Annotated in this window: 41 protein-coding genes and 3 tRNA genes; 17 read left to right on the top strand and 27 right to left on the bottom strand. The window is 40.2% G+C overall.

Features of this window, described 5'->3' with window-relative positions:
- Positions 1-76: 76 nt before the first annotated feature.
- From ABMQ40_RS13470 to ABMQ40_RS13450, 5 genes are all read right to left on the bottom strand, one after another.
- Positions 77-3,262, bottom strand: coding sequence for an efflux RND transporter permease subunit (locus tag ABMQ40_RS13470; protein ID WP_370900459.1), 3,186 nt, complete (start codon positions 3,260-3,262; stop codon positions 77-79).
- A gap of 7 nt (positions 3,263-3,269) precedes the next feature.
- On the bottom strand, positions 3,270-4,331 hold the full coding sequence (locus ABMQ40_RS13465; RefSeq protein WP_370900457.1) for an efflux RND transporter periplasmic adaptor subunit: 1,062 nt from the start codon (positions 4,329-4,331) through the stop codon (positions 3,270-3,272).
- A gap of 6 nt (positions 4,332-4,337) precedes the next feature.
- Positions 4,338-5,705, bottom strand: a complete 1,368-nt coding sequence (locus tag ABMQ40_RS13460) for a TolC family protein (protein ID WP_370900455.1) — start codon at positions 5,703-5,705, stop codon at positions 4,338-4,340.
- A 97-nt stretch (positions 5,706-5,802) separates the two neighbouring features.
- On the bottom strand, positions 5,803-6,396 hold the full coding sequence (locus ABMQ40_RS13455) for a TetR/AcrR family transcriptional regulator (RefSeq protein WP_370900453.1): 594 nt from the start codon (positions 6,394-6,396) through the stop codon (positions 5,803-5,805).
- Positions 6,397-6,808: 412 nt separating this feature from the next.
- Positions 6,809-7,633 (bottom strand): CvfB family protein, encoded by an 825-nt coding sequence (locus ABMQ40_RS13450; protein WP_370900451.1) that lies wholly within the window; start codon positions 7,631-7,633, stop codon positions 6,809-6,811.
- A gap of 114 nt (positions 7,634-7,747) precedes the next feature.
- On the opposite strand from ABMQ40_RS13450, the gene ABMQ40_RS13445 reads away from it, so the two are divergent.
- Positions 7,748-8,200 carry a hypothetical protein gene (locus ABMQ40_RS13445; RefSeq protein WP_370900449.1) on the top strand — a complete coding sequence of 151 codons (453 nt, stop codon included), beginning with the start codon at positions 7,748-7,750 and terminating at the stop codon, positions 8,198-8,200.
- A gap of 296 nt (positions 8,201-8,496) precedes the next feature.
- Here ABMQ40_RS13445 and lpdA read toward each other — a convergent pair whose 3' ends face one another.
- From lpdA to recQ, 3 genes are all read right to left on the bottom strand, one after another.
- Entirely contained in the window at positions 8,497-9,900 is a 1,404-nt protein-coding gene (lpdA, locus tag ABMQ40_RS13440; RefSeq protein WP_370900447.1) for a dihydrolipoyl dehydrogenase, read from the bottom strand.
- A gap of 273 nt (positions 9,901-10,173) precedes the next feature.
- Positions 10,174-11,253, bottom strand: a complete 1,080-nt coding sequence (locus tag ABMQ40_RS13435; protein WP_370900445.1) for a glycosyltransferase — start codon at positions 11,251-11,253, stop codon at positions 10,174-10,176.
- A 318-nt stretch (positions 11,254-11,571) separates the two neighbouring features.
- A complete protein-coding gene (recQ, locus tag ABMQ40_RS13430; protein ID WP_370900443.1) occupies positions 11,572-13,776 on the bottom strand; it encodes a DNA helicase RecQ in 2,205 nt (734 codons plus the stop codon).
- 158 nt (positions 13,777-13,934) lie between these two features.
- Between recQ and ABMQ40_RS13425 the strand changes: the two genes are divergently transcribed.
- The 4 genes from ABMQ40_RS13425 to ABMQ40_RS13410 all read left to right on the top strand — a co-directional run bounded on the left by ABMQ40_RS13425 (position 13,935) and on the right by ABMQ40_RS13410 (position 19,589).
- Positions 13,935-14,894 (top strand): KpsF/GutQ family sugar-phosphate isomerase, encoded by a 960-nt coding sequence (locus ABMQ40_RS13425; protein WP_370900441.1) that lies wholly within the window; start codon positions 13,935-13,937, stop codon positions 14,892-14,894.
- A gap of 133 nt (positions 14,895-15,027) precedes the next feature.
- The gene (gene tatC / locus ABMQ40_RS13420; RefSeq protein WP_370900439.1) at positions 15,028-15,855 is read left to right on the top strand and encodes a twin-arginine translocase subunit TatC; all 828 of its coding nucleotides are present in this window, start codon (positions 15,028-15,030) and stop codon (positions 15,853-15,855) included.
- Between the two features lie 113 nt (positions 15,856-15,968).
- Complete coding sequence (locus ABMQ40_RS13415) at positions 15,969-17,597, top strand: M1 family metallopeptidase (protein WP_370900437.1); 1,629 nt, start codon at positions 15,969-15,971, stop codon at positions 17,595-17,597.
- Between the two features lie 135 nt (positions 17,598-17,732).
- Positions 17,733-19,589 (top strand): M61 family metallopeptidase, encoded by a 1,857-nt coding sequence (locus ABMQ40_RS13410; protein ID WP_370900435.1) that lies wholly within the window; start codon positions 17,733-17,735, stop codon positions 19,587-19,589.
- 49 nt (positions 19,590-19,638) lie between these two features.
- Here the strand turns inward: ABMQ40_RS13410 and ABMQ40_RS13405 are convergent, their stop codons facing one another.
- From ABMQ40_RS13405 to ABMQ40_RS13390, 4 genes are read right to left on the bottom strand one after another with little or no spacing between them, the layout of a single operon-like run.
- Complete coding sequence (locus tag ABMQ40_RS13405) at positions 19,639-20,796, bottom strand: sensor histidine kinase (protein WP_370900433.1); 1,158 nt, start codon at positions 20,794-20,796, stop codon at positions 19,639-19,641.
- A 6-nt stretch (positions 20,797-20,802) separates the two neighbouring features.
- On the bottom strand, positions 20,803-22,176 hold the full coding sequence (dacB, locus tag ABMQ40_RS13400) for a D-alanyl-D-alanine carboxypeptidase/D-alanyl-D-alanine endopeptidase (RefSeq protein WP_370900431.1): 1,374 nt from the start codon (positions 22,174-22,176) through the stop codon (positions 20,803-20,805).
- Positions 22,177-22,225: 49 nt separating this feature from the next.
- Positions 22,226-22,918, bottom strand: coding sequence for a dipeptidase PepE (gene pepE, locus ABMQ40_RS13395; RefSeq protein WP_370900429.1), 693 nt, complete (start codon positions 22,916-22,918; stop codon positions 22,226-22,228).
- Positions 22,919-22,968: 50 nt separating this feature from the next.
- Positions 22,969-23,466, bottom strand: coding sequence for a YdeI/OmpD-associated family protein (locus ABMQ40_RS13390; protein WP_370900427.1), 498 nt, complete (start codon positions 23,464-23,466; stop codon positions 22,969-22,971).
- A 127-nt stretch (positions 23,467-23,593) separates the two neighbouring features.
- Here ABMQ40_RS13390 and fsa point away from each other — a divergent pair, with 127 nt between their 5' ends.
- Positions 23,594-24,247, top strand: coding sequence for a fructose-6-phosphate aldolase (fsa, locus tag ABMQ40_RS13385; RefSeq protein WP_370900425.1), 654 nt, complete (start codon positions 23,594-23,596; stop codon positions 24,245-24,247).
- Positions 24,248-24,296: 49 nt separating this feature from the next.
- On the opposite strand, the gene ABMQ40_RS13380 is transcribed toward fsa, so the two are convergent.
- The 4 genes from ABMQ40_RS13380 to ABMQ40_RS13365 form a co-directional block, all read right to left on the bottom strand.
- On the bottom strand, positions 24,297-24,866 hold the full coding sequence (locus tag ABMQ40_RS13380) for a sugar O-acetyltransferase (RefSeq protein ID WP_370900423.1): 570 nt from the start codon (positions 24,864-24,866) through the stop codon (positions 24,297-24,299).
- Positions 24,867-24,969: 103 nt separating this feature from the next.
- Complete coding sequence (locus ABMQ40_RS13375) at positions 24,970-25,875, bottom strand: GLPGLI family protein (RefSeq protein WP_370900421.1); 906 nt, start codon at positions 25,873-25,875, stop codon at positions 24,970-24,972.
- A gap of 63 nt (positions 25,876-25,938) precedes the next feature.
- A complete protein-coding gene (locus tag ABMQ40_RS13370) occupies positions 25,939-27,786 on the bottom strand; it encodes a M56 family metallopeptidase (protein WP_370900419.1) in 1,848 nt (615 codons plus the stop codon).
- Between the two features lie 2 nt (positions 27,787-27,788).
- Positions 27,789-28,154 (bottom strand): BlaI/MecI/CopY family transcriptional regulator, encoded by a 366-nt coding sequence (locus ABMQ40_RS13365; protein WP_370900417.1) that lies wholly within the window; start codon positions 28,152-28,154, stop codon positions 27,789-27,791.
- A 334-nt stretch (positions 28,155-28,488) separates the two neighbouring features.
- Between ABMQ40_RS13365 and ABMQ40_RS13360 the strand changes: the two genes are divergently transcribed.
- The gene (locus ABMQ40_RS13360; protein WP_370900415.1) at positions 28,489-29,076 is read left to right on the top strand and encodes a hypothetical protein; all 588 of its coding nucleotides are present in this window, start codon (positions 28,489-28,491) and stop codon (positions 29,074-29,076) included.
- Between the two features lie 149 nt (positions 29,077-29,225).
- Here the strand turns inward: ABMQ40_RS13360 and ABMQ40_RS13355 are convergent, their stop codons facing one another.
- The gene (locus tag ABMQ40_RS13355) at positions 29,226-29,636 is read right to left on the bottom strand and encodes a hypothetical protein (protein WP_370900413.1); all 411 of its coding nucleotides are present in this window, start codon (positions 29,634-29,636) and stop codon (positions 29,226-29,228) included.
- Between the two features lie 308 nt (positions 29,637-29,944).
- On the opposite strand from ABMQ40_RS13355, the gene ABMQ40_RS13350 reads away from it, so the two are divergent.
- Entirely contained in the window at positions 29,945-30,397 is a 453-nt protein-coding gene (locus ABMQ40_RS13350) for a carboxymuconolactone decarboxylase family protein (protein WP_370900411.1), read from the top strand.
- A gap of 200 nt (positions 30,398-30,597) precedes the next feature.
- Here the strand turns inward: ABMQ40_RS13350 and ABMQ40_RS13345 are convergent.
- The 3 genes from ABMQ40_RS13345 to ABMQ40_RS13335 form a co-directional block, all read right to left on the bottom strand.
- Positions 30,598-30,670: transfer RNA gene (locus tag ABMQ40_RS13345), tRNA-Met, on the bottom strand.
- A gap of 39 nt (positions 30,671-30,709) precedes the next feature.
- A tRNA-Met gene (locus ABMQ40_RS13340) sits at positions 30,710-30,782 on the bottom strand.
- Between the two features lie 38 nt (positions 30,783-30,820).
- A tRNA-Met gene (locus ABMQ40_RS13335) sits at positions 30,821-30,893 on the bottom strand.
- Between the two features lie 101 nt (positions 30,894-30,994).
- Here ABMQ40_RS13335 and ABMQ40_RS13330 point away from each other — a divergent pair.
- The 3 genes from ABMQ40_RS13330 to prmC all read left to right on the top strand — a co-directional run bounded on the left by ABMQ40_RS13330 (position 30,995) and on the right by prmC (position 33,295).
- Positions 30,995-31,606 (top strand): L-threonylcarbamoyladenylate synthase, encoded by a 612-nt coding sequence (locus ABMQ40_RS13330; protein WP_370900409.1) that lies wholly within the window; start codon positions 30,995-30,997, stop codon positions 31,604-31,606.
- An 81-nt stretch (positions 31,607-31,687) separates the two neighbouring features.
- Entirely contained in the window at positions 31,688-32,446 is a 759-nt protein-coding gene (gene yaaA, locus ABMQ40_RS13325; RefSeq protein WP_370900407.1) for a peroxide stress protein YaaA, read from the top strand.
- Positions 32,447-33,295, top strand: a complete 849-nt coding sequence (gene prmC, locus ABMQ40_RS13320) for a peptide chain release factor N(5)-glutamine methyltransferase (protein WP_370900405.1) — start codon at positions 32,447-32,449, stop codon at positions 33,293-33,295.
- 37 nt (positions 33,296-33,332) lie between these two features.
- On the opposite strand, the gene ABMQ40_RS13315 is transcribed toward prmC, so the two are convergent.
- From ABMQ40_RS13315 to ABMQ40_RS13285, 7 genes are all read right to left on the bottom strand, one after another.
- Positions 33,333-34,301, bottom strand: a complete 969-nt coding sequence (locus tag ABMQ40_RS13315) for an NAD-dependent epimerase/dehydratase family protein (protein ID WP_370900402.1) — start codon at positions 34,299-34,301, stop codon at positions 33,333-33,335.
- Positions 34,298-35,083, bottom strand: coding sequence for an SDR family NAD(P)-dependent oxidoreductase (locus ABMQ40_RS13310; RefSeq protein ID WP_370900400.1), 786 nt, complete (start codon positions 35,081-35,083; stop codon positions 34,298-34,300). Before ABMQ40_RS13310 ends, ABMQ40_RS13315 begins: the two co-directional genes overlap by 4 nt.
- Before the next feature lie 133 nt (positions 35,084-35,216).
- Positions 35,217-36,332 carry a helix-turn-helix domain-containing protein gene (locus ABMQ40_RS13305; protein WP_370900398.1) on the bottom strand — a complete coding sequence of 372 codons (1,116 nt, stop codon included), beginning with the start codon at positions 36,330-36,332 and terminating at the stop codon, positions 35,217-35,219.
- A 26-nt stretch (positions 36,333-36,358) separates the two neighbouring features.
- Positions 36,359-37,000, bottom strand: a complete 642-nt coding sequence (locus tag ABMQ40_RS13300) for a rhomboid family intramembrane serine protease (protein WP_370900396.1) — start codon at positions 36,998-37,000, stop codon at positions 36,359-36,361.
- A gap of 5 nt (positions 37,001-37,005) precedes the next feature.
- Positions 37,006-39,585, bottom strand: a complete 2,580-nt coding sequence (locus ABMQ40_RS13295) for a DNA gyrase/topoisomerase IV subunit A (RefSeq protein WP_370900394.1) — start codon at positions 39,583-39,585, stop codon at positions 37,006-37,008.
- Positions 39,585-40,067 carry a hypothetical protein gene (locus ABMQ40_RS13290; RefSeq protein WP_370900392.1) on the bottom strand — a complete coding sequence of 161 codons (483 nt, stop codon included), beginning with the start codon at positions 40,065-40,067 and terminating at the stop codon, positions 39,585-39,587. The genes ABMQ40_RS13295 and ABMQ40_RS13290 overlap by 1 nt, the downstream gene beginning before the upstream one ends.
- Before the next feature lie 80 nt (positions 40,068-40,147).
- Entirely contained in the window at positions 40,148-42,037 is a 1,890-nt protein-coding gene (locus tag ABMQ40_RS13285; protein ID WP_370900390.1) for a DNA topoisomerase IV subunit B, read from the bottom strand.
- A gap of 221 nt (positions 42,038-42,258) precedes the next feature.
- Between ABMQ40_RS13285 and ABMQ40_RS13280 the strand changes: the two genes are divergently transcribed.
- From ABMQ40_RS13280 to ABMQ40_RS13255, 6 genes are all read left to right on the top strand, one after another.
- A complete protein-coding gene (locus ABMQ40_RS13280; protein WP_370900388.1) occupies positions 42,259-45,126 on the top strand; it encodes a sensor histidine kinase in 2,868 nt (955 codons plus the stop codon).
- Positions 45,095-45,817, top strand: a complete 723-nt coding sequence (locus ABMQ40_RS13275) for a LytR/AlgR family response regulator transcription factor (protein ID WP_370900386.1) — start codon at positions 45,095-45,097, stop codon at positions 45,815-45,817. The genes ABMQ40_RS13280 and ABMQ40_RS13275 overlap by 32 nt, the downstream gene beginning before the upstream one ends.
- A gap of 290 nt (positions 45,818-46,107) precedes the next feature.
- Entirely contained in the window at positions 46,108-46,824 is a 717-nt protein-coding gene (locus ABMQ40_RS13270; RefSeq protein ID WP_370900384.1) for a hypothetical protein, read from the top strand.
- A gap of 3 nt (positions 46,825-46,827) precedes the next feature.
- Entirely contained in the window at positions 46,828-47,478 is a 651-nt protein-coding gene (locus ABMQ40_RS13265; RefSeq protein ID WP_370900382.1) for a hypothetical protein, read from the top strand.
- A 99-nt stretch (positions 47,479-47,577) separates the two neighbouring features.
- Complete coding sequence (locus tag ABMQ40_RS13260; RefSeq protein ID WP_370900380.1) at positions 47,578-48,801, top strand: T9SS type A sorting domain-containing protein; 1,224 nt, start codon at positions 47,578-47,580, stop codon at positions 48,799-48,801.
- Positions 48,802-48,910: 109 nt separating this feature from the next.
- Positions 48,911-50,059, top strand: a complete 1,149-nt coding sequence (locus tag ABMQ40_RS13255; RefSeq protein ID WP_370900378.1) for a methionine aminotransferase — start codon at positions 48,911-48,913, stop codon at positions 50,057-50,059.
- Positions 50,060-50,297 lie beyond the last annotated feature (238 nt).

Genomic DNA, 50,297 nt, shown 5'->3' with positions numbered 1-50,297 from the left:
TTTGTCATTTAAGAGATTCTCAGAGCGTTAATTTACCTTTTGAGACAGCCTCTTGTAGTTAATTAAAGGTTGTATGTTAATCTAAATGCTTTGGTGTATAACCATCATCACTTAGTTCTCTGTGTACATAATCGGCTTTCATTTCAGCTTCATAGTCTATTTCTTTGCCTTTTCTGAAACGTCTTAAGACAGAGTCAAATAAAGAATAAACCACCGGTACAATAATCAGGGTAAGGAATAAAGATGACGTCAAACCACCAATAACCACCCATGCCAGACCTTTGTTCATTTCCGCACCTGCCCCGGTTGCCAATGCGATCGGTAACATACCGAAGATCATTGCAATGGTAGTCATCAGGATCGGACGAAGACGCGCATGGTTGGCCTGAATTAATGCATCATGGGTATTCGCACCGGCTGCTTTTCTGGCATTTGTAAAGTCTACGATCAGGATCGCGTTTTTCGCAACAAGACCGATCAACATGATCATACCCAGCATGGTAAAGATATTCAGCGAGTTGGCTGTTAAGGCAAGGATTACCATTACCCCGATCATCGCCAACGGAATGGAGAACAATACCACGAACGGATATACAAAGCTGTCATACAAGGAAACCATTACCAGGTACACCAATACGATAGCTGCCAATAAAGCAATCCCCAATGTACCGAAACCTTCCTGCTGGTTTTCCATATCACCGCTCCAGATATAATCTACACCGGCCGGTTTGTTCTTGTTGTCCATAAACTGTGCAGCCCATTCATTGGCAACGTCTCCTACCGGTCTACCTACTGCTTTAGCTCTTACTTTTACAGAAGGTGATTTATCTCTACGTTCAAGCAAGCTCGGCCCGGAACCCATCTTCACATCTGCAAACTGGCTCAGACGGATCTGCTCTCCGTTGCTATTGGTAAAGATCAGGTTTTTAACATCATCAATGGATTTTCTGCTGGCATCGGCGAAACGGATATTAATATCATATTCATATTCCCCTGCTCTGAATTTTCCATCTGTATTTCCGTTGAATGCCGTCTGCATCGTTTGTCCTACATTGGAAAGATTCAGGCCTAAAGAAGCCATTTTATCCCTGTCGATATTCACCTGAACTTCCGGATTTCCTGTATCGGTTGACAATTCAGCATCTACCGCTCCCGGAACTTTTTTCAATAATCCCAAAATTCTGGTTGCTTCTTTTACTGCTGTTTCATTATCCGGAGCAGTTACCACCATCTCAATCGGGGCATTTTCAGCACCCATGATCCCGATCGGAGCTGTTTTGAACTCAACCCCTGTGAATTTCTCTTCCAAGGCTCTTTTTACTCTAGCCGCCTTGATGTTCGTGCTCTCAGAACGTTCAGATTTATCCGTTAAATTTACCTGGACTTCAGACTGATAAGTTGTAGCCTGAGCCCCGCCAAAACCTGTTGACTGCTGACCAACTGTTGTGATAAGGTCTACCACATCTTTATCATTTCTTAAAAATTTCTCAACCTCTAGCGTCAGCTGGTTAGTTTTTTCAATGGTAGCATCTTTTGATAATTCCATCTGAACCAGGAACTGGCCACGGTCTATCGGAGGGAAGAACTCACCACCGATGAATCCAAACGCCACGAGCATGAATGAACTGATCAAAACAATGAAGGTGATTACAACCGTAGATATCCTTCGCAGAGTAGTTTTCAAACACCATTCAAGGATTCCTGTCACCCAATGTGTGAATCTGTCAATCAAACCTTCAAACCAAAGGATAAACTTCTCAAACCAGTTCTTCCCTGTCAGATGCTGCAATTTACCGAACCTTGATGATAGCCAAGGAATGATGGTAAATGAAGCCAACAATGACAATAAGGTAGCAATAACCACCGTGACACAGAACTGGGCCAGGATATTGGCCACAAGACCTGTACTCATGGCAATCGGTAAGAATACCACCACAATTACCAAAGTAATAGCCGCAACCGTAAATCCGATTTCTGAAGCTCCGTCATATGCTGCTCTGATCTTACTTTTACCCATCTCCATGTGACGGTAAATATTTTCCAGCACAACGATGGCGTCATCCACAAGGATACCTACCACAAGCGACAGACCAAGTAAGCTCATTAAGTTCAGGGTGTATCCCATCAGGTTCATCCCAATGAACGTTGCTATCAATGAAGCAGGGATAGAAACCATTACAATAAACGCATTCCTGATACTGTGAAGGAATAACAACATCACAATCGCCACGAGTATAATCGCTAAGAACAAGTCGAAGATAACGTGGTTGGCAGATTCCAGGGTGAAGTCTGTGGTATCATTTACTACCTTTACTTTTACTCCCTGTGCGGCATATGTTTTTTCTACTGTCTCAATGGTTTTCTGAACACTTTCAGATACTGCAACCGCATTGGCATCGGATTGCTTTTTCACCTGCATTAAAATCGTCGGGAACTGGTTGAATCTCGCTACTTTTTCAACGTCCTTCTGAGAATCGAAAACCGTTGCAATATCAGATAAACGAACCTGAGCCCCGTTTTTATTGGAAACCACAAGGTTGTTCATTTCCGCAACCGATTTATATTTTCCTGATAACCTGATCGTAGATTTTGTTGTTCTCGTTTTCAGGCTACCTGTAGGGAAATCAAGGTTTGATGAAAGAATTGCCTGTTGTACATCCCCGACAGAAAGGCCATACCCCTGTAATTTTTTCTCATCGATATTTACCTGGATTTCTCTTTCCTGCCCACCCACAAGGTCCACTTGTGCTACCCCGTTTACTCGGGAGAAAATAGGTTCGATTTTTTTATCCAACAGGTCATAAAGATCCTTGCTATTCAGTTTGGTACTTGAAATACTCATTGTAATGATCGGCAGATCATCCAAAGAGAACTTATTCAGAGACGGCGCATCTACATCATCCGGAAGGTCTGCCAGGATTGCGTTTACCTTTCTCTGCGCATCATTTAGAGCATAATCTACATCCGCCCCGTCGTTCAGCTGAACCATAATTACAGACAAGCTTTCATAAGAGGAAGATTCCACCTTTTTCACATTTTCCAAAGAACCAACAGCATCTTCTATCTTCCTGGTCACGGAAGTTTCCACCTCACTCGGCGAAGCTCCCGGATATACCGTAGAAATGGTTACCATATTGGTTTCAAACTTCGGAATCAACTCGTATCCCATGAGCGTATAGCTCAGGATCCCCCCTAATGTCAGGATTGTAAATAATACAATAACCAACGAGGGTCTTTTTATCGATATTTCTGCTAACTTCATAAATCTTCTACTTTACGATATTGACTTTAGACCCGTTATCAAGATTGATCTGTCCGCTGGTAACTACCTGTTCCCCGCCGTTAAGACCACTTAAAATCTGCACCTTATCTCCATAAACTTTACCTACCGTTACCTTGATAAGCTTGGCAACTCCGTTCTGAACGATAAACAGCTGTCCTGAGCTTACTCCGTTTACGAATGCTTCAGCAGGAACCGTCAGCATATTCTGGGTTTCAGCGCCATTGTTGGTTTTGAATATGGCTGTAGCATACATACCCGCTTTCAGCTTTCCGTTATTCGGAACTTCAATTTCAACGGGGAAATTCAATGATGCATCACTTTTAGGAGCAATGAAGGTGATTTTTCCACTGAAAGAATCTTCCGGTAAAACATTCACACTGATAGGCACTGTCTGCCCGAGCTGAATCCTACCGATCTGGCTTTCATCTACCAGTACGGAAAGCTTCAGACTGCTGATATTTACGATTTCAAACATTGCCGTTCCCGGAGAAACTACGGTTCCCGGCTCCACCATCTTTTTATTGATCACACCACTGATCCCTGCACGGATGCTTGTATCATTTATTTTAACGCTTTGGGCTCTTACTGCAGCCTGGGCATTCTTTAATTGTAATCTTGAATTATCCAACTGCTGCTTCGTAACGCCTCCTGTTTTGTATGCGTTTTCGTAACGTTGGTTATCTATAATTGCATTCTGTAAGTTATTCTGAGCCTGGGTAACGTCAACTTCAATAGCGTCTCTTTTAATGGTAGCCAACGTCTGCCCCGCAGAAACTCTTGAGCCTTCTTTTACAAGAACACTTACGATACGTCCTGAGATTTCTGAAGACTGATTCATTTCCTGCTTTGGAAGAAAAGTACCGTTCGCGGAGTAATCTGTATTGATATTTTCTCTGGTTACAGTTACTACATTTACGTTGATTTTGTCTACCTGCTTCGCAACCTCGGTAACTTCCTGCGTCTGCTTCTCCTTGTTGCTGGCAATCTTATAAGCTGCCAAACCTACCAGGACAGCCGCCACGATGATATATATTAAAGTTTTTTTCATAGTTTATTATGGGTTTTGTAATGTGTTTAACTCTCCTTTTGCTTTGATCAATTTTATTTCCGCCTGTTTATAATCCAATAAAGCATTTGCATAATTCTGCTTAGCCTGGGTCAGAGCATTTTCGGCATCAAGAACCTCCGTAAGAGTTGCCAGACCGTACTGATAATTGGATTGTGTATCTCTCTGTACCTTCTCAGCCAGGTCCACATTGTCTTTCATGCTCTGAATGCTGATGATCGCATTTTCCATATTGGAGACAGCATTCTTATAATCCAGGCTCAGGCTGAGCTTTGTATTTTCAATATCCTGATCCAGGTCCTGAATATCAATTTCCGCCTGCTGAATCTGCGCTTTCGTTTGTCCTCCCATAAAGATCGGGATTTTGATGGCCAGGCCTATAGAAGCATAATCACTCCAGTTGGTCCCCTGTGAAGCGCCGGTAAAGTACGGAAACTTATTTCCTAATCCCTGCCATCCATAGTTAGCCGTCAATCCTACTGTAGGATAGAGGTAAGCCTCTGTTGCCTTTTTATTGTATTGTAAAAGCTCTCTCTGCTTGTTCAAAACCTTTAATTCTGATCTCTGTTCCAGGCTAACATTGGTTGCCAGAAGCTGGGGGTTCGGCTCAATCGTCTTTTCTTCAAGTTCAATAGGGGTTTCAATAGGGATTCCCATATAAAACTTCAATGCATTTTTAGAAACTTCCACAGCATTGATCAGCTGTTGTCGGTTAGACCCGATATTGGTAAGCTGAACATTCGTACGGTCTAAATCGATAGGTTTAGCCAAACCATTATCCACCAGGCTCTTGATCACGTTTCTTACTTTTTCGGTATTAGCATAGCTGGCCTCTACCGTTTTAAGATCTTCTTCCTGAACGAATACCTGATAATAGGCGGTAGCAACATTTTCGATGATCTGCTCATTGGTGAGTTCCGAATTGAGGATATAAAACTCACGGGTGGACTTTGCGGCTTTTAGCCCTGTGAAAACCCTCTGATCAAAGATGTTCTGATAAAGAGTCACTGAATTTACAGACTGCCACTTGGTGCCGAAAGTTACAGGAACAAGCTGTCCCGGCATTCCTATGATTTCACCTGGGAGAACAGATGTCTGCAAAATCGGGTTATAGGTATTACTGATATTTGCGCTGATCTGGGGTAAAGCTCCGGCTCTTGCTTCATTGATCTTATATTCAGCTTTTTTCACCTGTAAAGCAGCTTTTTTAGCTTCCGCTTTATTTTGTAGCGCCTGCTTGATAGCTTCCTGCAGGGAAACCTGCTGCTGTGCAGATGCTGATGAAAAACCGAAAATCATAAATGCAGCCGCTATTCCTATTTTTAGCTTTTTTGCAGTTATACGTTTTCTTTTCATAATTTTATATTACTTCGTTTATTTTTTTAATAGTATTTTTTTTTCAGAGCATTTATTTTTAAGGGACGAATCATTTTAAAAATTACTTTAACCTTTTTTATTTTTTAAATAACATATTCAAAATGATCTCTTTTCTTGCTGAGATGATCCTGTCAAATTCTTCATCATTAATCATCAGATTTTCCATCAGCAATGGCCTTACTGCACTGGGAAATACCAGCAGGGAGACCATATTTAAAAGAAACTGTACCGGTTCCATTTTTTCAATATTTCCCAGTTCCATTTCCCTTTCAATATCGTCATACAGCTTTTTCAATTCATCTTCTTCTATATCTTTTTTATGGCAGTTCCCTTTATTGATCTGCGAAACAATATAGGTTTCGAGGTAGGGATACTGAAGACTTGTAGATAAACTTCCTTCTATAAACTGGCTTATTTTTTCCTTAAAAGGCAAATCGGAATTCATAATGATTTCAGATTTTTCGTGTTCTACTCTTTGTGCTTCATCAAAAATAATCTGGATAAGATTATCTCTCGAGCGGAAGTAGTAGTTTATAAGCGTTCTGTTGACCCCGGCTGCATCAGCAATTTCCTGGGTTGTAGCGTCAAACTTACCTTTCACAAAGAATAAATTCTTTGCTGTCTCCTTGATCAATTCTTGTGTTTGGTCTTTTTTTGCTTGATTTGACATTTTTGTTAAACAAATTTGTGCAAATATAAATCAACTGTCTGTTTTGACAAAATTGTTAAACAAGAAAATTAATAGAATTATTATGATTTACATCAGGTTTTTAATCCCGCCCGTATGAATACAAAAAATCCTGTTCCTTTTCACAGTGTTCTGCTGTTCTTTATTTCTATGAAGCAATGGACAGATCAAGATAGGCGTGAAATATTTTTAAATGGGTTAAATGTTCAGCTTAGAAAAATTGGAGTTATAATATTTATGATACGGAGAAAGTTATAAATCCAAAGTTTAAGAAAACAGAATCTATTGAGATACAGACAGAAATTACTGTGGATGATCAAGGTTTCGAAGACAGAGTCTATATAGTGAAAAACAGATAATAAAACGAAAACGGGCAGAAATTTCTGCCCGTTTCTTATAATAACCTGATCTTATCGTCTAAAATATCAATGATCTTATCTTTATAAAGCCCACCGATCGCTTTTTTAAAATTCTTTTTACTCATCTGAAGTTCTTCCTTGATTTCCTCCGGAGTTGATTGGTCCGAAAGATAGAGCAGTCCGTAATTTTCTTCCAGTTTATCCAGGATCTTTTTCCGGAATTCATCAATATTCTCAAAGCCCTGAGGCTGTAATGAAACATCTATTTTCCCATCTTCACGGATCTCTTTGATATAGCCGGTTTCTTCGGATAAAGGATATAGCTTTTTAAAAACATCGGAAGCGTAAACCAAGCCGATATATTTTTTATTAATCACAACATTCCAGCCCAGCTCACTTTCATTCATCATAATCAAATCAACCTTATCTCCTTTTTTGAACGGAAGGTCTTTATATTGAGGATTTCTTTTAAATCTCGTTGTCCCGGTGATCAGCCCGAGATCCTCATCAATATACAGGTATACCAGATATCTTTTCCCTTCGACGATCTTAGATTTCTGCTGCTTATAAGGGATGAACAAGTCCTTAATGATTCCCCAGTCCATAAATGCGCCGCTTGGCAGGCTCTGCACACAGGTCATCACCGCAAACTCACCGATTTCCGCCAATGGAATTTCCGTAGTTGCTTTCAGATTATTATCATCCTGATATACAAAAACCTCTACTTCTTCACCAATTTCTTTATCATTTTGAATAAATATTTTAGGAAGGAAAGCTTTTTCGCCGGATCCATCGGTAAGGATCCATCCTGAGCTGTTTTTTTCTGAAATTTTTAAATTCTGGGTTTTTCCGGGTAACATGGATGATTAAAATTAGGCTTCAAAGGTACGGAAATATAAATTTATCTGTCAGGTTTCCCATATCAGATGAAAATAGTCAATAAAATTTTAAATTTGAATCCATAAATCCCAACCATGAAGCTGTATTATTCGTTACTCTTTTTATTGTCCGCAAGCCTTTCTTATGCCCAGTTATGGCAAAAAACAGCCATCAATATCGGTTATCGCTATACCGGAAGAAATGTGCTGCAGGCAGGCCTGGAATTCAAAACCAACGGCATGTCTGAACAATCTGTTATAGCCGGAGTCTCCATGCTTTATACGTTCTGCAATCATGAAGAAAAGTTCCTTCCTGAGGCTAACATTTATTATAGCAGCATTTCGGGATACCTTTTGGGAGCATCATTAAATCCTTATGCGGTAGAGCCGAGACTGGGATTTTCGCTTTTCAATTTTATTTATCTGAATACCGGTTATGCTTTGCCCATTCATAGAGACAAATATTTCAGGGGAATTACTTTCGGGGTACAGCTCAATATAGCTCCGGCAAAATCCACCGGATTTTATGACCGGTTAAAAGTTATGTAATAAATCAGCCCTTATCCTTCCGTAACTACATTTCTTTCCTCCGGCAAATCGCTAAGAAACCAGTGATCGCATTAGGTTTAGATTTAAATTCGGATACACCGATTGACCGACTGTCGCCCAGATTGAATATTTTTATACCTGCTTTGTCCTGAGAACAGATCTCATGTTATCAGTTCACTATTCTGTCAATATCTGGCCAATTACTGAAATAAAACAAATGTCACACGTTTAAAGTTGATTTTTTTCATAAAAAAAGGGAAGCTCAGCTTCCCTTTATATTTTAAATTATTCTATGTTTACATATGAATAGGCCTTTTTGCCGTAGCATCCAATGCTGCTTCTTTGATCGCTTCTGCATATGTAGGATGAGCATGAGAGCTTCTTGCAATATCTTCGGCACTTGCCCGGAATTCCATGGCGATTACCCCTTCTGCAATAAGATCTGCCGCTCTTGCTCCTATAATGTGCATTCCTAATACCTCATCGGTTTTCTCATCAGCGATGATCTTAACCAACCCGTCAACATCACCACTTGCACGGCTTCTTCCTAATGCTCTCATCGGGAAAGACCCTACTTTGTATGCTACTCCTTCTTCCTTCAGCTGCTCTTCTGTTTTTCCCACTCCCGCAACTTCCGGCCAGGTATATACCACAGCAGGAATCAGGTTGTAATTGATGTGCGGTTTCTGACCTGCCAGCGTTTCGGCTACAAATACACCTTCTTCTTCAGCTTTATGCGCTAACATGGCTCCTTTGATAACATCTCCGATTGCATAAATATTGGAAACATTAGTCTGTAGGTGATCGTTCACTTTTACTCTTCCTCTTTCATCAAGCTCCACACCTGCCTTTTCAAGGGCAAGGCCATCTGTATAAGGTCTTCTGCCTACGGAAACCAGACAATAATCCCCTTCTACTACTACTTCCTCTCCTTTTTTATCTTTAGCGGTAATTTTTACAGAGTCACCGTTTCTCTCCACAGCGGAAACGGCCGTAGAAAGCATAAATTTCATTCCCTGTTTTTTAAGAACTTTCGTCAATTCCTTACTTAAAGCACCATCCATTCCAGGAATGATCTTATCCATATATTCCACCACAGTTACCTCAGCGCCCAATCTTAGGAATACTGAACCCAGCTCCAGCCCGATAACACCTCCTCCGATCACAACCAGATGCTTAGGGATCTCTTTAAGATTCAACGCTTCCGTAGAAGTAATGATCCTTTCCTTATCTATTGTGATAAATGGCAGTGTAGAAGGCTTAGAACCTGTTGCAATAATGGTATATTTAGATTCTATTGTTTCGGATGAACCGTCATTTTTAGTGATCCTGATCTGAGTGGCAGATTCAAAGCTTCCCACACCCTGAAAAACGGTGATCTTATTTTTACTCATCAGATAGTTGATCCCATCTGTATTTTGCTTTACCACTTCATTCTTACGCTCGATCATTCTTGCGATATCAGCTTGCGGCTCATTGATAATGATTCCGTGACCTGCAAAATTATGTTTGGCGTTTTCAAAATGTTCAGAGCTGTCCAAAAGAGCTTTTGAAGGAATACATCCAACGTTAAGACAAGTTCCGCCTAAAGTTGAATATTTTTCGATAATTGCTGTTTTGAAGCCCAATTGTGCGGCACGGATTGCAGCAACATAACCTCCGGGACCAGAACCTATTACGGTAACATCGAATTGACTCATGTTATTGTATGAATTTGTTTATTATTATCTTTCTTAAGTCTTACAAATTTACTGATAATTACCTAAGCACCAAAGTGAGTTTTATCAATTTTGAAATCGAAAAAAGCTTAATCCTTTCTGAAACGGTCATATATCTGCCCTTACTTTTCATTTTTTATATCTCCGGTGCCTGAAAAAAAGCTTCTATAAGCGTTTTTAAAAGACAGATTCCAGACAGTTTATCCCCGGATGGCTTTCATGATTTCATTTGAAACACGGATTATTTTTCAATGCTTATTTTACCAGCTCCAGCAATACTTTCTCATATTTTTCCAGGATGATATTTTTGGAGAATCTGGACTTTACGGAGTTTCTGATCGCATCCCGGTTATAGCTATGCTGCAGAATGGAAACTATTTTCTGGGCAAAGCCTTCATGGTTTTCAATATTGTAGATCTCCCCGTTCACTTCATGCTGTATAATTTCATTAATTCCCCCGGGACAATTATTAGCCAGTGAATATGTTCCACAGGCTCCGGCTTCCAGTAAAACATTCGGAAAGCCTTCATACCTTGAGGAAAGGATGAACAGGTCAGCATACTTCAAATATTGATAGGGGTTTTCCTGCCTTCCGTGGAAGATCACCTTTTTCAGATCCAGAAAGCTTTTCATCTGAAGCAGCATTTCACGATCTTTTCCATCTCCCAGGATATGCAAAAAAATATTCTCGTTCTTAAGCCTGGCGAAGACCTTCAGCAAATTATCAAACCCTTTCCGGGAAGACAGGTTGCCAATAGCCACAACATTCTTGTAATTGTATTTAAAGCATTGTGGCCTGGTTGAAAGGGCCAGCTTTTCATCAATAAATTCAAAATCTACGGGATTGTTTATCTTAACGATCTTCTGTGGCTTGATATTAAAATTATCAATAAGATCCTTCATCATATCATCACTCTGTGCGATGATCTTTTCATAATTATTGTAAAAATTGTAGAAGAATCTGATCTCTTTTCTCGTTACGTGCTGGGACACCACATTGGTTTCCCTTGCAACGAATTTAATTCTTGGAAAAAGTTTGATGAATAGCGATAAATAGGCATTCACCTCACCAAAGCCGGAAAAGACGATATCAGGTTTCCTCCGGTATATCTCTCCCAGGATCGGCTTTAGGGAATGCCTGATCCTTTCTGTATTGATGTCAATGACCTCAACATCCTTTTTAAGGAAATTAAGGTAACCGCCCTGTTTTCTTAAAAGCAAAATCTTGGGCTCGAACCGATCCCGGGAAAGATGATTCGCTATGGTGGTAACAATTCTTTCTGCGCCTCCGGTTTCAAGATCCGGCAGAATAAACATGACAGAAATCTTTTTCATCAATGTAAAATTAGTAAAAAGTTTTATTAACCTTCAAGCCAAGCCCTTCAAAAACAGCAAAAATTTCATCAATATTCTCAATGTTTAGAAAAACATACTGTTCTCCACTGAAGTTTATTCCATGCTTTTTAGAGCAGAAAAAGGCTCATCTCCAAAGGTTTCTCCGCTTTGCCGAAATAATATCCCGATAAACAAAACTGAGATCATCAGATAAAATATTGAAAAGACATCCTGACCTTTTCCGTGAAACTAAAAAAGAAACTCTTCTTTGGAAGAATTTCTTTCAAAATTATTTCGTCAGCATATGAAACATATCGCTTAGTTGGCTACATCACTGATGAATTTTATTCTCAGCATCCTCACTTCCTCATCGGAAAGCTCATCCCCGAATTCATCCAACAGAACCTTCATACTGTCACTTTCAGACTCGTTCATGAATTCCATGAATCCGTCTACAATATCTTCATCGAAATTATCTTCTATATAGTAGTCGATATTGAGCTTCGTTCCCTGGTAAACAATACTTTCCATTTCTTTCAGCAACTCATCCATGGTGAGGTTTTTAGCTCTTGCAATATCTTCAAGGTCGATCTTTTTATCAGTACTCTGGATAATGAAAACCTTATGGCTGGATTTATTGGCAACCTGCTTCAGCACCATATCCTGGGTACGCTCAATATTGTTGTCCTCTACATACGTTTTGATGAAATCGGCAAATTCCTTACCATATTTCTTAGCTTTTCCTTCTCCTACACCATAGATCTTTGTTATTTCCTCCACCGTAATCGGATACTGAACCGTCATATCTTCCAGACTCGGGTCCATAAATACGGTATACGGAGGGATCCCATGTTTTTTAGCTACTTTTTTCCTTAATTCTTTCAGCTGATTAAATAAGTTCTGGTCTAAGCCTCCGCCTGCCTGCATCTGGCCCTGCTCGCTTTCAGCTTTGGCCTGGGTCAGGTCAAACTCCCGGTCTTCAGCAATGAGGAAGCTGCCCCCGTACTGATCTTCCAAAACCTGCTTTCCTTTTTCAGCAATTTTTAAGACGCCATAGGTCTCGATATCTTTTTGCAGGAAGTTCTGAACCGTTGCCTGTCTTAAGATGGTCTTCCAGTAATTATCTTTTTCCGCTTTTCCAAAACCGAAATAAGGATTCTGCTCTAGTTTATAGGACTTGGTAACCGCGGTTTCTTTCCCTGCGATCACAGAGATAAGATCTTTGGCCCTGAACTTCTCTCCGGTATCCCTGATAAGTTCCAAAGTTTTTTTCAGGTCTGCGGTAGCATCTTTCAGCTTCGGCGGATTGGATGCATTATCGCACATTTTTGCCCCATCCCCGTTCACCGGATCAAAATTCTCACCAAAGTAATAGAGTATGTATTGTCTTCTGCTCATTGAAGTTTCGGCATAGCCCACTACTTCATTTAAAAGCTGTAATCCGATCTCTCTTTCGGAAACAGGCTTCTGGGCCAGGAATTTTTCAAGCTTCTCAATATCTTTAGGATCATAAAAGGCCAGACAATGCCCTTCTCCCCCGTCCCTTCCTGCACGGCCGGTTTCCTGGTAATAGCTTTCCAGGGATTTAGGAAAATCATAATGAATCACAAACCGTACGTCCGGTTTATCAATCCCCATTCCGAACGCTATGGTAGCTACAATCACATCCACTTCCTCCATGAGGAATTTATCCTGGTTGGCAACCCTTACTTTTTGGTCAAGCCCCGCATGATATGGCAGTGCATTGATTCCGTTCACCTGTAAAAGCTGGGCAAATTCTTCAACCTTTCTTCTGCTCAGGCAATATACAATCCCTGATTTGCCTTTATTCTGGTGGATAAATTTAACGATTTCCTTATCTACATTTATTTTCGGACGCACCTCATAATAAAGGTTCGGCCGGTTAAAACTTTCTTTGAATACCAGTGCATCAGACATTCCCAGGGTTTTCTGGATATCATCCTGAACTTTGGGCGTTGCGGTAGCTGTTAATGCAATTACGGGAACATCAGCAATCTTATCGATAATCAGTTTCAGATTTCTGTACTCAGGTCTGAAATCATGTCCCCATTCTGAGATACAGTGCGCTTCATCAATAGCAAAAAAGGAAATTTTAACTTCTTTAAGAAAATCCAGGTAGTCTTCCTTGATCAATGATTCCGGAGCCACATACAACAGCTTTGTCTTTCCGCTTTTAATGTCATCAAAAACCTGTTTTGTCTGTGTTTTATTTAATGATGAATTTAAAACATGTGCCACACCGTCATCAGATGAGAGGCCATTTACTGCGTCTACCTGATTCTTCATTAATGCTATTAAGGGTGAAACTACTATTGCCGTGCCTTCAGAAATAAGTGCCGGAAGTTGATAGCATAATGATTTACCCCCTCCCGTCGGCATCAAAACAAATATATCTCTTCCATCCAAAAGGTTTTCTATAATCTGTTCTTGCTGGCCCTTAAATGTAGAAAACCCGAAGTATTTTTTCAATTCGCCTGATAAATTGGCTTTTTTTGCGCTCATCTAATTTTCTATTGCTAAATTTGCATCCATCTCAAAGTTATAAAATTTTCGCTTAAAATAAAAGCGAACGAATTTATAAAAAATAAAATTTATATTAAATATTCTTTTTAAAATATAACGTTTTTTAAGATATTTTTTGTATACCTTTAAAATTGAACATGAAAAAAGCAGACATTATTTCCATAGCCAGAAGTACTCTGGAAATAGAAATTTCAGAACTTGAAAAGTTAAAATCCAGGATAGACGATAGTTTTGCCAAAGCAGTAGAGGTTATTCATTCGGCAAAAGGAAAACTGATCGTTGTAGGAATAGGGAAATCTGCCCATGTAGGAAATAAAATTGTAGCGACAATGAACTCTACCGGTACCCCTTCTCAGTTTTTGCATGCTTCCGAAGCTATTCACGGAGATTTGGGAGTGATCCAGAAACAGGATGTGGTCCTATGTATCTCAAACTCCGGAAATTCCCCCGAAATAGTGAACCTTGTTCCTTTTCTGAGAGATTATTCTTCTGCTTTGATCGGGATGACCGGAAATAAAAAAAGTAAACTTGCCGAATTCTCTGAAATCATTTTAGACACCCATGTAGATCTTGAAGCCTGCCCGAATAAGCTGGCCCCTACCAGCTCTACCACCCTGCAAATGGCCCTGGGAGATGCTCTGGCCATCGCTCTAATGGAACTAAATGACTTTAAAGCCAATGATTTTGCCAAATTCCACCCCGGTGGAAGCTTAGGAAAAAATCTGATTTCAAAGGTAGATGATTTCCTTTCCTCCCAAAAACCTCAGGTAACGGAAAATGACACCATAAAGGATGTAATCATTTCCATCAGCGGATCAAGGCACGGAATTACGGTGGTAACCGATAATGATGATATTATTGGTGTGATCACAGACGGGGATCTGAGAAGGATGCTGATGAAAGGTGATGATATTTCCAAAGTACAGGCCAAGGACATCATGTCTTCTCATCCAAAGACAATTGAAAGAAATGCTCTGGCCAAAGAAGCCATGAAGATACTGAAAGACAATAATATCGGACAGCTTGTAGTGACTGAAAACGGAAAGTATTTCGGAATTATCGACCTGCATAAGTTACTGGATGAAGGAATAAACTAAAAACAGCCTACGGGCAGCAGGCAGGATGATGCTTTTTAATCCGCCGGTTCATGTTCCTTTCATCTAACTTATGATTTACGGTATCCGATTTCTTTAAATATTTTATAAATTTGAAGCCTTAAAAATTTATTCTGTGAGTGATGGTAAAGAAATGTCCTTTTGGGGGCATATTGGAGAATTAAGAGGTCATCTCATCCGCTCAATTATCGCTATTGTAATTGCAGCATTCCTGGTTGGATTTAATATCAACTGGATTATGGACCATATTTTTTTCGGCCCTACCAGAAATGATTTTCCCACTTTCAGGCTTGTTAATCATTTTTCCAGAATGATCCTGGGAGAAGACAGCATTCATCTTCCCAAAGATTTTCCCGTACGTGTTCAGAGGCTTTACCAGCAGTTCAACGTAATGATGGCTGTTTCCATCTTTGGTGGTATGGTAGCCGCATTTCCGTATATCGTCTGGGAATTGTGGAGGTTTATAAGCCCTGCCCTGCATCCCAGAGAAAGAAAAAATTCAATTTTTATCATCAATTCAGTATGGATCCTTTTCATGACAGGGGTTTTATGCGGCTATTTTTTAATCCTTCCTTTTGCCGTAAATTTCGGAGTGATTTTTAAGATCTCTGATATTATTGTTCCGCTTTATGATTTAAGCGATTATACTGCATTATTTTTACAGGTGGTTTTGGGAATGGGTGTTATTTTCCTTTTTCCGATCCTTATTTATTTCCTTACCAGTATCGGGATCCTTACCCCTACGTTTATGAAGACTTACCGCCGTCATGCCATTGTACTGATTATGGTAGTTGCCGCAATTATTACTCCGGCTGATGTATTAAGCATGCTGATGGCAGCCTTCCCTCTGATTATTCTGTATGAGTTCAGTATTATGATGTGCTCATTTACATACAAAAAAATACAGAAAGAAAACGGCGACCTTCCTGTTGCCCGGAAATAAGCATAAACAAAGTTTACCACCATTTCAATTACATTCGGATGATGTAAGATTTTGTCCGTACCGGTCCGGCTCTTAATTAAATTTTCTATTTTTGACAGATCAATTTAATTCAAATGAAAAAGCTGTCATATACACTTTTGCTGGCATCGGGCCTTGTCTTCGGTCAATTCTTTGAAAAAGATAAGGTTTTCACCAAACAGGACACCTTAAAAGGTTCTGATACCCGATTCCGGAATTTCTGGGATGTAAAGAAATATGATCTTTCTGTGGAGCCTGATTTTGAACAGAAAAGCATCAGGGGGAACAACAAGGTTACTTTTGAAATCACAAAAGATATAACCAATCCTGTTTTCCAGATTGATCTGCAGCAGCCCATGAAAGCAGATAAGATTGAGGCAGGCTTTCCGATGGAATACAAGCGGGATGGCGACTTTATTTTTATCACAGCCCAAAAAAGCTTTAAAAAAGGTGAAAAATATACCCTTGACATCACTTATTCCGGAAATCCGCTGATCGCCAGAAATGCCCCATGGGATGGCGGCTGGGTCTTCACAAAGGACGAAAAGGGAAATCCGTGGGCAAGCGTGGCAGATGAAGGAATAGGCGTTTCCGTATGGCTTCCATCCAAAGACATCTGGAGTGATGAGCCGGACAATGGGATTATTATGAAGATCATTACCCCAAAGAACCTCGTGGGAGTCGGAAATGGCAGGTTAATCAATAAAAAAACGGAAAATGATAAGAATATCTTTACCTGGGAGGTAAAAAACCCTATCAACGGCTATTCTATTATTCCCAATATAGGCAAGTATGTGAACTTCAAAGATACCTTTACCGGGGAAAAAGGAAAGCTGGATCTGGATTATTGGGTTTTGGATTATAATTTAGAAAAGGCCAAAAAGCAGTTCCAGCAGGTAAAGCCTATGCTTTCGGCATTTGAATACTGGTTTGGCCCGTATCCTTTTTATGAGGATTCTTATAAACTTGTAGAATCCCCTTATCTGGGAATGGAGCATCAAAGCAATGTTGCTTACGGAAACGGCTACCAGAACGGTTATCGCGGAATGGATTTTTCCGGTACAGGGATTGGCTTAAACTGGGATTATATCATTATCCATGAAAGCGGCCATGAGTGGTTCGCCAATAATATCACGGCAAAAGATCAGGCCGATATGTGGATTCACGAAAGCTTTACCATGTATTCCGAGGTTTTATTTACTGAGAAGTATATGGATAAGAAATCTGCGGATATCTACATGCTCGGGCTCAGAAAAAAAATTGCCAATGATGTTCCGGTAATCGGGAAATATGGTGTAAGAAACGAAGGCAGCGGCGATATGTATCCTAAAGGAGCCAGCATGCTTCATACCATCAGACAGGTCATCAATAACGATGAGGCATTCCGGAAGATCCTGAGAGGCCTGAATAAAGAGTTTTATCATCAGACCGTCACCACGGAACAGATCGAAAACTATATCTCTTCCAGATCCGGGATTGATTTTTCCAGTATCTTTAACCAGTATCTGAGAACCACCATGATCCCGACCCTGGAGTATTCGCAGAAAGGAGAAGAGCTGAGGTTCCGCTATACCGATGTGGTAAAAAACTTCAGACTTCCCATAAGGGTCAACGGGGAACAGACCATCAATCCAACAGAGAGCTGGCAAACCGTAAAGCTGAAAAAAGGCACTCCCGTTGAGCTGAATCAGAGTTATTATATCAACTATAAAAAAGTACAGTAAAGGCTAAGGCAAAATCATGTCAGGGTTTTGCCTTTTAATTTAATGATATACAGGCCTCATTTTTAAGAAAAGTTTAATAAATCTTCCGTAACAAAATCGGTTTTAAAACAACTACTTTAGAATAAATTAAATTCAATGAAAAAAATAGCACTCAGTCTGGGTATATTAGCCACAGTTTTGGTCAATGCACAGTCTATTAAAGCCACTATTGACCTTGTGAACGTAAAGGACGATAAAGTTGCCGTAACCCTGGAGCTTCCGAAAATGAAATCGGGGGATGTAAAATTCCACTTCCCTAAAACGGTTCCGGGAACTTACTCCGTAGATGATTACGGAAGATTTGTGGAAGGGATCAGGTTCTATGATAATAAAGGCAGGGAGCTAACCTATACAAAGGTTAATGATAATACATATTCACTTAAAAATGCCCAGAATTTAAGCAAGATCACTTATCTGGTCAATGACAGCTTTGATGATGAAATGAATACTGAAAAGCATAAAGCTGTATTCTCCCCTTCAGGTACCGACATTGAGGAAGGCAAGGTCTATCTTATCAATACTCACGGCTTCATCGGGTATATAGACAATATGCAGGATGTTCCTTATCAGCTGGTTATTCAAAAGCCAGCGGACTTTTACGGGACTACGGCTTTGGTAGACCAGGACAAATCAGATACCACGGATACTTATACCCTGGCCAATTACGCTAAGGTAACGGATTCTCCGCTAATGTACACCAAACCTGACTATATCACCTTCAATGCCGGCGGAATGGATCTGGTTCTGGGGGTATATTCTCCTTCAGGAAAATACAAGGCCGCTGATTTTAAGGATAATCTGGAGAAGATGGTAATAGCCCAGAAGAAATTCCTTGGGGATATGAACACAAACAAAAAGTATGCGATCATGCTTTATCTTGCAGGTGCGGACGGCCCTCAGATCAAAGGGTTCGGAGCTCTGGAGCATCATGAATCCACCAGCGTTGTACTGCCTGAAATGATGCCGAAGGATATGATTGACAAAACCATTACCGATGTGGTCTCCCATGAGTTTTTCCACACGGTGAATCCTTTAAAGACCCATTCTGAGGAGATCCATTATTTTGATTATGCCGATCCTAAAATGTCTCAGCATCTTTGGATGTATGAAGGCGGAACGGAATATTTCGCCAATTTATTCCAGATCCAGGAAGGCCTGATTGATAAAACCGAATTCCTGAAAAGGATCAATGAGAAGATCACCAATTCCAAGAACTATGATGATACCATGCCGTTTACGGTGATGAGCAAAAATGTACTTCAGGAGCCTTACAAGGATCAGTACAGAAATGTTTACGAAAAAGGGGCTCTTCTTGCGATGTGCCTGGATATTGAACTAAGAAAGTTATCCAACGGAGAAATGGGCTACCGTGACATGATCAGGAAGCTGTCCCAGAGGTTTGGAGAGAACAAGCCATTCAAGGATGTTAAGCTGATCGATGAGCTGGTAACGGTTACAGGCTATCCGCAGGTAAAAGATTTTTACAATAAATATATCGCCGGAAACCAGCCTACTCCTTATGAGCAGTACCTTAACCAGGCAGGTGTACAGGTGATCAAACAGGAGTCTTCTCCTATTTTCTGGTTCATTAAGGATCCAAACCAGACCGGGTATAATGATAAGAACAATACCTTTGTATTTGATGAAAGTTCGGCTTTATCGCCTTTTTCCAAAAGTATAGGCTTTAAGATCACCGACGAAATCGTTGCCTTAGACGGGAAAACCATCAATATCCAGAATGTCCAGGACTTTATCAATTATGCCAAAACCATTAAGGACGGGCAAAATGTCACCGTTACCGTACTGAGAAAAAACGGGGATAAAACTGATAAGATCGATCTTAAAGGAAAAGCGATCCTGGATAAGATGACGATAGAGACATTACAGTTTAAAGCCAATCCTACTCCGGCAGAACAAAAACTTCAGGAGCAGTGGCTGACTGGTAAAAAATAAATAAAAAAGCGGGAAATTCCCGCTTTTTTTATTATCTCATTCCAAGAATTTACTTAGGTTTCCTGATCGTTATCCTGAACGTAGTTCCTTTTCCGATTTCCGTATGGGAAATTCTGATATCCCCGTTGTGATATTCCTTTATCACTCTTTTTGCCAGAGACAATCCTAAACCCCATCCGCGCTTTTTGGTGGAATAGCCGGGCTTAAAGGCATTCCTGGCCTGTTGTTTGGTCATTCCGCTTCCGGTATCTTTTATCTCAACCAGAATATTCCTGTTCCTTTCAAAAACAGATATTAAAAGGGATCCTTCCCCCTTCATCGCATCCACAGCATTTTTTACCAAATTCTCGATCACCCAGCTCATCAGAATCCTGTTGTGCGGGACCAATATGGTGTAGGCGGGCAGATGTAAACTAAAATCTATTTTTCTGGATATCCTTGATTTCAGGTAATCATAATTTTCCTGAATGGTTTCATTGAAATTTTTATCATTAAGCTCGGGAACAGAACCTATTTTAGAAAACCTTTCGGAGATTGTCCTCAATCTTTCTATGTCTTTTTCCATTTCATGGACTCCCTCGGAGTCCGGGTTTTCCAGCTTCATGATTTCCATCCAGCCGATCATGGATGATAGCGGAGTGCCTATCTGGTGGGCGGTTTCTTTTGCCAGCCCGGCCCATAAATAGCCTTCATCCGTTTTCTTGATCGTTCTGAGAAACCAGAATGAAAACAGGAAATAGCACAAAATAAAAAAGCCTAAAATATAGGGTGAATAGCGTAAATTATTCAGTAAGCGGGAGTTGTCGTAATAAACAAACTGGTTATTCTTATTCGGGAATTTCAGTTCAATGGGTGGATAGTTTTTGGCCATCCTTTTGGCCATCGCCACTATTTCCTGGGGATCATTCAAGATCTCCTGAGGAATATTCTTATGTTCTATGATCTGATCATCCTTATCTAAAATGATCACGGGGATGGTAGTGTTTGAGCTGTAGATCTGAAGCACCAAAGCCTGGACCTCCAGACTTGGGGTTGTCTCTTCCTGCTGGAATTTGAATGCGCTTACCAGAATATCCACCCTTTTGATCTCTTCCTTTCTTAAGAAGTTGATGAGAATCGTGGAGGCAACAACAATGGTTACCACAACCAAAGTCATTAAGGTGAATATTATCCAGTTATTTAACCTTGCCAGGATGGATTTTCTCAAAGCAATTTATTTTAAAACATTCAGGATCTTCTGAAGCTCATTGCTTCCGTTTCCCTGATAATTGTTGATGATTATTGAAAACACATATTTTTTACCGTTCTTTGAGGTATGGTAGCCCGCGAAGGATTTGGTGTCCTTCATTGTTCCGCTTTTCATTTTTATTCCGTTGTCCTGAACCGGAAAGCCATCATAATATGCCTCGAACCAGGGCTGTTTTTTAGCATAAAGCAACGCCTGAACCTGTGCCTTCGCCGAAACGTAATTCTGTGGGGAAAGACCGCTGCCGTCAGCAAAATTGATCATATTCGGGTTGATCCCCTTTGATTTCCAGAACTCTTTCAGATAGGCAACCCCGCTTTTGAAGCCTGAATTTCCTTTTTTCTCTTTACCCAGGGTTTTTATTAAGGCTTCACCATAAAGGTTTACACTCTTTCTCAGGAACCAGTACACAATTTTATCCAGTGTCGGAGATTCATAGGTAAGGATGATATTCTTTTTCGGGATCTCCGGAACCTGCTTCCCTTCAATTTCCAGCTGGGAGCTGGTAATCACTTTTCCTGACAGCTCGATCCCTGATTCCTTCAGCCATTGTCTTACCTCTACCCCCAGCTGCAGCGGCGGGTTAGGAACTGATCCCGAAACCGTAACTGTTTTTCCTTCAGGCAGGGTCCCGTTAATCAGGGCCACGTCTGAATGGGGTGCGGTAAAGATCAGACTCTGATCCGAGCTTCCTCCCGTTTTCAGGTCATTCAGCCATTTCACATTTTCAAGGGGGTAAGAAAAGCTTTTAAATTGCGTTCCGTTAATATTGATATCAAATTGGTTTTCCCGCCAGTTTACGCCCCAGACTCCTGCTCCGTAGTAATTTCCAAGATCGTCCCAGGGCCAGCCTCCGGGAATGGTCTGGTGATCAAAATAGGAATCATCAATAATCAGGTTTCCTGAAATTTTTGAAATCCCGGAATTTTTAACTGCTTCCAAAAGCTTTTTTTTAAAATTTTCCGGCTTACAGGCTTCATAACGCCAGCTTCCCAAAGTAGGATCCCCGGTTGAGCTGATGAAAAGATCCCCGTTCAAGACACTTCCCGAGATATTTCCGGAATAGCTTGCCCTGGTCTTGTAGGTATAATCTTTTCCTAAGGTCTCCAAGGCAGCCCCCGCCGTAAATATCTTCTGTGTGGAAGCTGTTGAAAGGCCTGTGCTTCCCTGGTACTCATAGATAAATTCACCATTATCATCCGTTACATAAAATGACAGGACGGATGACACTGCTCCCGAAGAATCCATAAGGTCTCTGGTAGCCTTATCCAGCTTTTGGGCAATATCCTGTGCAAAAACGACCTGCGTAGACAATGTAAGAACTGTAAGTATCTTTTTCATTGTATTGTTATTTAATCAGCTTTATTCAAATATAAATAAAGATCTTCAATTATAATTCGCTTCCGGCCACTATCTCAAAAGGTTCTTTTCCTTTTTCAAAGATCCTGGTCAGTTCGCTTCCTTCCACTGTAATCCTGTCACCCTTTCTTCTAATCCAGTTTCCTTCACGAAGTCCTACTACCTTAATGTCATTTTGGATTAAAAATTCCCTGATCCTCGTTTCGCGGGTCTCGCCGTTATGCTTCAGTTCCGGATTCGGGTCCAGATAATGGGGGTTGATATTGAACGGCACCAGGCCCATACAGTCAAAGCTGGGCGGATAAACAATAGGCATATCGTTGGTGGTTTTCATATTCTGTCCCCCGATATTGCTCCCTGCACTGCATCCCAGATAGGGCTTTCCGTTTTCGACATTTTCCTTTAAAACCTGCATCAGCTTTTCTTCATGCAGGGTTTTTACCAGTAAAAAGGTATTGCCTCCTCCTGTAAAATAAGCTTTTGCACCATTTAAGGCCGCTGCCTTATCTTCAAACTCGTGTAAGCCTTTTACTTTTATATTGATGGTTTCAAAGAAGGTACGGGCTTTTGCAGTATAATCATCGTGGGAGATCCCTCCGGGCCGGGCAAAGGGGATAAAGATGACCTCATCAATTCCGTCGAAAAGCTTGATCAATTCTTCTCTTAAATATTCTAAATATTCTCCACCAAAAAGTGTGGAGGTGGAAGCAAGTATGAAATTCATTAATTGAGATTATAAATTTTAGATTTAAATTGTCAGATATTCAAAATTGTTTATTCTTTATTCTTTATGATTTTCCCAAAGAAATCCGTCTCTCCCTTCAAATGCCTGATGATCTTATCAATATTTCTCCGGATGCTTTCTTCAGTTTTAAGATTATTGATATACCTTACCAGTTCCAGTTTTCTTGAAGGGATCAGATTTTCAAAATTCTTCAGGGCAACCGGATTTTCTTTAATGGCCCGGTCTAATTCCGGATGAATGGGAACGCTCCTGTCCGAATCATCATATTCAACGGAAACTTCTATTATTTCACCGATCCTTTTGGGAGAGTCCTTAAGCATCGTAAAGTTGATGTACAACCGCCATTCACCCAGATATTTCATAAGATTCTGCCTGAATTCCCTGCCATTTACCGTTCCTTTCACCGGAATCGGGCTTTTATTTTTCCCTGAAGCTTTGAAAATGGCATTCAGCACCTCTTCAGGCAAAAAGACAAAGGGATTGATCCCGATGATCTCAAGTTTTGTGGTAAAGTGATTATCCTTCATTGCTAACAAAGTTAAAAAAATAGTTGATAAGCCATATCAAACATCCATGCTTCATTTATAATTCGTGACCGATCACCCGTAACTTCAAACTAATCGTTATCTTTGCAAAAATAAATCTATTTAACAAATGAAATTTTTTATTGACACAGCCAATTTAGATCAGATCAAGGAAGCCCAGGATCTTGGGATTTTAGATGGAGTAACCACCAATCCTTCATTAATGGCCAAAGAAGGGATCCAGGGGACTGAAGCCATCAAAAATCATTATAAAACGATCTGTGAGATCGTAGACGGGGATATTTCAGCAGAGGTACTTTCCACTACTTATGAGGAGATGATCAGAGAAGGTGAGGAATTGGCGGCAATCCACCCGAATATCGTAGTAAAGATCCCGATGATCAAAGACGGGGTAAAAGCATTAAAATATTTTTCAGATAAAGGGATCAGGACTAACTGTACCCTTATTTTCTCACCTGGCCAGGCTCTTTTGGCTGCCAAAGCGGGAGCTACCTATGTTTCTCCTTTTTTAGGAAGACTGGATGATATTTCCACTGACGGGCTGAATCTGATCCAGGAGATCCGTTTGATCTTTGATAATTATATGTATGAAACCGAAATTCTGGCGGCATCCATCCGTCATTCTATGCATATCATTGATTGTGCCAAGATCGGGGCAGATGTCATTACATCTCCGCTGGCTCCGATATTAAGCTTACTGAAGCATCCTTTAACGGATAACGGGCTGGCACAGTTTATTGCGGATTCCAAGAAATTAGCTTAGAAGCTTAGGCGATTATAGCATTGAATGATCCTGAAGCCTGGCTTCGGGATTATTTATTTTCTTCCCTAAGATCCCTGATCACCTTACACGGATTCCCCACTGCAAGCACATGGTCAGGAATATCGCCGGTCACCACACTCCCGGCTCCGATAACGGAATTGTTTCCAATGGTAACTCCGGGCAGCACTACCACATTTCCTCCTATCCAGACATTATCTCCTACTGTAATGGGATAAGCATATTCCAGCCCTTCATTCCTGCGTTTGGCATCCAGCGGATGGCCGGCAGTATAAAAGCTGCAATTGGGCCCTATGAAGACATGGTCTCCGAATATCACCCGGGCACAATCAAGAATGACAAGGTTATGATTGGCGTAAAAATTTTCCCCTACCACAATATTATATCCGTAATCACACCAAAATGGCGGTTCGATGCAGATATTTCCTTTCACCTTTTTCACAATTTCCCGGACAAGCCTGTTCCTGCCTTCCGTATCTGAATTTTTCAGCTGATTGTACGCGCCGCATAGATCCTTGCATGCAATCCTCTCTCCGATCAGTTCTGGGTCATGGTTGGCATTGTACAATAGTCCCTTTGAACATTTTTCCTTTTCTGTCATGATGCTGAGATTTAAAACTTAAAAGCAGAAGCTAAAGATAATAAAAAGAAAACAGGATGGTATAAAATACACATCCCGCTTATGGTTAGAAAAATATGTTCCGCTAATTCACCAGGTCCGGCTCGATAGGATTATTATCCTTGGCAAAGTTTTCTTTGGCTCTTTTCTCTATTTCCCTGGCAACCTGGTTCGGGTCTGAAATTTCTTTCCCGTCTGCCGTTCTTATTTTCATAGATACTCTTGCATTATCATTGCCTCCGCTTCTCATCATCATTTCCCTGATATTTTTGGAAGGATCGTTTACATATGCTTTCCATGCTTTTCTGTACTGGTCTTTTGTCACTTCTATCTCTTTTCCACCGATTCCTACCAGCCTTACGTTCTGAGGCATATCTATTTCATTGATAGTAGCGGCGGTTTGGATCTTCTTATTGCCTACAAGGGTCATGACATGGGAGCCAGTAGTATCCTCCAGTTTCACAATAAGCCCCGGCAACCCGTAAAACTTATACGGCCCGTCCTGAAAAGGGATATCTGTGCTGAACCAGGCTATCCAGTCTCTTCCTCCGTAAGTGGTGGTTGCTTTCTGGGCATCATATTCACCGATCTTTTGTTTGTCCTGAAGGATTTTCCATTCAGGCTTTTTATCTTCTTTTACCTTATACTGGTCTGTAGATATTCTTGTAAAAAGATAGGTTGTGAAATTAGGGTATTGCTTGGTCACCTTATACGATACCTGTCCCGGTCTGTCTCTTTTATTGATATTGATATTTCCGGGGTTTATTTTGAGCTGTTTCTGCAGGTCTGCCATTGAGGTGGAGTCTGCTACAAATTTATCATGGCTGTAATAATTTGATCCGTTTTTATCGATATCCAGAAGCATCATTTCCTTCTTGACATCGGTTTTGTTATTAGAATCAGGGATAAATTTGTACTCATAAAAGAATCTGTTGATCTGTGCGTTGACCGATATGTTTAACAACAAAAAAAGTAGAATGTTTTTTTTCATGGTAATATTAATAAAGCTTTGCCAGTAGTCCGCCGGATCATACTGACAAAGCCGGTTGGAACTTTATTTCTTGGTTTCGATCTTTACTTCCCCGGAGCTTACCCCGTTTGTGGTTTTTTTATTAATATTCACATTTTTAATGTCATTAGGATTAAGGGCATCAATTTCTTTTTTGGTAACCTCTTTTCCGTCAATGTAGAATTTCATGCCAGAAGTATCCCCGCTGTATTTCAGCCCGGAACCTGCAATGATCCCGGCATTATTATTCACTTTCATTATTTTCATATTATCCAATCCTACAGGTTTGCTGAAAGAATTGCTGTAGATATAAACCCTTTTGTTTCCTTCCAGGGCTCTCCTTTCCGCTTCCAGTTTTGCTCTTTCACCTTCCAGTCTGGCTCTTTTTTCTTCCAGTCTGGCTCTTTCCTTATTGAGTTTTGCTCTTTTCCTGGCTATTGCCGCAGATTCTTTTGCCCTGGATTCTGAAAGTCCGGAAATTCTCTCTATCTCCGGAGACCATTTCATATCTTTCATGTCTTTGAAGCTATAGACTTTTACTTTAGGGGCCTTTGGTGCATCCGGAGGAAGATCAGGAATCTCCGGCAGCTCAATATCCATTTCCGGCAATTCCGGCAGCTCAGGCATTTCCTCAAACTTCATATTTTCGATGTTCTTCATTTTGTCTTTCCATTCCCTGGATTGGAAATATTCATCAATATTTACATCTTTTCCATCTATTCTCATGACCATTGCTGATTTCATGAAATCCGGGGAATTAACTATTTTTCCGATTTCACCGGATAGCTTTCCGATCTCTTCAATATATTTATTGTACTCCGTACTTTCGGGCTTAAGGTTTTTCAATGCTTCACTTTTCTCTTTGATCTTCTTACTGAGATCTGAGATTTTTTTCTCATCACCTGCTCTGTTATAGGATTTTGGAGTTACAACAGTCTTAGGTGAATTAGGAGTAATGGTATCTCTCCGGATCTTATTTTCTTTAATTTGAGAAACAGCTTTCTCTATTTCCATATTGGTCGCTTTGATCTCCTGATTCCTGGCATCGATCAGGTAGACAAAGGCCACTGAAAATATAACCGGCAATGCAAAAATTCTTCGCGCATACCCGAATTTGGTTTTAGGTTTTTGTAACATTTTAAGACGTTTTTTTAGGTTTGAACTTAAAAACGGACTGGCAGCAGGCAACTGTGTTCCGGAAAAGTGGCTTGCTAAAAGCATCTGCGCAAATGCTTTGGTGTCCGATTGTTTTACGGCCTTTTTATCGGCCAGGTATTCGTGGATTAAACCGATTTCTTTTTTAATGATATGAAAGAACGGATTGAACCAGAAAACAGAAGTAATGATCTCAACGAACATTTTATCAAATGAATGTTTCTGTTCAATATGTACCATCTCATGCTTTAAAATCTGTTTTCCGATATCAGAATTCAAGGTGATGGAATTCTTCCAGAAAAGATTCTTAAAGTAAGAGAAAGGCGCTTCGGTCAGGTTTGTATGGTAAAAATTAATACCATCAAAGCTTTCTTTCCGAAACTGGCTTTTAAGCTGCTGGATCCTGAAGATCCCGTAGAATAATCTTCCTAAAAAATAGAAAGAAACCAATCCCAGAGCTGAAAAAATAATTCCAAGATAAATGTGGTCATTAGGTATGTTTTTAGTTGTGTTAAAGTTCTGTATTTTATCTATCAGCAAGTACATGTCATTGCTCACCTCTACCGTAAAATAGTCTACCCTCACCAATGGCAGCAGTAATGATATCAGCATCGCAGATAACAAATAAAATCTGTTATAATGATGAAATGTCTTGTCTTTTAAAGACAACTGGTAATACAAAAACATTACACCGGAACATAAAATTACTTTTCCGAGGTACAGAAGTATTGCTTCCATGATCAGTTTTTCTTTTTGAGTTCATCCAATAACATTTCAAGGTCCTCTACGGTCATCTCATTTTTTTCTACAAGAAAGGAAACAGCGCTTTTATAAGAACCTTTAAAATAGTTTTTTACAAGGCTTTTCATGGTTTTCCCGGAATACTGCTCTTTTGAGACCAAGGGGAAATACTCATGTTGCCTCCCGTAGATCGTATAATCCACGAATTCTTTCTCCTTCAATACTTTTAAAATAGTAGAAACAGTATTGGTATGCGGTTTAGGTTCAGGAAAAAGATCAAGAATATCCTTCAGGAATCCTTTTTCAATTTTCCACAGGTACTGCATCACCTGCTCTTCTGCTTTCGTTAAAGTCTGAATTTTCATATCCTTTTCATTTATCATTATTACCGATATAAAATCAAAAAACCTTATATCACTAAGAAATTAGTTATACAAATGTAGAAATAAATCTTATTCAAACAACTATTTTTTTAGTGATAAAAATTAAACTTACGTAAGACACTGAAAATCAATCAAATATTTTTTATTAAAATATGTTAATTTTTTAAAGCTATGAATTTATCACCTGTTTAATCTACAGAAAAATTATAATTTATACCCGAAATTCTTAAAACTTGTTAATTTTTATTAAATAAGATTAAAATGGATTTGTTTAAACTGGGAAAATATATTTATTTTAGTGCTTTAAAAAATTCTCATGAAAAGATATAATTTATTGATTGTACTATTATTGCTTGTTTTTAATGTTGCTACTGCCCAGAAAACGAAGAAAGATTCCCCGGCTGCGGATCTAAGTGTTCTCAAGGAAACTAAGACTAAAATTGAAAATACCGTTCCTCTTGTGATCGGGCATCTTCAGGCAATAGCTACAAAAGAAGGAGACAACAATATCCTTACCAACGGGAAAATTGCTTTGGGAAAAGAATATGGAATTTTAGAGTCCGAATGGCGTTTATACAGAGGGAATATGAAGAACTGCATCCTTAATAACTCTTCAAAAAAAGCCAAAAAGTGCATGGAATATCATACCCAGTACCTGCGAAATACCTTCATCAATTATAAAAATTATATTACTTACCTTACTAAAAAGAATGGTTATTTAGGAGTAGAAGGCGATACCAAAATAGACTTCAACCCTTCTGAAATCACCACCAAACTCAGCGAAGCTTATTTTAATGCCAATGATGCCGCAGGAAGAATGAAAGGACAGCAAAAAACAGATTTTCTTGGGCAGACCATGTCCGAAGAAAACAACCTGAGACCTTACGCTGAAGTCGCACAATAGATCATATCATTCTCCGTATCTATATAATCCTGCCTAAAGCAGGATTTTTTATTTCAATCTCATCGGCAGAAGACCAGCCCTTTGCGGATATCGATATTAAAATTGTTATCAATATCTTGCAGCAATAAGTCCTTAAAATTAAATTACAGCTATTTCAGTTTATCATACAGCATCTTGGTCACAACAGCCCCAAACAGATAATAGGCTACTGTCATTACTTTTTTCCGGGTGGTTTCGTTGACAGGTGAACTGTCCAGTCCCATTTTTTCAGGTAGAGCCAATGCACCTAATCCCATTAGCAGGCCTGAAGCCAGGTTGAAGCCACCGGTTGCCGTAGTGGCATAATAAATCCCGTTACCCAGAACATCGCCGGCAAGAGTAGCCGCGTAGAGCTGATCTTCGTTTGTCACCGTTATATTTACCTTATCCAAGGCTTTATTCAGTGCCTCTTCCCCTACTTTATTCACTTCGGGAACATCATCAAAATTTTTTCTTATTACTTCATGCAGAAGGCTGAGTGCGATGGCACCTCCGAGCCCTGCTAAAAATTTCTTGTACATAATATTTTGGATTTAGTTAGTGTCATCTTTCATTTAATTTTATTACTTCTTTACCCCTGATCACCCAATCCGTTTATGTTCCCATCCTAGTAGAATATCAGAACATTTTTATTAATCCTCCGGCGGTTTTTTCTATTCTGAAATATTTTGGATTACCGGAGCTGATTCTTATATTATGCTTTTCTAATTACATCTGCATAAATTAAGCCATAAAATAAAGTTGCAATTAATATTAAAAAATTTAATTTCTTTTGTCCAAAAAATAAAATCTAATTGTCATTAAGATATAACAACCAAAATTAAATTTCATGAAACCAAGAATTAATTTACTTGAAAAAGGTAAAAAGGCACTCACTCCGATATTCGGGATCAATCAGTATCTGAAGCATTCCACCATTGACCGGAAGCTTATGGAACTTATTGATTTCAGAATTTCACAGATCAACCAATGCGCTTACTGCCTGGACATGCATTCAAAGGAGCTCCGTGCCATGGGCGAAACGGAACAACGTCTTTATGGATTAAGCGCATGGAGGGAAACTCCCTATTATACAGATAAAGAAAGAGCTGCTCTGGCCTATGCGGAAGCAGTAAATACCTTTCATGTTTCTGATGAGGTGTACGAAGGGGTAAAAGCGCATTTTTCGGAAGAGGAAATCATTGATCTCACTTTAGCGGTCAATGCGATCAATATCTGGAACAGGTTTAACATTGCATTTCAGCAGGTACCCGGCGATTATAAGGTAGGTATGTTCGGGTAGTCCCGAAGATATTCAGAATGATTTGAATAAGAGGGTCACGGTGTGGTCCTCTTTTTAGATTGAATCTTCCCGACAATGGCAAAAAAAATTGATAGGAAATCTAACATCAATAACTTTCACTTGGCCCATAGCCTGTTGAATTTCCGGCTATGCCATATAAAAAAGAATCGGTGCAACATGATTACACCGATTCTTCTTAGTAGCGGGAACACGACTCGAACGTGTGACCTTCGGGTTATGAGCCCGACGAGCTACCTACTGCTCCATCCCGCGGTATATTTTCTGAACGCTTACCGAGAGCGCTGTTCTTAGTAGCGGGGACACGACTCGAACGTGCGACCTCCGGGTTATGAGCCCGACGAGCTACCTACTGCTCTACCCCGCGATGTATTTTCCGGAACGTTAAAAATAACGTTTACTTAGTAGCGGGAACACGACTCGAACGTGTGACCTTCGGGTTATGAGCCCGACGAGCTACCTACTGCTCCATCCCGCGATATTGGACTGCAAATATACGACATTTTTTTGAAATTCCTAATTTTTCTTTTAAATAAAGGACTTTTATAAAACCTATCCAATTATTTGTATCTTTGTTTTATGGCAAAAATATTAAAAATATATCCTGAAAATCCTCAGGAAAATCTTATAAATGAAGTTATTAGGACTCTGAATAACGGTGGACTGATCATTTATCCGTCTGATACCGTCTATGCTTTAGGCTGTAATATTTTTGACATCAAAGCAATGGAGAAGCTGGCTCAGCTGAAAAAAATAAAACTGGAAAAAGCCCAGTTTTCCATTATCTGTAATGATCTGAGCCATCTTTCAGACTTCACTCGTCCCATAGAAACATCGGTATTCAGGTTTTTGAAAAGTCATCTTCCGGGACCGTTCACTTTTATTCTTGAGGCTAACAAAAGCCTTCCTCTAGCCTACAAAAACCACAAGACAATCGGTATCCGGGTTCCTGATCATCCGATCCCTCAGCTTATTGTTGAGAAGCTGGGTCACCCGATCGCTTCAACATCCATTAAAGATGATGATGAGATCATTGAATATTCCACCGATCCCGAACTGATCGCTGAAAAATATGATCACCTGGTAGATATTGTCATTGATTCCGGATACGGAGATAATGTTGCTTCTACCATTGTTGACCTAACTTCGGGAGAACCTGAGGTCATCCGTCAGGGAAAAGGACATATCTGATCATACTCATGACGGACATCAGAGTAAGTCTGATGCCGTTGCAGGGATTCCCTTGTTTATTTTATTTAATCTTACTTTTTTATGAAAATAATTACATCTCCTGCCAAACTGATGAATATAGAAAATTCAACAGATCTGCTGAAGACCACCACACCTAAATTCATTGAAGAGGCAGCTTTTATACAGTCCCATTTAAAGCATAAATCACCAAAATATCTTTCGGAACTGATGGAGATCTCATCCAAACTGGCAGATGAAAACTGGGAAAGAAACCAAAAATGGAAGTCAAAACCCACGGCCAAGGAATCTGCACCGGCCATGTTCGCTTTTACAGGTGAGGTCTACCGGGGTCTGGATGCCAAAACGTTAAATAAGGAGGCCGTAGATTATTTGCAAAAAAACTACAGAATACTTTCAGGCTTGTATGGCCTGCTGAAGCCTTCGGACAAGGTAATGCTGTACAGGCTTGAAATGGGAAGGCCTTTTGAGTTCGACCAGTACAAAAATCTGTATGAATTCTGGAAAGATAAAATTACTGACCAGCTTAATTCCGAAATGAAGAAAAATGAGATCCTCCTACACCTGGCCAGTAATGAATACGGAAAGGTTATAGACCGTAAAAAACTTAATCATAAGGTCATTGATTTTGAATTTTATGAATTAAAGGACGGAAAGCCAAAGACCATCGTGGTGTACACCAAACATGCAAGAGGACTGGTGGTGAGATTCTGTGCGGAAACCAATGCCCGGACATTGGATGACGTAAAGGCTTTCAACTACGAAGGTTACCTGATTGATGAAGAAAGGTCCACCGATACCAAACTGGTTTTTACAAGATAAATGACCATTTCAGAGCTTAAAAAATTCTTTATCACAGAACTTTCCGGTATGTACACAGAATCGGAAAGCACATTTTTATGTTCGGTTTTCATTCACAAGGTTGTCGGCTTTGACCGCTATCACCAAAGGAGATTCTCCGGGCAGGAATTATTGACCGACGATGAAATACAGCTGAAAAAGATCATTTCAGAGCTAAAGACAGGCCGTCCTTATCAGCATATCCTGGGTGAGACTGAATTTTTCGGGATGTCCTTTTTTGTGGATCAGCATGTCCTTATTCCACGCCCTGAAACGGAAGAGCTGTTGGAAATGGCGATCCGTGAAATTCAAGGATCAGGGATGCCATCCCGGTTTAAAGTACTGGATATAGGAACCGGAAGCGGAATAATCCCTCTTGTATTAAAAAAATATTTTCCGGAAGCGGAGGTACATTCCATCGATTTTTCTGAAAAAGCACTGCAAACAGCCAGGAAAAATGCGGAATTTCATCACCTGGACGTTCATTTCATCCATGATGATTATCTCAGCTATCATCTTGTAGAAAATTATGATATCCTTATTTCTAATCCTCCGTATATAGGAATTGAAGAGGAGCATGAAATTGCAGATTCAGTAAAGGAGTTTGAACCTAAAATGGCTCTGTTCTCCCCTACTGCGGATGCCCTGCTTTTCTACAGGAAGATCGCGGAAGATGCCGAAAAGCACCTGAATAAAAACGGGCTTCTGTTCCTGGAGATCAACCAGAAATTAGGGCCGCAAACCCTGGACCTATTCCAGGGCCAATTTTCGGAAGTATCGCTGATCAGGGATCTGTCTGAAAATGACCGGTTCATTTACGGCAGAAAATAATCTGGCTAAAAATTGAGCTAATCAAGCTCTAAGCCGGTTAATGCCCCATGCTTCTGAAATATTCAATCGCATCGTTAATTGCTTTTTCTACCGGCTGATATCGGATTTCGAGCTCTTCAACAGATTTTTGTCCGGAATAAAAGTTATCGGTCCTGAGTGCTTTCATATGGGCAGAGCTGATTCCTGTTTTAATTTTCATCATCCTTAAGCCATCCCCGATAATTCCGAGAAATATCAATATCCAGTCCGGAACAGGCACCATTACCGGATTCTGACCGGTTATTGCATTCACTTTCCTGAAAAAATCTATGTATCTTAAGTTCTCATGACCCAGAAGATACTTTTCTCCGTTCTTTCCTTTTTTGAGAGCCTTTACAATGCCTTCGGCAACATCCTCAGCATGAACGAAGTTTTTTCCGCCCCGGGGATAGAAGACCAGCTTCTTTTTCCAGGTCCAGAATATGATTTTCCCAGAGCTAGGTTTATTATCATATGCTCCGATCATAAAGCAGGGGTTCAGGATGATCACTTCCGTGGCTGTTTTGGCTTGCAGGAGATAATCCTCGGCCTCCAGCTTGCTTTTGGCATAAAAAGAGTGGGTAAAGGGATATTTCTGTGGCTTATTTTCGTGGCCCGGCTTTTCCAGGCTGCCATATCCTAAAGTATTCGCCGAACTTATGAACAGGAATTTTTTGACCCCGGAACTCACAGCCTGCGAGAACAAATGTACCACGGCATGATAATTAATTTTCCTATAGCTTTCATAATCCGGGAGATTCTGACCGGTTTCCGCTGCCACATGAATAATGTATTCCACATTTTCGAGAAAAGGCGAGATATCTGTGAACAGATCCCCTTCAACCAGCTTCAGGTTTTCATTTTCCTGACCAACATACCTGCTTTTCTTGCGCACCAGAGCAATAACAGAATAACCATCATTTAATAATTTAAGTAAGACATTATATCCTAGAAGGCCGGTAATACCGGTTATAAAGACTTTTTTCATGTATTTATCTCTCTTTTGATCGCGTTGGTCATCAACGGCAATTTAATCCAAACAGGCAGAATTTTCAATAGCATCCAGCTCAGCGGGTTCACCATTATCACCGTATCTCTTTTCAGAAGCTGATTGATGCAATAGTCTGCCACCTTATCGGGATCCAATAAGGTAAGCTTACCTAAAAAACCCTGTTTCTCAATCCTTTTACAGACATCCGGGTTGGTAGCCATTGCCCCCGGGTTCACCACACTTACAAAAACATTGGTATGCTTTAGCTCTTCATACAAGCCTCTGGAAAAAGAATGAATAAAAGTTTTGGAAGCGGGATACACGGTTTTAAATCCAATGGGTGAAAACGCGGCCATGCTGGAAACGTTCAGTATATAAGCCTCCGGCTGCCGCATCAGATTGGGTAATAGCTGATGGGTAATCAGCGAAGTGGCCGTAACATTCACCTGTAAAATGGAATTGATATACTCAGGGCTGGCCTCCATAAACTTTCTCGTCCCACCCAACCCCGCATTATTGATTAAAATATGAATATTGTATGAGCTGTTCAGCCAATCCGTCAGTTTGAAGATATTTTCATTTACGGAAAGATCCACTTCATAATAATCCGTTTTCACCTGATACCTTCTGGCTATTTCCCGGCTTAGCTGGTCTACATCCTGACCCGGAAGACTTATCAAAATAACATTCATCTTTTTCTTAGCCAGGTTTTTAGCAAATGCTTTTCCCAATCCCCGGCTTGCTCCTGTGACGACGGCAAATGATTCCTTAGTGTTCATAAAAATCTATTTTCTGATACAAAAGTATCATCCGGAAACGGTCTGCAGGTTCCGGATTATCCGGATGAACGCATTTAACCTGCAACAATAAACACCTAATAAACAACAGGTTAAATATTAGCAAAGTAAAGATTTATAAATCCGAACTCATTTTTTTGAACTCGGAAGGGGTCTGGCCGGTGAGCTTTTTAAAAGTGGTGTTAAAGGAGGTTTTTGAATTGAACCCTGATTCATAAGCAATACCCAGAATCGACAGCTTATCATTGCTGTCATCCTTTAACAGCTCTTTGGCATGCTCAATCCTGTATTCATTAATATACCGGAAAAAGTTTTTTCCGAATCCGGTATTGATCACATATGATAAATGGTGGGAAGAAACTGAGAGCAGCTCGGAAAGCCTTATGAGATTGAGCTCACTGTCAAGGTACGGCTTTCTGCTTTCCATTAAATGTTCCAGCTGGGTCTTAATTCTTGCCAGTTCTTCATCTGGGATAAGTTTTTTCCTGTTTTCGCCGCTTTCGGGATCATCATTAATGGAAATAAGCTCTCCACGCTGTTTTTCTCCGACAGGATAAATTTCTTTCTGTTTCAGGGAATAGTAAGCGATAAAATAAATCACCAGCAGAAAGGCAATATTGATAAAAGCATTTAATGAGGTGGAATTGTATGACAAATTATAGATGACATAAACGATATTGATGATGAAGATCACCAGAATGATATATTCAAGCCAGTTCAGATTGATGCCTTCCGTATTGGCAGAGAACTGCTGGATCCTTTTCTGGTGGTTCCTGACGGTAAGATAGGAAAATCCGGTATAAAACAATGCCTGCAGCAATATCAATCCTATAAAGACCAATTCAAAAAAGCTCCGGCTTATAAGGTTTTCAAAAGACTGAAGCAAGAGGTTGGTCAGAAAAATTACGGGAAGGATAAAGTATTTAAGGTCTGATATCTTAAATTTAAAAGAGGGATTGGTATACAGCAGCACACTGAAATAGAAGACCACCGGTGTAAGAAACTGAATGAACTGTACCCATGGTATGGAATGAACCTGTATCTGATAGCCCGCCACAAGTGACAAGACCTCATCAAGCCAGAAGCTCGACCATAAAAAAAGGAATATCCCGAACCAAAAGTTGGCTTTTCTGTTTACCTTAAGGGGATTGATAAGTTTAAGCAAAGTAAGCAGGACCAATGACCCATAAATAAGTATCACGATGAAACGGTTTAACTCTGATGTGTTCATTGGTCCTGATCTTAAGGGTTGATTTTTTAACCTATTCTTTTCCTTATAAAGATCTCATAGCTCAGATAAATGAGGGGAAGCGACATGATTCCTAAAAACAACGCGTTGCTTAAAGCCAGATCCGGATGCAGCAATATGGAGTAAACAAGCCCAAAAAAAGCTCCTCCCAGGTGAGCCGAATGCCCGAGGTTATCCCACTGTTTCGGATTAAGCATCATGTACACGGAATACCCGAAGTATAGGGTACCGAAGATCCAGCCCGGTAAAAAGTTGACACTGATTTCATTAGGAGCCATGGCAATGGATGCGAATATGATCCCTGAAACAGCTCCTGAAGCCCCGATCGCTGAATACCAGGGCTGCTTTTGGTAGATAAGCAAGCTGAACAGATTCCCCAGGATCATTGATCCAAAGTAAATAATCAGAAATCCTATATTCCCGAAAAAGTAGGTCACGACTCCCTGAAAGAGATATAGGGAAAGCATATTGAAAAATAAATGCATAAAATCAGCATGAAGAAAAGCTGAGCTGATCAATCTTACATATTCTTTCCGGGCAGCTATCGCACTGACATTAAACTTATATTTTTCAAACATTCTAGCATCATTGAACCCTATATAACTAATGATACAGGTAGCAGCTATTATTATTAAAACAATTAGATTCATAATTTTTAATTTTCTGTTTCATCATCCTGGAATAAATCTCCGATCACGCCGCCTTCATCATCAGCTCCTTCCGGTATTTCCGGCTCTTCATAGGCTTCCGGCTCTTCCTCAGGCTCAGGTACTGTAATATTAATGGCTTTCACCTTAAATTTTGTAAACTGGTTACCGATGGCCTTGATTCCCTTCACTGCAATGAACTCATCAATATTTATTGTTTCGGGCTCACGTTCCTTACCTTTATCTTTTGCAAAAATAATTTCTGCGGTGGCATCATTGGCCACGATCACATTTTCAATAAAGGATTTCGGATGGTCTGACGGCATGAAGGTCTGCACGTTGGATGTATTTTCCAGCAGGAACCTTTTGATAAAGTAGATTTCCTTCTCACCGTCATAATATATACAGGTAACCGGCTGTTCCGGCTTCCATTTTTCCAGGATCAGGTATTCATCATCAAAGCGGTTACCGAGATCAAATGATACAAGCCTGGCCTCGCCATGGGTATTGATCGTAAGGATCTTGTCGTCTCCTTTAAAGCTTCCGAACAGGGTTCCTCTTCCGTCTGCATTCAGTCTTCTTACCGTATCATCAAACCAGATTTTTCTCGGGGCCAGTGTAGAAACGCCTTCTTCTTTCAGATCCACCTTTTTTACTGCATATTTGGTCACCAGATTCCCTTTTGAATCACGTCCTTTGATGGCCAGCTCAGAGAAATCGATATCCATTTTATTTTTTCTGATCCTCGGATTCGGTTTCAGGAGAACAGTTACGGTTTCCGCTTCACCATTCGGGTTGGCAGAGAAATACAGCACTTCTGAGCCTTTTTTATCTGAAGCCAGAGGGTAGTCTGTATTTCTCGTAACTCCTGTTACGGAGAAACGTTTCATATAATAAGGTCCTTCTTTCCCTTCGCGGTAAATCATATTGTAAACGGTTCTTTTATCATTCTTCTTCCATACCGCCACATGCAGGATGTCTTTTCCTATAAAAGTTTTGGCTTCCACTTTCACCACTTTCATGCTTCCGTCCTTTCTGAAGGTAATGATATCATCAATATCCGAACAGTCAAACAGATACTGGTCTTTTTTCAGGGATGTCCCTATAAAGCCTTCTTCAAAATTGGCATAGAACTTTTCATTGGCTACGGCTACTTTAGTGGCATCTATGGTATCAAAAATCCTGAGCTCGGTTCTTCTTTGCTTGTCTTTCCCGTATTTTTTCTGAATATTCTGGTAATATTCAATGGCATAAGCCACAAGATTAGAGAGATTGTATTTCACCTGTTCTATTTTGCCCTCCAGGGCAGCGATATTTTCCTTAAACTTATCCAGATCGAATCTTGAGATCCTTTTGATCCTGATCTCCGTCAGCTTCAGGATATCTTCTTCGGTTACAGCTCTCAAAAGGTGCCCCGTATGAGGCTTCAGCCCTTCATCGATGGTTTTCAGAACCTCTTCCCAGGTTTTAACTTCCTCAATATCATGATAGATCCTGTTTTCGATAAAGATCCTTTCCAATGAAGAAAAATGCCAGCTTTCCTGTAATTCATGTAGCTCAATCTCCAGCTCCTTCTTAAGCAGGGAGACCGTATGATCCGTATTCATTTTCAGGATTTCTGAAACGCTGAGGAACATTGGCTTATCTCCTACAATGACGCAGGCATTGGGAGAAATGGTTACCTGACAGTCTGTGAACGCGTACAGCGCATCGATCGTTTTATCCGGTGAAACATCATTATGAAGATGGATGAGGATCTCTACGGTATCAGAGGTATTATCCTCAATTTTCTTGATCTTGATCTTTCCTTTTTCATTGGCTTTTAAAATAGAGTCGATCAGGTCACTAGTAGTCTTCGAATAAGGCAGCTCTGAAATTACCAGCGTATGTTTATCAATCTGCCCGATCTTAGCCCTTGCCCGCACTTTTCCTCCTCTCTGCCCGTCATTATATTCCGAGACATCCAGGTAGCCTGCGGTAAGAAAATCCGGGAACAACTCAAATTTCTTACCCTTCAGATAGGCTACGGAAGCATTGATCAGCTCATTGAAATTATGTGGGAGAATTTTGGTTGAAAGCCCCACACCAATCCCTTCCACTCCCTGTGCAAGCAATAAAGGGAATTTTACCGGAAGATCTATCGGCTCATTGTTCCTGCCGTCATAGGATTTGGCCCATTCAGTTGTTTTAGGATTAAAGACCACCTCAAGAGCGAAAGGAGTTAGCCTTGCTTCAATATACCTTGCCGCAGCCGCGGAGTCGCCGGTATAGATATTTCCCCAGTTTCCCTGGGTATCTATCAGCAGTTCTTTCTGGCCAATCTGCACCATGGCGTCTGTAATGGAAGCATCACCGTGAGGGTGATATTTCATGGTGTTTCCTACAATATTGGCTACTTTATTGTAACGGCCATCTTCCAACTCACGCATAGAGTGCATAATTCTACGCTGAACGGGCTTGAAGCCGTCATATACAGACGGGATCGCCCTATCTAAAATCACGTAAGAAGCATAATCCAGAAACCAGTCTTTATAAAGCCCGGAAACCTTTTTTAAACTTTCGCCCTCATGCGAATATTCTTCTATCATTATCTAATACCTTTTTTCTCGTTATTAGCTTTTATTACTTTATTTAAAGAGAATTTTAATTCGTTTGTTTCTTTTTTCGTCAGATATGAAATTTCATATTTTAACATTGTAGTACCGCTGTTTTTACTTGAAATTGTTACATATAATCTTTTTATGAAGAAAATTCTTACAACCTCATAGCTGATCAGTTTATATTTAGGAAATTCATCACTTAACGGTCTGTCCAGAAAGGGAATGATATTCCTGTTTCTGAAATGAAGGGCTTCCCCGTCACTATCATATTCAAAAATCTGCCGTCCATTCAGATAAAAAAGTCCTAACAGAGCGAATGGTATGATAATCAATAAAATACTTTCCCATCCCAAGATGTCAAACTTGTATTCTTCCAGGAAGAATGCTCCTATACCCATTATTGCCATTACAATAAGCAAGGTATTAAAAAAGCTATAAACCGAAGCTTTATTACGGTTACTCAGTCTCATATGATAATTTAATATTTGTTTCTGTTTCTTAGTTTTTTTTTCCGATCATTAATGGTGTTTAGTTGTTCATATTATTCAGTTTATCTGTCAGTTGTTGCCTCTTCCAGCACCTCTTTTTTATCAATATCAGGATCTTCCACCACGAGGTTCTCGAGGATGAAGGTCTGTCTGTCCGGAGTATTTTTTCCCATATAGAATTCCAGCAGCTGGTCTATGGTCTGATCCTTACCCACGACTACCGGTTCCAGACGGATATCTTTGCCTATAAAATGCTTGAATTCATCAGGCGAGATTTCCCCTAATCCCTTAAACCGGGTTATCTCGGGATTCTTTCCTAATTCATTCAATGCTTTTATTCTTTCTGCTTCTGTATAGCAATATCTTGTTTCTTTCTTGTTCCTTACCCTGAATAACGGCGTTTGAAGAATATAGAGATGTCCGTTTTTGATCAGGTCCGGAAAGAACTGCAGGAAGAATGTGATCATCAGCAACCGGATATGCATCCCGTCCACATCGGCATCTGTAGCAATGATCACCTGGTTGTATCTCAGATCTTCAAGGCTTTCCTCAATATTCAGGGCTGCCTGGAGGAGATTGAATTCTTCATTCTCATATACCACTTTCTTTGTCAGTCCATAGCAGTTCAGGGGCTTTCCTTTCAATGAGAATACGGCCTGGGTTTCCACATCCCTGGATTTTGTAATGGATCCGGATGCAGAGTCTCCTTCGGTGATGAATATCTGGGTTTCCCCTTTTCTCTCCGCTTTCTGGTCATTGTAATGCTGCCTGCAATCCCTGAGCTTTTTGTTATGGAGAGACACTTTTTTGGCTCTTTCCCTCGCAAGTTTCTGGATTCCGGAGAGTTCTTTTCTTTCTCTTTCCGAAATCAGGATCTTCCTTTGGATGGCTTCCGCAATTTCAGGATTTTTATGTAAAAAATTATCCAGCTGGCTTTTTAGAAAATCTATGATAAATGTTCTCACGGTAGGCCCGTTGGGTCCCATATCATTTGATCCCAGCTTTGTTTTGGTCTGGGATTCGAAAACGGGTTCCTCCACATTGATGGAAACCGCTGCTATGATAGATTTTCTGATATCAGAAGCATCAAAGTTCTTATTGAAAAATTCTCTGATGGTCTTCACATAAGCTTCACGGAACGCATTAAGATGGGTTCCTCCCTGGGTAGTGTTCTGCCCGTTTACAAAAGAGAAATAGGTTTCGGTCTGGGATTTGTCTGAATGGGTGATGGCCACCTCAATATCATGATCTTTCAGGTGGATGATCGGATAAAGGATATCGCTTTCCAGCTCTTCCTCCAGCAGATCTTTAAGGCCGTTTTCGGAATAATAGGTTTCCCCGTTAAAAATGATCTTTAAGCCCGGATTCAGATAAGCGTAATTACGCAGCATTCTTTCAATATATTCCTTCCGGAATTTGAAATGGAGGAATATTTCCGCATCCGGAATGAAAGAGATTTCGGTTCCGTTCCTGTCTGAAGTATCTTTTTCCTCATGATCCTCTACAATAAGTCCACGTGAAAACTCAGCGGTCTTCATCTTCCCGTCCCGGAAAGACCTTACACGGAAATAATCTGAGAGCGCATTTACCGCTTTGGTACCCACACCATTCAGCCCGACAGACTTTTTGAAGGCTTTGCTGTCATATTTACCACCGGTATTCATCTTAGACACGGCATCCACTACTTTTCCCAAAGGAATCCCCCGGCCAAAGTCACGGATGGTGACTTTGCCGTCGTCCAGTTTTATTTCAATTCTTTTTCCCGCTTTCATTCTGAATTCATCAATCGAATTGTCCAGAATTTCTTTTAACAGGATATAGATACCATCATCAGCAGAGGAGCCGTCTCCCAGCTTCCCGATATACATACCGGGACGTAAACGGATATGCTCCTGCCAATCAAGGGTTCTGATATTATCTTCGGAATAGATAGGATTTATTTCTTGTGACATATATAATTTCAGCAAACATACAAAAATACGAAAATTGGATAAACTTACAGGAATTTTACGGGTTCAATTTTTCTTAATTTTTTTTTTCATGTATTGCATTATTATCAACCAAATTATATATTTACAGTATTATTCAATATTTTGTGAAAAAAATATCTGCATTTTTTCAATTTTGCCTGCTATTATTATTTCCTTCTTTACTTTTTGCCCAAATCCCCGGATTGGTAAACTATAGTGAAAAGGAAGGACTGAACAGCTCATATACCTATAAGCTGAACCAGGACTGTAACGGTTTTATCTGGATAGGCAGCGATAACGGCTTATTCAGGTTCGATGGTAAGGAATTTAAGCAGTATGATAAAAAAAGCGGGTTGAAGAATCTGGAAATACTGGCCTGCTTTCCCATGTCGAACGGGGAAATCTTCATCGCTCCTTTTCTTAATGATTTCGCCTATATCAAAGACGGCAAAGTCATTAATTCTGATGTGAACAGGGAACTAAAAAAAATTAACTTTATCCATAACTCCAATTTCTTTTATCAGGATACTGAGTCTCTTATTACATTCAACACTTTCGCCCCGAAGAATATCTATATTTACAGGCACGGAAAAATAAAGGTCATCCCCATATCCCTGAATAGCAGGCTCCTGAAAAATGGTTATGCATTTGGCATCGATATGTCTAAAAATCTGCTTTATATTTCAGACCAGGACCGGGAATCAAAAGTCATGGCTTATGATATTAAAACCCGGAAGATTATTCCCTACAATATTCCGGTTAAAAAATCCAGATTAATCCAAAGGAAAGGTGATTTTTTTCTTTTTAGCCGGGACCACGGCTTTGATGTGTATAAGCAGGAAGGTAAGTTTCATTTCAGGAAAATTCAATCTTTTTCCACCCATGAAAATATTTACCAGCAGTATATAGACAGAAACTACAGGGTATGGCTTAGTCTGGAAAAAGGAGGCACATTGTATTTCAGGGAGTCATTACTGGAAAACAGGAAGTTTACAGCGCCTGTACGCTTTCTGGACAACTATGTTATCAATGATGTCATGGTAGACAGGGATAACAATGTATGGTTTTCTACCAAAAACAACGGTATTTATTTCATTGCCCACAGGTTCTTCAGAAACTACGTCCATTCACCTGTAAAGAACAATTCGGCTTATATTACGGCCATTGCCAAAAATGACAAAAACATTATTGTAGGTTATAACGAGGCCAAAAGCGGGATCCTGCATACGGATGCCATAGAGGACATTCTCCTGGAAAAAGACAGGAAAATCGAGCACAAGGCCATCTATGCCAAGGGAGACATCATCATTTTCGGTATGAGCCTGGGTATCGTTCAATACAATACAGCCACGAAAAAGAAAAGCCTATTACGATACTACGGCTTAAAAAATATGATTCCGTTCGGGGACGATTCCGTGCTGTTTTGTACCAGTGAGGACCTCGTCATCTATAATTATATTACCCGCACCTACGTTGAAGGCAAGTCCAAAGAAAGGGTCTACACTGCCTTGCCATATGCAAAGGACAGCCTGTTTTTCGGAAGTTTCAGAGACCTGTACAAGCTGAATATCCGGACAAAAAGGAAGAAGCTGTTTCTGGAAGGCTATTATTTTAAAGATCTTAAACAATTGAAGCCGAATGTGTATGTAGGCGCTACCAATCTCAACGGAATTGTTCTCTTCAATAGCAAAGGAGTTATCCGGAAAATTACTGAAAATGACGGACTGGTGACCAGCCAGATCAAGAAAATTGAGGTGGAAAACGGAAACACCTTCTGGGCCAGCAGCAATTCAGGACTGAGCAGGATCGAGATAAGGAATAACCGGCTAAGGATCAATAATTTTACGCAAACAGACGGTCTTCCCTCCAAAGTGGTAAACGGATGCGTGATCAGGAATGATACGGTATATGCAGGTACTTCAAAGGGGCTGGGAATACTCCCTGTGAGGGATTTGATCTCACAACAGAAATTCGTCAACAAAAAAGCCATCATCAATTCTGTTGTCATCGGAAACAGAGAAATCTTTGACCTGAAAAACGGTATTCTTACGCAAACTCCTGCCAATGATCTCACTTTCAATTTGAGTTTCCCGGACTATGCATCCCAGGGTAATATCAGCTATAAGTATAAGATCGAAGGCCTTAACAGCTGCTGGCAGACCAGCAATGCTTCTAAAATCATATTCAATTCCATTCCTCCGGGTAAATATGTTTTCAGGGTCTTAGGATTGGACTATAACGGGAAACAGTCCTACGCATCAACGGATCTTCCTTTTGAGATTGAACCTCATTTCTGGCAAACCTGGTGGTTCAAGCTTTTATCCATCTCTGCCGTTTCTTCTGTTCTTCTGGTGCTGATCACTTTATATCTGCAGAAAAAACGCAATAAAAAGATGGAAAAGCTTTATTATGAAAAAAAGATCGCAGAGCTCGAGCTGCAGGCCATAAAAGCACAGATCAATCCTCATTTCATTTATAACTGCCTCAACTCCATACAGTTTTTACTTTATAAAAAAGATTACCCGGAAACGGAAAATTATCTCGATGTATTTGCACAGATCATCAGAAAAACCCTTCATTATTCGGAAAAAACCTTCATGCCAATAAAGGAGGAAACAGAATATCTTTCTTTATACTTAAACATGGAAAAATTACGTTTAAAGGAAGAGTTTGATTACACCATTAAGGTCTCAGAAAAGGTAAATAAAAACTGGGTTATCCCTTCCCTTTTGATACAGCCTTTTGTTGAAAATGCCATTAAGCATGGTGTAGCCAGCCTTAAAGACCGGAAGGGACATATTGAGATTTCTTTTGACTTCACCGGTCATTCGTTATGCATTGTCATTGAGGATAACGGCGTAGGTATCGACAACCGCCCCGGCGGAGCAGGAAGGTCCGATTCCTTCGGGGTAAAACTGTCTCAGAAAAGAATTGAAACCTTCAAACAGCTTTTTGATACGGATATAATCCTGGAGATCAATAATCTGTCTGAAAAAGAGCAGCGACCCGGCACACAAATAAAACTATATATCATACCTTATGAAAACCAAAGTACAAACATGCATCATTGATGACGAAAAAGACGGAAGAGATTATATTTCTTTACTTCTGAAAAATGAATTTCCCGAAATTCAGATTGCATTCCAGGCCTCAGGCGTGGAAGAGGCCTTTGTGTATCTTGCCAGGAACAGCCCGGATATTCTTTTTCTCGATATCCAGCTGAAGGATGGAACCGCCTTTGATCTGCTGTCAAAGCTTAAGGAAATCGACTCCCAGATCATTTTTATTACAGCTTTTGAGCATTTCGCCATTCAGGCCATTAAAAACGGGGCTACGGATTATCTTTTGAAGCCCATCAAAAAAGTAGATTTCATCATAGCTATCCAAAAAGCCCTTGAAAACATCCGGAAAACCAGGATCCTTTCTACAGGCCATCAAAATCACCATAAAATAAGCCTTCCCACCCTTCAGGGATTCAAGCTTACCAATATCACCGATATCGTCCGGTGCGAGGCAGATTCCAGCTATACCATCTTTTATCTTGCTGACAGAACCAAAATCATGGTTTCCAAGACCTTACATGAATTTGAGGAATATCTTTCCGAGCATAATTTCTTCAGAATCCATCACAAACATCTCATCAACCTTTCCCATCTGAAAGAATATATTAAAGGAAAAGGAGGGCAGGTCATTATGACCGATGACTCTGTGCTGGACGTCTCCGTAAGGAGAAAGAATGACTTTTTACAAAAGTTCACCTGATATGCATATGGGCTCATTTCCGGAATACAATTGATCCTTCCGGCAACACAGGATCAGCACTTCAATACTTTTGAGCGCCCTGAATTGTTTGACATCAGGAAAATGCGACCAAAAGATTTAAATCATAGTAAAAACAATACCACTCTTTCAGGGTGGTATTGTTTTTATAAACATTTATTCAGCAAGCAAACACACTTAATCAAAATTCACGCACACTTAATTAATCATCATACCGTGATATGGCAAATCCCGATAACTTTATATTGTCAAACTAACTAAATCAGATATTTATGAAAACAAAAAAACTTTTAACCATTCTTGGAGTAATGGCTTCCCAGTCTTTATTTTTTTCCTGTAGTGAAGACGCATTAAATACTCAGCCTGAGCATACAGCGGCTTCCAAAACAACTTTAAAAACTACTGTGCTTAATTTTAAAAGCGGGAATTATTTTACTAATCCACAGCCGATCAATACCGCCTTTAATTTTATCAAAGCAAAAATTTCCCAACAAGGGGCCTCGTATGTTTTAACCCAGTCGGATCTTACCGAATTTTATGATAAAGCCCAAATAGATCCTACCGAAAGGCTTACTTTGGATCAGATGAATGCAGTCATCAATGAGACCATGAATATGATGCAGACTCCTTTTGATCAGGCTATTCAGCAATTAAACATTTCTGATGCGGCTAAATCGCTGGCCATAACCATAGATACAGGCTCAATACATAATCTGGAGTTCAATGCCCTTTATATCAATCTTTCTGACCTTGAAAAAGCCATGATTAAAAACCTTAATGATTTTAAATTTAATGTGGAACAGGGCTATTACGCCATCAGCCCCATTTATACGGGCAAACAACCGGCCTGGATTACGGGAGGTATGATTGGCATGGCAGCGGGTGGAGTCATAGGCTATGTAGTCGGAGGACCTGTAGGAGCTCTTATCGGGGCGGGAGCCGGTGTGGTTGCTGGAATTGTTGTAGGGGCAATTGTGGGTGCCAAATAAGCCATGATGCTGAGATGCTTCAAATATGTCTTTGCTATTATGGGCTTTTTGCTCATTATAGTAGTTTTCTCCTTCCACAAAGATCCGTCTTTAAATGGCAGGATCAAAGAGCTGAAATTTGAACGTCAAACAATTTATCTGATACAGAGAGGAACTACCGGAAAGCTCGGGGGCCTGGCAAAGGATTTCAATATCAGGAATCTATATGCTTCTCATCTGGGCATAGGTTTTTTAGAAAACAATACCCTGAAGATATATCATGTCTATGTAGACAAAAACCTTAGGCAAAATAATTTGTATGTTGAAAACATCAGTGAATTTATAAAGCCGGAGGACTTAAATTACCTTTCTATTTGGCAGCTTCAGGACATTGACCGGAAACAGTTCAACGATATCAGAGCAGCTCTCATCGAATCTGAAAAGCAAAACATTCTTTTTGATTTCAACTTTAATGAAAGCAATAACGCGTATTACTGCTCAGAATATATCGTGGAGGAACTGAAAAAGAGCAATATCGAAATCATGAAGGACCACAAGAAAAGTATTACGGGAATGGCAAGGCAAATCTTAAAAAGAGATACCCTCACCTACTATCCTGTAGACGGATTCGAAAATACGGGCAAAGCAGCTAAAATATTCGAATGGATCAAATAGATCCGTTGACTTAAAAAATAACCTGGTGAAACCAAAATTAAATGAGTATCAATTTTTAAAGTTTTTATTGGCTTTTGATCTACAAAACCAATGTTTATTATGGTAAGAAAGTATTTTTTAGCAATGTATTTCCTCTTAGGAAGCTTAATACTTAGTGCACAAAATCCATGCTCAGACTTTAATGATGCATCCAACCCGGCAGGGAACTGGGCACCGGCTCCGGCTCCCAACGGAAACGTTAGCGTAGGATTTGGCAGCCCCAATCCTTTAGATGGCACACAATACCTGATCTTAAAAGATCTTTCCGGCGGCTCATGGTATCAGAATGATACTGATTTCAAAAGCTTGGGAAAAGAGCATCTGGGACAATGCCTTTATTTTGACTTCTACATTGAAAACGACAGTGGCTATAACCAGCCCTATCATCCGAACATTACCCTGTCTGACGGAACCAACAGCGCTACGTTCGTAGCTAATGTGACGGTAACTCCCGGAAGCGGATGGGTACGTGTAAAAGCTCCTATACAACTGGCTAACGGCGGCCCTCTTCCGAGCAATTCAGACGGGGCATGGACCATGAACCCGGTGGATCCCGTTGCTTTTGACAATATCATCATGAATACGGCCACCATAGGAATAAGCCCTGATATGACTTCTACCCAACAGGAGGTTGTTTATTTTGACAACATCTGTGTAAAACCTTGTGAAGGCTGTAATGAATGTAATTCCAACTTTAAATTCCAGTCGACAACCAGCACTTCAGGCAATTATACCATCGGGCAGGTTTTCCTAGAAAGTACCAATTCACCAGGTATGTATAAGGTGGACTGGGGCGATGGGGTTACCTCAGATGTCCTTACTTCCCATGTATATGCCAATCCGGGATCTTATAAAGTATGTGTAACCCAGTATGAGGGCGACAAGCCTAAATGCTCAACCTGTATCGTCATTTGTATCCCGAAACCTTCCGAACCCGGACAAACAGGAAAAACAGCCTATAATAATCTTGTTTCCCCACTTAAGGAAAACGCAAGTATAGCAAGGGCTGAGCTTGAGGGAATAAATGGAACAAAGGAATATTTCCTGGTTCCGAACCCTGCCAGCAACTATGTGGATGTACAAACCAATTTATCTAAAAAAGGATCGGTTTCCATCAGGATTGTGGATGCTTCCGGAAAAGTAGTGGCTGAAAAATCTGAAACTGTAGATAAAGGTCGCCAGAGCATTAAGGTTAATACAGAAAAGCTTATACAGGGAATGTATATTGTTGAAGTAAGAGTTGAAGGCAAAACATCTTCCCAGAAACTCCTGATCTCGAAATAATAAAATAAATAGAATAAGTGATAAGAGGCCATATAATAATGGTCTCTTACTTTTTATCTTATTATCAAAAAAATAAATTAAATTCGGGGTATAACAAAAATACAGCTCAATGATACAACTTCCCCTTTCCAAGCTATCGAATATCGGAACCACTATCTTCAGCCAGATGACCCAGCTGTCCAATGAAAACCAGGCCATCAATTTATCCCAGGGCTTCCCTGACTTCATGCCCGATACCGAGCTGCTGAATCTTACCGATCATTTTATGAAAAAAGGATTCAACCAGTATGCTCCCATGGGCGGGATAATCAGCTTAAAGGAAGAGATAGCACGAAAAATAGAGACCAGCCACCGGGCCATTTACCACCCGGATTCTGAAATAACAATCACCGCAGGGGGAACCCAGGCCATTTTTACGGCTATAGCAACCTTTGTAAAAAAAGACGACGAAGTAATTATTTTTGAACCGGCCTATGATTGTTACGAGCCTACGGTAGAACTCTTCGGCGGAATTGTAAAGCGGGTTGAAATGAAAGCCCCGGCCTATGAACCGGACTGGAATAAGGTAAAGGAACTGGTAAGCGATAAAACAAAACTGATCATCCTCAACAATCCTAATAATCCTTCCGGAAAAATTTTAAAAGAGAAGGACATACAGGCCCTGATCAATATTGTAAAAGATACTTCCATATTGATCCTGAGTGACGAGGTATATGAAAATATCGTTTTCGACGGAAAGCAGCATTTAAGCCTTTGCCGATATCCTGAGCTGAAAGAAAGAAGCCTTCTGGCAGCCTCATTCGGAAAGCTTTTCCATGTCACCGGCTGGAAGGTAGGATACTGCGCCGCTCCTAAGGTGTTAATGGATGAATTCCGAAAGGTACATCAGTTCAATGTTTTCTCTGTCAATACCCCTATCCAGATGGCTTTGGCAGAGTATATGAAAAATGAGGATCATTATAATCACCTGAACCAGTTCTTCCAGGAAAAAAGAGATTTTTTAAGGTCAGGCCTGGCCAATACCTCTTTCGAGTTGCTGGATTGTGAAGGCACTTATTTTCAGGCTGTCAGGTATGATAAAATTTCAGATAAAAACGATTTTGATTTTGCCGGTGAACTAACGGTCAATCATAAGGTTGCCACGATTCCCTTTTCTTCATTTTATAAAAATAAGCTGAATGAGCACGTAATCCGTCTGTGTTTTGCCAAAAAGCAGGAAACTCTGGAGCAGGCCATTGAGAACCTGTCCAAATTATAAATGGCCGTTTCGCTCCTGCACATAAGGCTCCCAGGCACTTTCATTGGATTAATCCATATGCAAAAAGCAGTAGAAGCTTCTACTGCTTTTTAATAATTATGCCGGGCTTTCCTTTAAGGAAATAATAAAAATAATAAAAAGACCATCCGGAGCTTTCATGGATAGATAATTATTTGATCAAGTTCAATGGAATTATTATTCTCTCTGATTCTTTCCTGAATCTTTGTGGAAATGGTTC

It is taken from the genome of Chryseobacterium gossypii (assembly GCF_041361455.1).
GTDB classification, from domain to species: Bacteria; Bacteroidota; Bacteroidia; order Flavobacteriales; family Weeksellaceae; genus Chryseobacterium; species Chryseobacterium gossypii.
This window is presented reverse-complemented; position numbering and strand designations above follow the sequence as displayed.

Coding starts and splice junctions, on each gene's coding strand:
- ABMQ40_RS13470 (WP_370900459.1), bottom strand. CDS start 3,262: ATGAAGTTAGCAGAAATATCGATAAAAAGACCCTCGTTGGTTATTGTA.
- ABMQ40_RS13465 (WP_370900457.1), bottom strand. CDS start 4,331: ATGAAAAAAACTTTAATATATATCATCGTGGCGGCTGTCCTGGTAGGT.
- ABMQ40_RS13460 (WP_370900455.1), bottom strand. CDS start 5,705: ATGAAAAGAAAACGTATAACTGCAAAAAAGCTAAAAATAGGAATAGCG.
- ABMQ40_RS13455 (WP_370900453.1), bottom strand. CDS start 6,396: ATGTCAAATCAAGCAAAAAAAGACCAAACACAAGAATTGATCAAGGAG.
- ABMQ40_RS13450 (WP_370900451.1), bottom strand. CDS start 7,633: ATGTTACCCGGAAAAACCCAGAATTTAAAAATTTCAGAAAAAAACAGC.
- ABMQ40_RS13445 (WP_370900449.1), top strand. CDS start 7,748: ATGAAGCTGTATTATTCGTTACTCTTTTTATTGTCCGCAAGCCTTTCT.
- lpdA (WP_370900447.1), bottom strand. CDS start 9,900: ATGAGTCAATTCGATGTTACCGTAATAGGTTCTGGTCCCGGAGGTTAT.
- ABMQ40_RS13435 (WP_370900445.1), bottom strand. CDS start 11,253: ATGAAAAAGATTTCTGTCATGTTTATTCTGCCGGATCTTGAAACCGGA.
- recQ (WP_370900443.1), bottom strand. CDS start 13,776: ATGAGCGCAAAAAAAGCCAATTTATCAGGCGAATTGAAAAAATACTTC.
- ABMQ40_RS13425 (WP_370900441.1), top strand. CDS start 13,935: ATGAAAAAAGCAGACATTATTTCCATAGCCAGAAGTACTCTGGAAATA.
- ABMQ40_RS13415 (WP_370900437.1), top strand. CDS start 15,969: ATGAAAAAGCTGTCATATACACTTTTGCTGGCATCGGGCCTTGTCTTC.
- ABMQ40_RS13410 (WP_370900435.1), top strand. CDS start 17,733: ATGAAAAAAATAGCACTCAGTCTGGGTATATTAGCCACAGTTTTGGTC.
- dacB (WP_370900431.1), bottom strand. CDS start 22,176: ATGAAAAAGATACTTACAGTTCTTACATTGTCTACGCAGGTCGTTTTT.
- pepE (WP_370900429.1), bottom strand. CDS start 22,918: ATGAATTTCATACTTGCTTCCACCTCCACACTTTTTGGTGGAGAATAT.
- ABMQ40_RS13390 (WP_370900427.1), bottom strand. CDS start 23,466: ATGAAGGATAATCACTTTACCACAAAACTTGAGATCATCGGGATCAAT.
- fsa (WP_370900425.1), top strand. CDS start 23,594: ATGAAATTTTTTATTGACACAGCCAATTTAGATCAGATCAAGGAAGCC.
- ABMQ40_RS13380 (WP_370900423.1), bottom strand. CDS start 24,866: ATGACAGAAAAGGAAAAATGTTCAAAGGGACTATTGTACAATGCCAAC.
- ABMQ40_RS13375 (WP_370900421.1), bottom strand. CDS start 25,875: ATGAAAAAAAACATTCTACTTTTTTTGTTGTTAAACATATCGGTCAAC.
- ABMQ40_RS13370 (WP_370900419.1), bottom strand. CDS start 27,786: ATGGAAGCAATACTTCTGTACCTCGGAAAAGTAATTTTATGTTCCGGT.
- ABMQ40_RS13365 (WP_370900417.1), bottom strand. CDS start 28,154: ATGAAAATTCAGACTTTAACGAAAGCAGAAGAGCAGGTGATGCAGTAC.
- ABMQ40_RS13360 (WP_370900415.1), top strand. CDS start 28,489: ATGAAAAGATATAATTTATTGATTGTACTATTATTGCTTGTTTTTAAT.
- ABMQ40_RS13355 (WP_370900413.1), bottom strand. CDS start 29,636: ATGTACAAGAAATTTTTAGCAGGGCTCGGAGGTGCCATCGCACTCAGC.
- ABMQ40_RS13350 (WP_370900411.1), top strand. CDS start 29,945: ATGAAACCAAGAATTAATTTACTTGAAAAAGGTAAAAAGGCACTCACT.
- ABMQ40_RS13330 (WP_370900409.1), top strand. CDS start 30,995: ATGGCAAAAATATTAAAAATATATCCTGAAAATCCTCAGGAAAATCTT.
- yaaA (WP_370900407.1), top strand. CDS start 31,688: ATGAAAATAATTACATCTCCTGCCAAACTGATGAATATAGAAAATTCA.
- prmC (WP_370900405.1), top strand. CDS start 32,447: ATGACCATTTCAGAGCTTAAAAAATTCTTTATCACAGAACTTTCCGGT.
- ABMQ40_RS13315 (WP_370900402.1), bottom strand. CDS start 34,301: ATGAAAAAAGTCTTTATAACCGGTATTACCGGCCTTCTAGGATATAAT.
- ABMQ40_RS13310 (WP_370900400.1), bottom strand. CDS start 35,083: ATGAACACTAAGGAATCATTTGCCGTCGTCACAGGAGCAAGCCGGGGA.
- ABMQ40_RS13305 (WP_370900398.1), bottom strand. CDS start 36,332: ATGAACACATCAGAGTTAAACCGTTTCATCGTGATACTTATTTATGGG.
- ABMQ40_RS13300 (WP_370900396.1), bottom strand. CDS start 37,000: ATGAATCTAATTGTTTTAATAATAATAGCTGCTACCTGTATCATTAGT.
- ABMQ40_RS13295 (WP_370900394.1), bottom strand. CDS start 39,585: ATGATAGAAGAATATTCGCATGAGGGCGAAAGTTTAAAAAAGGTTTCC.
- ABMQ40_RS13290 (WP_370900392.1), bottom strand. CDS start 40,067: ATGAGACTGAGTAACCGTAATAAAGCTTCGGTTTATAGCTTTTTTAAT.
- ABMQ40_RS13285 (WP_370900390.1), bottom strand. CDS start 42,037: ATGTCACAAGAAATAAATCCTATCTATTCCGAAGATAATATCAGAACC.
- ABMQ40_RS13275 (WP_370900386.1), top strand. CDS start 45,095: ATGAAAACCAAAGTACAAACATGCATCATTGATGACGAAAAAGACGGA.
- ABMQ40_RS13270 (WP_370900384.1), top strand. CDS start 46,108: ATGAAAACAAAAAAACTTTTAACCATTCTTGGAGTAATGGCTTCCCAG.
- ABMQ40_RS13265 (WP_370900382.1), top strand. CDS start 46,828: ATGATGCTGAGATGCTTCAAATATGTCTTTGCTATTATGGGCTTTTTG.
- ABMQ40_RS13260 (WP_370900380.1), top strand. CDS start 47,578: ATGGTAAGAAAGTATTTTTTAGCAATGTATTTCCTCTTAGGAAGCTTA.
- ABMQ40_RS13255 (WP_370900378.1), top strand. CDS start 48,911: ATGATACAACTTCCCCTTTCCAAGCTATCGAATATCGGAACCACTATC.